Source organism: Vallitalea sediminicola, from assembly GCF_054408565.1.
On record NZ_BTPT01000069.1, the window covers coordinates 1 to 57,671 of the forward strand.

Consider the following 57,671-nt stretch of genomic DNA (forward strand, 5'->3'; position numbering starts at 1 on the left):
AATCAGCATAGAGTTATGTTATATACATTATTAAATATTATTATTCTTTTTCATAGCATAAAAATGAAAATCACATATATCATTACCGTAACCCAGAGCCCCTTTTCTTTCAAAACGTATTTTAGGAGTTACATCAGTAAAATTTATATGGTCATTGTTACAATATAATGCACACAGTTCAGAACAATCATATTGTCTGAAAGCATCATTGTAAATACATCTTTTCACATTAAATTCTAAGCTGATTTTGTTATTTGATATCCATTCAACATCCCATCCTTCGCCACTTAACCCTATAACAAACATCTTTTTAAAAAGGAAAAAGAAATTGGGTAACTTACTTATTCGTTCATACATTTTTCTTGAAGTTTCTTTAGTATTATTAGAAATCATTTTATTCATGTGCTCAAATGCCTTTTGCTTACTCATTTGGGTTTGAAGCGCGTGATAGAGAGAAATGGTCGGAAGAATTACTTTAAACAAAGTAGCTCTGTTCTTTTTACTTTCCTCCACACAGTTTTTCTTTAACTCCACTAATTCAGCTTCTGCCTCTGTATGTATTATTCCAGTAATTTGTTTGTCAAAATTATACTTGATATAAGTATCCATATACTTCACCATATTGTTACCTCCTCAAAATAAATAATAACAGTGTTATCATAACACTGTTATTATATCACTCAATGAATTTTATTTCAATGATAATAATTATTATTTTCATATACAATAATTGCAATAAAAAAACCATCCTATAGATGGCTCAGTTACTTATATAATAAAACAAGTAGCTATTAGTTATTGAAAATCCAATACTTTAATCCACCCAGCTGAAAAAAAGTCACTAATAGTATTAGTATAATGCTTAGCATCTTTATAAGTCATATCACGCTTAACGATTTCATAGATAGATAAATAGTGGGTATGTATAAGTATTTCAAGTTCTTGGTCAGAAATATCTTTAATCTTGATTCCTTTATTTCTTAAATTAGCAAAATAATTTTTTGTCTTCTTTACACTTATATTAATATTATCATAAATATATCGAGAATATTGAGTACCATCAGAACAAGTAAATAACAATTTAAAAGCATCATAGTTATTAAATATATCATCAATATGATTACTCATCCTGATTTTTGATTGTTCCCATAATATATCTTGCAATACTTTAGGTTCATCAATTGTTCCATCATATTGTGATAACGCATCTTTATACAAATACTCCAAATTATCAATTGCAGGTTGTACTAGAAATTTAAATAATTCCTCTTTGTCTTTGAAATGAGCATAAAAAGCCCCAGTTGTTACCCCTGCTAATTTTACAATTTTACGTAATGAAGTATCTTTGTATCCTTTTTCCAAAAACATTTGTTTTGCTATATTAAGTATTTCTTGTTTTGAATTGTTTCTTCTCATTGTTATCTCATCCTCTTTACAGATATTTTATTCAAAGTCATATCTACTAATCTAGTAAGATGACTAGTAACTGTATTTTATTATACAGTATAAGATAGATAAATGGACAAAAATATGGGAATAAGATGATTAATCTTATTCCCAGCTAATGTTTATGTTATACTATCTTATATTTTTTAGAGCATTCAATAAGAATTCCCAAGTTCTTTTAGTAGAAGAGATACTTAATTTCTCATCTGGTGTATGAACATCATACATATTAGGTCCAAGAGAAATCATATCAAGTCCTTCAATTTTTTCATCAAATACACCACATTCAAGACCAGCATGAATAGCTTTGATTAATGGTTTTTCTCCATACATGTCTTCATATGTTTTCGTGAAACTATCTCTTAATTTAGATTCTTTTCTATATTCCCATTCTGGATATTCACCAGTAATCTTAAACTCAGAATGACCATGTTTAGCAAATAAACCTAATTGATATTCCATTACTTTTTTCAATGATCCTACTGAGCTTCTAACTGCAATAGTCAATTTGATAGAATCATCATTAGTAACTACAACGCCTAGATTAAGAGAACTTTCAACTAGTCCTTCTATATCAGAACTCATTGTCTGAATTCCATTTGGTAAACATGTCAATAAGTAAATAAGATTACTCAAAGTTTCATTAGCCATAGTTTTCGTTTTGCTATTATTTTCTTTTGTTGTAACCACAATAAGTCCACTATCACTAGTTTTAAATTCATTTTTAATATCTTCGGAGATATTAGCAACTATTTCATTGAATCTATCATATTCATTATCAGCAATAATTATATTTGCATATGCTTCCCTAGGAATAGCATTATCTTTTGAGCCTCCAAAAATATCGATCAAATTAATGTTCATGGAATTATTCAAATCATATAATATTCTTCCAAGAACACGATTTGAATTAGCTCTGTTCATATTAATATCACTACCTGAATGACCGCCTTTTAAGCCTTTAACCATAATTTTAACTGTAGTTCCTTCGACTTGCTCATACTTAATAGGGATATCTATACAAGCCTTTAAACCTCCAGCACAGCTTACAAGGAATTCCCCTTCTTCTTCACTATCAAGGTTTACAAGAAGCTTAGCGGAGAAATTAGCTGGATCAACGCCTATAGCTCCATTCATACCAGCTTCTTCATTCGTTGTAACAAATACTTCAATAGCAGGATGTTCAATCTCATCAGAGTCAAGAATAGCAAGACAATAAGCTACAGCTATACCATTATCAGCACCTAAAGTTGTACCATTGGCGCTAATATAGTCCCCATCAACTATTAATTCAATAGGGTCTTTCAAAAAATCATGTTCTACATCAAAATTCTTTTCACATACCATATCCATATGTCCTTGAAGAATAACAGTAGGATATGCTTCATAACCTTTTGTTGCAGGTTTTTTAATGATGATATTCAAGTGTTCGTCCTGAACAACTTCTAAATTTCTATCTTTAGCAAAAGAAAAAAGATAATCACTTATTTCTTTTTCATTACCAGATCCTCTAGGGATATTATTTATCTTCTCAAAATACTCAAATACACTTTTAGGCTCTAGACCTTCTATAATTTTACTCATACTTTCACCTTCCCAAATCTCATTTTCTAATAGAGAAGTTTACCATCAATGTAAATTTAATTCTTAAAACTATGAATTGGAGCTGGTATTCTACCACCTCTATTAATAAGTCTGTCACAACCGAATTCATTTACTGGCATTAATGGTGCATAACCAAGTAAGCCACCAAATTCAGCTTGATCACCGACATCTTTTCCTATAACAGGTATAACTCTAACAGCCGTAGTTTTTTGATTAATCATTCCTATAGCCATTTCATCTGCTATCATTCCTGATATTGTAGATTCTTTAGTTTTACCTGGTATTGCTATCATATCTAGACCAACTGAACAAACACATGTCATAGCTTCAAGCTTCTCTATTGTTAAAGCTCCTTTATTAACAGCATCTATCATACCTTGATCTTCACTAACTGGTATAAAAGCACCACTTAACCCACCAACATATGATGATGCCATGACCCCGCCTTTTTTTACTTGATCATTCAATAATGCAAGGGCTGCTGTTGTTCCAGGTGCACCTACATAATCTACACCGATTTCTTGTAAAATGTCTGCAATACTATCACCTATAGCAGGTGTTGGTGCAAGTGATAAGTCTATTATACCAAAAGGAACACCTAAAGCTTTTGATGCTTCTTTTGCAACTAATTGTCCGACTCTAGTAATCTTAAAGGATGTTTTCTTAATTGTCTCACATAGTTCTTCAAAATTCTTACCTCTACATGATTCAAGCGCTTTCTTAACAACACCAGGTCCACTAACCCCAACATTTATAATAGCATCAGCTTCACTCACACCGTGAAAAGCACCAGCCATGAATGGATTATCATCAGGTGCGTTACAAAAGACAACAAATTTAGCACAACCAATTGAATCACTATCTTTAGTTAGAATTGCTGTTTCTTTTATAGTACTTCCAAGTAATTTAACTGCATCCATATTAATTCCAGTTTTTGTAGACCCTACATTAACTGAACTACAAACTCTTTCTGTTGTAGCAAGAGCTTCTGGTATAGATTTAATTAATTTTTTATCGCTTTCAGTCATACCTTTACTAACTATAGCTGAAAAACCACCTATAAAGTTAACGCCAACTTCTTTTGCAGCTCTATCTAAAGTTTTTGCAATAGAAACATAAGAATCAGTTTGAGTGCTTGATGCAGCGATTGCAATAGGTGTTATTGAGATTCTTTTGTTTACAATAGGTACACCATATTTCTTCTCAATATCTTCTCCAACTTTAACAAGGTTTTTTGCTTTAGTTGTAATTTTATTATAAATATTTTCATTAAATCTATCAATATTAGAATCAGCACAATCCATAAGATTAATACCCATTGTTATGGTTCTGACATCTAAATTTTCTTTCAATATCATTGTATTAGTTTCTAGTACTTCTAATGAATTAATCATGTAAAATTCTCAATCCTCTCAGGTAGTTTTATATAGTTATAATCTATGCATCTTCTTAAAGATTTCTTCATGCTGAAGTTTTATAGTTACACCTATTTTATTTCCTAGTTGGTCTAATTCGTCTACAACTTCTCCAAAAGGTTTTGTTATATTATTAACATCAACTATCATCATCATATTAAAATAACCTTGTACAATTGTCTGTGATATATCAAGAATATTGATATTATCTTTTGTAAGATAACCACAAACCTCCGATATAATTCCTACTCTATCTTTTCCTACTACCGTAATAATACCTTTTTTCATAACTATAATTACTCCTTTCTGTCTTATACTACAACTAGTTCTGAATTACTGTTTCTTGAAGCAACTGATAAGTTGAAATTGTTACAGTCAACATGCGAACAATTCGATAATACCAATTTTACTGATTCATAGGCTAATTCAGGAAAGTTATTTTCCAGACTAAGATGACCTAGAATCACGTGGGATAATGCTTCATCATATAATGTAGAAATCAACTCTCCCGATTTTTCGTTAGATAAATGACCTACATCACTTAAAATTCTTTTTTTAAGGAAATAAGGATATTTCCCTACCTCTAATAGTTTTACATCATGGTTTGCTTCTATAAATAATACATTAGAACCATGTAAATTATCTATTATGTACTCATCATAACATCCTAAATCTGTTGCAACACTTATTTTTTTATCATTACTTTTGAAAGTATAGCATACTGGATCAATAGCATCATGAAATGATTTAAAAGGATGGATAACCATATCTTTTATCATAAAGTCTTCATTAGGGAAAATCTCAACATGTAAATCATCTGGAATTTTTCCTATAGAACTATAATTCAATGTAGCTTTCCATGTTTCTTTAGTGGCATAAATAGGCATTTTATACTTTCTAGCATATACTCCAATACCTTTTATATGATCAGAATGTTCATGAGTGATCAATATACCATCTATAGTATTTGGATCTACGTCTATTGCATTCAAACCAATTTCTACTTTCTTTTTACTAATACCAGAGTCAACTAAAAGATTAACATTATCAGTTCCAACATATATACAATTACCACTGCTGCCACTGGCAATACTACATATTTTAAGTGCCATTGTAAATCTCCTATCTTTATATTATCTATTTCTTAATGACTTAACAAGAAAAGCGGCTATGTCGCTTTAAATGGCTGTAAACTATATAAAGTTCATAGCTTATATTATACATTATAAATCAATATTATCAATAGTTATTCTTCCTCTTCCATTTGCTTTTGAGATATACATTGCATTGTCAGCTCTTTTTAATAACTCTTTTGGGTTTTTACATACTTCTGGATAAGAAGAAATTCCTGTGCTAATGTTTATGTTAATCAACTTATCATCGTGTGATATTTTCTGTTTAATGATATTGTTATGAATATCTTCCATGATTTTATATGACTCTTCTAGATTCTTATTAGGGAAGATTATAACAAACTCTTCACCACCGTAACGGCCAACGATACTATCATTTCTATCCGCATGTTTCTCCGAAATGTTTGCAATGATTTTCAGTACTTGATCACCAAATATATGACCATAAGTGTCATTAACCTTTTTGAATTTATCAATATCAAAAAGAGCTAGTGACAAAACTTTTTTATTTATCCGAGCATCTTCATATAGGTCATGATATATTTTTTGTAAATAGTTTCTATTATATACACAAGTTAAACCATCGCGTTTAGCCATTTCTTCCATTTTAGTATATAGGTTAGCATTATTTATAGCTATGTTAATCTGATTTGCAATACCTTGAAAAAATTGAATACTATTTTCATTAATCATTTGAGTTGATGTATGTTCTGCAATTAATAATCCATATGTATTTTTATCATTTAGTATAGGTATTATAACAAGAGAACCAACATCTCTTTCTGATGTAAAATCATATTTCCCTTTGCTGACATCATTATCAATATACGGGTCACTAATACTAAAATACTTATCTAGTTTACCAACCTTCATATTGTCTATAAAAGATTTTAGATAATCTTTTCCATGAGTAGATTTTACTTTGTAATGGTATGTGTTAAGATTAACATCGTAAATAACCAACGAACATGTATCTACACCTATAGCACCAAGTATGGAATCAGTAACTAACTCCATCAATTCATCAATATCCAAAACAGAACTTATGTAGCTGAGTAATTCATTTTGGATGTACATTTCAGCAGTAAATCTATTTAATCTTTCATTAGCTTCTTCCAATTCCATCTTTTGCTTAACTAGCTGGTCGTGAACCAATTGAATTTGTTGTCCTGAAACAACTAATTCCTCATTTTTATTTTTTGCTTTTAACCAAAGCTTTTTTTGAATATTCACCTGATTCTTTAAGTCTTCAGTAGACCCATAGAATATTATATATACCCCAATTATTACTATTATGATTTGAAACATAAATAGTAATGGAAGAAAAGATAAATATCCAGTAATTCCTCTATATATACTCGCAATTGCTAAAGGCAGTACAACCAAAACATATGTGTGATATCTTATCAGCTTACTCTTAAAACCAAGTATGATAATCACTTCAACACATAACATAATATACATGATACATGCTGAATTAGAAAGGAATCTATTTCTTTCTAAAACCACAAAAGAAATAATAATCAATTGAACAAGCTTGGTAATATAAAACACCCGAATATTTTTCAAATACTCTAACCTGTGAAAAACAATATTAATAATATATATTACTATAACCATTACCAATCCATATATAATATACCTATCACATTTGTTTATTATCTTAGATATTATAGAATATATTATTATCATTGTTGTTATTATAGTATATATATAAATAAATTTTTTTTCATACTTTAATGTTTGTTTCAAGGCCTATCCCCTCACTTGTCCCAATATACTTCTATTTTATCTCCTATACTTATCTTTTCCATGTAAGATGCATTTTTCCCGTTAATCAAACAAACAATTTTACCCTGTGGATTTTTCAGATCGAACTCTATGTAATTAAAGATATCCACAAATATGTAAGATTTTTTCCCTTGTAATATTATTTCAGTATCATTTACATATACCTTTATTTGTATAGTATTGTTAAATATTTTTTCATCTTCTTGTGTAATGGCAATCTCGCTATCTGGAACATTTTTATCACTAATGTCGTTGATAGTTATTTCTTTTTCTTCTTTGATTTTCATATCAATTCTATCATTTTTATTTACTTTGTATTCTATAGATTTTATATCGCCATTAACATAAATAAGATTATCAGCTAGATTAATATCAGTAATCTCTAATATATCAGCAATAGAATATTCTGTATAAATTTTTATATTGTCTTTGTCTTGTATGCTATAATCCATATCTTTTTCCTTGCTGTTAACTAATACTTTATATGGCAAATGAATTTTAGTATTATTTAGATAAATATTATATGGTTCACATTTATCAATTATATCTTTAATCAATACAGTAGGAGATTCCCCATGTTTAGCCTCTTCGAGTGTAATATTATCATTTGCACTAATTGGACAATTTAGCCCCACCATTTTGTCATTAACAAGTATAACTGCTGGTTCACCAGTGCTACCTCTTAATTTTTTATCTTCTCCATTCAATTTGTAATGAAGATCTTTTCCACGTCTACATATAAGATTCTTATGGTTAAATCCTTTATATGCTACTATATCTACTAAAGTTAGATTATTATTATTAAATATCTTTAGTTTTTCATCATTAAGTGAAACACTAATAAAATCATTATTATTTTTATTGATACCACTAAGGCATATACCAACAGGTGTTACCATCTCAGGATTTTTCGAACTTTTATTCTTGAAATGTACGTCATTAAGTACTTCATACCCTCTAAGAGCAACACGTTCATTCTGAAGACCAAGTTTGCTTGCTAACACATTAGTGAATTTTTTCAGCCTTCCGCCGCCACCAACACAAAATACGGCATTAGTAGTTTTTCCACCGTTGAGCTCCAATATTTTACTACTTATGTTTTCAGCAAGAGAATCCATTGTTGGTTTTATTTTATTATATATTTCATCTGAACCTATTTTATGTGTAATACCCATAATATCTTTAAAAACTACAGTTTTAACTTTGTTGAGTTTTAATTTGATTTTTTCGGCAGTAGCAAAATCAACCAAATAATCATGTACAATTTGCTCTGTTATTTCATCACCTGCCATTGGAATCATACCATAAGCGATTATGCTACCTTCTTTTGTAATAGCAATATCTGATGTACCTGCACCTATGTCAACTAATGCAATATTCAATAACCTATATTGTTCTGGAATAGCAATGTTTATAGCTGCAATTGGTTCTAATGTAAGATTGGATATTTTAAGATTGCATTTATCAATAACTGAATATAGACTATCAACTACTTCTTGAGGTAAAAATGTTGCGAGTAAATCTACCCCTATCTTATTACCTTTATGACCTTCTAAATTAGAAAATGTATAATCATTCAAATAATATTTTATTACACTATAACCTACACAATGATATACACTATCTTCGAGTAACTCTTGATTTAACATTTCATGTGCTTTTTCCATAGCCATTAATTCTAAGAGATGTATATGGTCCTTACTAATAACCTGATTAATTTCCATTTGTTCCTCAACATGAACTTGATAGGTTTTCAAAACTCGTCCCGCAGCAGCGATACACACGTTTTTCAACTGAAATCCTATTTGTTTCTCAAGCTTTGATTTAACCAAATTAACTGTTTCAGCAACCTTTTCTATATCATGAATCTGTCCATCAATCATAGCTCTTGTGTTATGTAAAGCTGTATAATTACCAATTATGTTAAACTTATTGTTATCCATATAGCCTACAATTCCTACTATACTTCTAGTTCCTATGTCTAATCCAAAAACATATTCGTTAATATGTAATATTTCTTCTGATGTCATAGCTTAAAAATCACCTCAAATGCTTATTACAGAAATTTGAAACAACTATTTTTATTGTTTATTTCTAATTGAATCAATTGTTTGCATACATATACATAATATATAATAACACATAAATAGAAAAAATCTAGAGTTTTATATATTTTTTTAACAAAAGAGGATTAGATTCTTTTTGAAAATAACCCTCTAAGATAATATTAGTAATATTCTAATTTATTATTTAGAAATATATACATTCTCTATACCGTTATAATTATTATAAACAGAAGGATTTAACCTACCATTAACTCTATCTTTGGAAATAATTGCAGATGTTCTAAAAAACAAACTATAGTAAGGCAAGTCTTCTGCAAATATATTTTTAAATTCATTAGTAGCATTTAATATATCATCATCATTAATACTGCCAAAGATTGTTTCTAATACTTTGTCCAATTCTGGATTATTATAAGAAACGAAATTACTACCCTCTTGAATCTGAGAAGAATGGAAAGCAAATGTAAAATCAGGTACCTCCGATAATTTCCATTCACCTAATAATAGGTCAAAGTCTTTACTAATTATTTTTTGATTGTAGGTTGCATTATCAACTAAATCAAGATTTATAACAAAACCAATACTCTCTAAAGATTCTTTAATTTTATTAGCAATTCTAAGTCTAAGAGGATTTTCACTATTAACTAATAACTTTAAATTAAGTTTCTCTTCAGCCCCATCATCATCAACAAAACCAGTTGCTGTAATTAATTCTTTTGATTTGTTAATGTCTTTATTATAAGTTATTGAATCATTATCATTCAACCATGATTTTGGATGTATAGGAAATTCAGTTATATATGCATGATTTAAAAATTCATTCTTGATGATATCTGATCTATCAATTGCATATGCTATGGATTTTCTAATATTTTTATCACCTAATATTGTATTATTAAAATTAAAACCTAAAAAGGTATAATAATAAGTTGGATATTCTGTTAATGAAACCCCTTCAGTCTCTGCATACTCTTGCCAATCAAACTTAGTTGGGTTAATTATATCAACGATATTTTGGTTAAAAGCATCTGAATCATTGTTTTTATCTCTTGTAATGATTCCTTTTATCTTTTCAACATAGACTTCACCATTAAACCAATCTTTATTGGCTATAAGATTAAGTTCTTTCATGGTGGTAAAGTTAGAAAAAGCATAAGCTCCCGTACCAATTGGTTTCATACTATTATCATCATTAGACTTATAATGATGTTTAGGTATTATAGGAAAATTCATTGTATATAATGAAAATGCAAATGGTTGGTCAAAATATATTTTAAGGGTATATTGATCTACTGCAGAAGCTCTTTTATAATTTTTTACATTAACCTTATATATCGCATCATCAGGTGCAGCTTTTAACGTATCTATACTATATACAACATCATCCGAATGTAGCTCTTCCCCATCATGAAATAATATGTTTTTCTTTAGAGTAATGGTAACAGTAGTTCCAGAATCTGATAATTCATATGAATCTACTAAATTAGTAACTGGTTTTTCTTTATCATCCAATTCAAATAGAGAATCAAATACTAGCTTCAATATTTGATCTACAGTTCTATCAGTGTTTATTAATGGATTTAGAGTAGATGGATCTCTCATTAATAATTTTAGTTCCCCACCAAACTCTGGTGTAGATTCCGCTAAATTCTCTTCTTCGCTTTGTTGGTTAACTTGTGTGTTTTCTATCGTATCTTTATCTGTTGTTTTAGTACATCCGCTAGATAGCGAAAAGCACAATATTAATAGCATGATTAAAGATAATTTTTTCATTATTATTCCTCCTGTTGACTAGTCTAGATATTTTTTCATCTGATTATAAGTAATATCTAAGGTATCACTGTTATCAATTATCACAGTAGCATATTCTCTGAACTTTTCATCTGATAATTGTTTGCTGATTATATTCATGGCTAACTCAGTAGAAATATTCCTATATTTTAATAACCTCTCCAAGCGAACATCAATATTGCAATATACATACCAATATTCATCTATTAAAGAGTATATTTCACCTTTTCCCAATGCAGTTATTTCTAGAACAATATAACAATATTCATTTTCTTTCTTTAATTCATTAATGATACATGTTATATCTTCATTAATATATGGATGAGTAATATCTGTTAGTTGCTGTAGTTCATTTTCATTAGAAAAAACTAATTTTCCTAGTCTACTTCTATTAATATTTCCATTATCATCCAAAATATGCTTTCCAAAATGATTTACTATCTTTTTATAGGCTTTACTATCTTTGCTGATAACATTATGTGCTATTTTGTCAGCGTTAATAATATAAGCATTAAATCTATTCTTGAATAAATTGGAAACTTCTGACTTGCCACTACCACAACCACCGATTATTCCAATAATTTTCATTTAATCAACTCCAAATTTACTAAAATCTATTATTTGGTATCATACCAAGTCATACCCATATTCACATCTACTTCTAATTTCACACTTATATCAACTGCATTTTCCATTTCTTCTACTAAATATTTTTTAACTAACTCAACTTCATCTCTATGTGCTTCTATTAATAATTCATCGTGTATTTGAAGAATCAATCTTGAACGAAGATTCTCTGATTTCAATTTGTTACTCATATTAATCATGGCAATTTTAATAACATCTGCAGCACTACCCTGTATCGGTGTATTCATGGCAATTCTTTCACCAAAAGCACGTTGCATAAAATTGCTAGAATTCAATTCAGGAATTGGTCTTCTCCTATTAAGCATTGTTAGAGAATATCCTCTATTCTTAGCAAATCTAATACAATTATCAAGATATATCTTGACACTTGGATATTTTCTAAAGTAGTTATCTATATATTCCTGAGCTTCTTTTCTTGTAATATGAAGATCTTGACTTAAGCTAAATGCACCTATACCGTATACAATACCAAAATTAACAGCTTTTGCATTACTTCTTTGTGAACTAGTTACTTCTTCAAAAGGAATATGAAAAACTTGGGATGCTGTCAATCTATGGATATCTTGATGATTGTTATAAGCTTCAATTAGAGTCTCATCTTCTGATAAATGTGCTAACAACCGTAATTCTATCTGGGAATAATCAGCATCAATGAAAACATAATCCTCCCTAGGCACAAATACCTTTCTTATTTCTCTACCTATATCCATTCTTATTGGTATGTTTTGTAGATTAGGTTCTATAGAACTAATTCTACCTGTTGACGTAATAGTTTGTTTAAAAGTAGAATGAATCCTTGAATCATCTTTACCGATATAATCGAACAGTCCATCCGCATAAGTGGATTTCAGCTTAGTCAGTTGTCTGTACTCACTGATTTTATTAATGATTGGATGTTCATTTTTCAATTTGTCTAAAACTTCAGCAGCAGTAGAATAACCTGTTTTAGTTTTTTTGATTATAGGAAGTTGCAACTTCTCAAATAAAATAATTCCTAGCTGTTTAGGAGATTTAATATTAAATTCTTCCCCAGCCAGTTCATAGATTTCACTTTCAAGCAAATCTATAATTTTGCCCAACTTATCTGCGTATTCATGTAATAATACAGAATCAACTTTTATACCATAAAGCTCCATATCAAACAAAACATAAATCAAAGGCATCTCAATATCATAGAATAAATGATGCATATCTAATTCATTAATCATGTTATCCATCTTATCATAACTATGATAGATAATTGATACTAATAAAGAACAATGATTTGTTAGTTCTTCTTCTGGCAGTTCAAGGTATGAAATTTTATTTCTACCTTTTCCTAATAACTCTTCTTCTGATTTGATTATTATTTGTAAGTATTCCTTTGCAATATCATCTATATCATAAGTATCTTTTGTAGGATTGACAGTATATGCTCCTACAAAAGTGTCAAAGCAAACATTTTCACATTTAATATTATAGCGATCAAATATGTGTAGGTCATCTTTCAAACCATGAGTAATCTTTATTATGTCTTTATTTTCAAAAATGTTTTTCATTGTGCCAAAAATGCTTAACTCATCAAGTTCACCGAAACATTTTATGAAATATGCTTCTTTTTCATTAAAAGCAATACTAAGACCAATCACTTTATTATTTTCAGTTACGATATAATAAGCTATTTGCTTTTCACTAGAAATTTTAGTGACCAACGTTTCTAATTCATCTTGAGTAGATATAGAATGATAGATAATTGATAATGAGTTGTTTTCATCGCTATTACCTATAGAAGAATCAAATTTTTCCAACAAACGTTTAAATTCTAATTTCTTGAATAATTTATATGTTTCCTCGTTAAATATATCATCAATTTTCAAACTATCCTTTTCAAAAGTTACATCACAATCAATGCAAATAGTAGCTAGTTCCTTACTTAAAATTGCAAGATCATAATTTTCTTTTAAATTCTTAGAGGCTCTAGGTGGCTTTAATTCATCAATATGATTATAAGCGTCTTCAATTGAATGATAATTAGATATAATCTTAATCGCAGTCTTTTCGCCAATTCCAGGAACACCAGGAATATTATCTGATGAATCACCCATCAAACCTTTTAAATCAATAAATTCTGCGGGAGTAACTCCATAAAGGGCTATAACATCTTCATCAAAATAGTTTTCAGTTGTAGTTGTCCCCTTCTTTGTCTTTGGAATACTTATTTTCACTTTTTGGGTTGCTAATTGTAATAAATCTCTATCTCCAGATAAAACCGTTGTATCAAAACCTGATTTTTCGCTTTTATTAGCCAAAGTTCCAAGAATGTCATCAGCTTCATAACCTTCTAACTCAAAAATATTAATATGCATAGCTTTTAAGACATCTTTTATTATAGGCATCTGCATACCTAACTCATCTGGCATACCTTTTCTATTTCCCTTATATTCTTTATATTTTTCATGTCTAAAAGTAGGTGATTTCAAATCAAATGCAATACCTATATGCGTTGCATTTTCATCTTTAATTACTTTTAATAGTATATTTACAAAACCTAAAACAGCATTAGTATATATACCTTCTGAATTAGATAATAAAGGTAATCCATAATAAGCTCTATTCATAATACTATTCCCATCGACTAATAGTACTTTGTCATTATTCATATTTATTCATCCTAACTTTTATTTAATATATATTGTTATATATTAGTTAAATTTTGACTTATCTAGCTAAAAGTTCTAGCATAATATTATAATTATTATAACAAATGAGCAACTAATTAACAATGAAATATAAAATAAAAAAAGCAAAGAACAATTATCCTTTGCTTTTCTACTATTTCTTTAATTTATTTTTTTCAACTCTTATATATATTAATGGAATAAGTAGTATGATTATTACAGTTATCATAACTATCCATTCTTTATTCCTCTCATTATTGTTTTTATTATCTTCGGATTCAGTTTCGGCAGTAGTATCCTCCCCCCTATCGGATGTCAATGTTATTTTATTATTATCTTCTTGTTCATTTAATTTAACATCTTCAATTTGGTTGCCATTATCCAAGAGCTTATTGTTTTTAACAGCATCATTAGGTTCTTCATCTCCATAAGTATCCTCTGTTATACCGTTTTCATTTTCTGTAACTTGGAATTCGTAAGTATCTAGATCATATTCTTTTATAGTTTCATCATCATGATCTTTAGTAGTTATTTGTCTATCAGGAGCTACTTCTTTTATATCTTCTTCTTTTAATTCTTGTTTAATATCTTTTCCATTTGATTTTTCTTGTGAATTATCATTTTTAGTTAAACCCTGTATATCATTCTTCGGCTCAATATTTCCTTTATATGAGGTAGAGTCATTTGACTTTTCTTCAGTTTCATAAGTCCTTTCGGATATACTTTTCCCATCATCAATAGCTTGGAATTCACTAGTACCAAAACCATCATTATTAATATCATTATCATGGTCTATAGTAGCTATTTGTTTAGCAGGAGCAGCTTTTTTTGTTTCTTCATCTCTTTTATCTTGATCCATATTCTCTTCTATGCTTGACTCTTTATTAAGGTCATATTGTAAATCATCATCAGTCATTCTATTAATATTGGCTATGCCGATAAACCCAAATACTAATACAACAACAAAAACTGCAGCTACCGCAGTATAATATTTTCTAAATCTATTAAGTCTATTTATCCTGTTTTCAGTCTGTATTTCAGTTGAATTTACGCTATCTATTTTAGCCATTAGATTTTCATGAAAATCTGATGGTAATTCTTTCTCTTCATTTACATCGTTAACATTATTAATCATTGTTTGCAGAAAATCAAGTTCTTCTTTACATTGTTCGCAATTAACAATATGTTCTTCAAACAATTTTCTTTCTTCTTTTGATAATTCATTATCAAAGTATAACGACATCATTTCTTGAACTTTATTACAATCCATTTTTTAGCCCTCCTTTCACTTAATTAGACGTAAACGTTTTTATTTTGTTCCTTTTTTTCTGTAATTATTTTTTTTAGATTCAATCTTGCTCTAGATATACGTGATTTTACTGTTCCAATAGATATATCTAATATATCTGCAATATCATCATAGGAATACCCTTTTATATCTCTAAGTATAATAATCATTTTATGTTCTTCTTTTAACTCGTTTATAGATTCTCTAATAAATGAAATATTTTCTTTTTTTATGACTGTCTCTTCTGGAGTCAACCCCTTATCAACAAATTGTTTATGTATAACTCCATTTTGTTGTTCCAGTGATTCATCCATAGATTCAACCTGATTATTTTTTTTCTTTTTTCTAAATTCATCAATACAAGTATTAACTGTAATTCTATGTATCCAAGTAGAAAAAGAAGATTTGAAATTAAACTTATCTAAAGATTTATAAATTTTTATGAAAACTTCTTGTGCCATATCATTAGCATCATGTTCATTTCCAAACATCTGATAAGCAATGTTATAGACTCTCTTTTCATAATTAACGATTAATTTTTCAAATGCATCTTTATCACCTTTTTTTGCTTTTTTAATAATGGTTTTTTCCATATCATGTAGCATTTTTAGGTTGTACCTCCTCTCACTAAACCCTTTTTTCATTCGTATAATATATCTTAATGTATTCACTTATTGTAGCATGTTTTATTATAATTATCATTAATGCAAATTTTATTGTTAAACATATTGTAACAAAAATCCCAAATATGTAAAGATGTTTTTTGAACGTGTTCAATATTAACAGAATTTTTAAACTTGTAATTTTTTCTAGAAATGTGTTGCTTTTTTTAGATGTATGTGTTAATATTTATAAACGTCACAGGGACACGCGGATGTGGCGGAATGGCAGACGCAGTAGACTCAAAATCTACCGGTGGTGACATCGTGAGGGTTCGAGTCCCTCCATCCGCATTAATAAAAAAACGTCAATTTATGATTATTCATTAATAGGCGTTTTTTTGTCTATACTAATATTATAACAGAAAATTTACTAATCTAACAAAGACATAAAAGATTTTTATTGTGAGGAGATTAATTTTGAAACCAATAATTAAAAAAACAATAATATGTCTTATAATCATTTTATTTATAATTAGTCCTTTTTTTCAATACATCAAAAGTTTATCAGTAATGAAAATCTATAGCTTTATTTGTGAAAAAGATAGCTTTATTAAGGAAATAAAAATAGATATAAAAATGCCAGGTGGTCTGACTACGAATAAAAAAGACTGGTACCCTTTTGTTATGACATTCAATGATAATGAAGGTTTTACTTCTTTTATGGATAGAAAAATGAATTATACTGTATTATATAATTTTGGTGCTTTTGAATATCTAAATGGTGCTTCCATGATATATAATCCTGATTCTAATTATTATGGTGCTTTTTATGGAGCATATTTTGTACAAGAATTATATGATATCAATCATAGATTTGGATTTGATGATGATGGAAATGTTAATATTGAAGAAGCTATACTTCCTGGAACTTATGATATTAATGAACTAGTATTAGGGGGATTTGGACTATATAATCCTATTTCTGATTACAAGATAGATAGTATTAATAAAGTAGACACTTATATTAATTATAATAATTGGTCAGTTATTGATGCTACTGTAACAACTCATGGACATAACCATCAATACAAGGAGAATTATCAATCTTATATTCAATACGGAAAACCACCATCAAAATATAATGGTAAGCAGGATTTTCCAGTTACTAAGTTCAAAAGCAGGATTTATATGAAATATTTAAAAGATAAAAAATGTACAGTTTTTCTATATGCCATTGCTCCTAATATTAAGACTATAGAAAACTGCGATAAACACTTTTTACAAAAAAGTGTTCTTACAATTAAATAGAAGGTGCTAAAAGCTAATTTAATAGCCTAGCACCTTATTTTATTTTTCTTAAGCGCCCCTAGGTACTCCTGAAACGACATTTAAATTAGTTTTATCAATTGTTTCTACCGATTGTTTATTACCAGTAGAGATATTATATTGAACCCATATATAATCTTCACTAGAATATGATTCTTTCCATTTATAATAAATATTATCATCATCATAATAAAGATAGATTTTACCCTCATCCTCTACATAATTATTATAATCAACAAGTTTATGATACTTCAGAGTATCATTTTCAAATATATAATACACTAACCCGTACATAACTCCTATATCAGATATAGAATATTTTTCATTTATTTTATAATCTTTATTTCCATCTTTATAAAAATCAAAATCACCTTTAGTTATAACTCCAATTCCACCAGGTCCATCATAATATACTTCTCCTATTAATTTATCATTAAGCAATCCATCACAATCTAAATCAGTAGTAGCATATATTTCATTAATGTTTGAGTCGAGATCATAAACTAATGTAAGCACAAAATTATCATAATATATTCTATTCTTATCATCATCTATGACCATTATATTACCTTCCATAGAATCAATAAACCCAAAACTATCTTTATCCATAATGTAAAATTTATCTGGCTCCTGATAAATGATGTATTCGTCTGTATAATATATTTTTTTAACATCATTAGTTTTAGTTAACTGTTTGCTTGCTTTGTTATTAATATTGTATTTATATATATTATTATCATCTACATCTAGAAAATACACATTTTCTTTACATATACCAATATCTAGTACTGAACCAGAATTAATTATATATTGTTTATTATTTATAAGATTCTTTAAATATAAATTTTCATTTATCAAGTTTGAAGTATATGCAAGATAATCTTTTGAAATATCATAATTCCTAATATTTTCATTGGATATTTTCATCAAAGTATTATTTTTTATTTTATAAAGATTATTACTTTCATATTCAAGTATATATGTTATCCGTTCTTTAGTATTATAATCTATAAGTTTTATTCTCTTATTACCTATACTATAATTTATAAAAGGAGTTGAGTACAAGATAATTTCATTAGGCGAAGTATTTTCCATCTCAAAATTTAATGTAGGATAATAATATTTGTTATCAATAGCACCATTAAACTTCTTAGGTTCAATTAATCTATAAGATTTTAAATTACCATTTACAGTATCATAATAATAATCATCAACCCTTAAATAACCATTTTCTTCTCTAATGTATGGTGAACTATCATTGTCAGGAATATTTACCTTTGTTAATTTTTGTGTATGGGCACTATATTTATACATACTATCATTAGAATATATGATAATATCATTATCACTGAAATATATTTTAAACCAGCTAATAGGTTCGCTAAAATCAGATTTTATCAATTTGTTATTCATCTTATCATAGCTGAATATTGAATTTTCATCATAAATTAGGATGATAGAATTTTCCTTATATATTTCTTCATCATTTAATCCTAATTCATTAATATTATTACAAATAATTTTTTTGTTGTTATCATAACTCAAAGTGTATAAATGAATTTCATCTTTAATCAACGCTTCATTATTGGACTTATCAATATATATGCTTTTTGGTGGTAAGCTATTTATTAAAACTGAATCATAAAATATTTCAACATTTTTATTATCCTTTAAACTATTTGTAAAAAGATATTCACCATAATTATAGAAGCAATAACAGTCGTCTCCAATTTTGAATGCTTTTAAACCATTATTACTAAGATCTATATCTTTGATTTTAGTTATTAAATTATTGATATTACGATAAAGCCCATTTTCTAAAATGAAATATGGCGAATCAGATATTACATCAATACTTCTTTTAGTATTGAAATTAATAAATGCAAACCCATCATTTGAATTAATATCTGAAGTGTAATAAATATGATTATCTTTATCAATATTGATTCGTTGGCTTTTTGACGGAATAATCAATGTTTTGTAATCTTCTATCTTATTTAATTCTATTTTTATGAAATAATTTTTATTATTATATTCTACCACTCCTGTTATAAAAGCTTGGGGGACATCATAAGTTTTATGAAATTGAAGATTACTAATTGTACTGAGTTTATCAATACCAAAATCAATTTCATCTAGAACAGTATAATTTCTATCACATACAACTAAACTTTTATTTCCAGATTGATCATTGACTATGAATATATATGTATTATCTACATCTAAAATATGTTCGAATTTATAGGGAACAGCAAATTGTGTATTTACATCCATACTATTAATATAAATATTTATAATCTGACTTTCATTCTTATTCTTATAGTTAAGATACAGATGAAGACTATTATAAGCATTTTGTGTGATACCTTTATATTCTAATTTATCATCCAAATCAAATTCTGTATCTTTTATCAATTCACATTTTTCATTTATCAGGTTAAATATGAGTTTATTTTTATTCTGTGTTACTATAATGAAATTACCATCCACCAATTTCTTAATCTCCAAGATATCTCCTTGCAATAACATTTTATATTGATTAGCATCATAAGGTTTATAAGAGATCAAATGAGTAAAATTATTTTCTTCGTACTCCAAAAAATACAAATCATCAAAATCAATTAACTTCATTCCAATAGCATTAGTCAGATCAATACTTAATAATCGTTCGTACAGATTGATTTCATCATCTACATACATTGAATAGATTTTTATTCCTTCTTTTGAATTGATCCCTATACTATAATATCCGGCAAAAAATATGCTTTGGTCATTGCTTATTTGTTTAGTAAAGGATGTTATGTTTTCATCACCACAAGTTTCATTAATTAGTTCAATTTTATTTCGGTCTATATTAGTGGATTTTATTATAAATCTATCCTTATCTATAGAAATACTATCAATATTATTAACATTAGTTTTAGATAGTTCATAATACCTAGTAACCCTTTTGTTTTCTTTAACAATGTGTTTCACATCTTGTTTATCTAACGTTATTAAATCACTATTTTCATCATTTGATTTACTATTAGTTTCCATTGTAATTTCCTTGTCGATTACTTCGCTGCTCTCAACTTGTAAAGACTCTTTATCATTATTAGATTCTTCTAAATCATCCTTATTGCTATCGCTACATGCTACTATAGTTAATATTATAGTCAATATGATAATTATCAGTAACATACTATTATATATATTTCTAGTTTTGTACATGCTTCTATAACCTCCTCATATTACGTTATAATATTCCATTAGTAATTATAAATTTTATCTACAACGAAGTCAATAAATTATATTTTTAACATTACAAAATTGCAAGTATGTCTGTTTTGTTGTATAATAAAATATATAGACAATGTTCATTAAAATATAACACTTAATTGTCTAATGCACCAATAATTTGTCGCATTTTTAAAAAAGCATACCAAATTAAGGAGGTTTTAGTTTTATGTTTAAACATTTTTCTAAATTCGCAAAACTTCTTTGGGTACTAGTTTTATCACTTCTACTGACATCTTATTTTATTCCTAATCAAAACCTTAGTACATTAGCAGCAAGTGCTACCTCTACACCATACACATGGAATAATATTATCCCAGAAAAAACACCTTCGCCTACTAATGACAATGGAAAATTAATACTATTTGATACTTCTCATGGCGGTACTTCTGGTAGTGCAGACTGGGTTATTGACGGTGCATTTTCAAGTTTTGCCGACGCATTAGTTAATGAAGGTTATACTGTAAGAGAATACAGAGGCATTGATAAGAACAATGATGGAATTATCAGGTTTTATGACGATAGACAACCTGGTAATGTGGCTATTAATGAATGTGTCATCACCTACTCTGCTATACAAGATGCAGATGTTTTTGTAATGGCTGAACCTAATAGACCACTTATGTTATCGGAATATGATGCTTTAGAACAATTCGTAAATTCTGGAAAAGGAATATATCTTATAGGAGACCATTATAATGCTGATCGAAATCTTAATACATGGGATTCAACTGAAGTATATAATGGTTATAATAGGTCAACTGATATAGCATATAACATGAGTTCAGAATATGGAGATATGAGGAATCCGGGTTCAGCAAATACAGGATGGTTAGCTGAAACATTCGGTTTAAGATTTAGATTTAATGCCATAGATTGCTTGAGCGGCGTTTCTGGAATAAAATCCACTACATATTCAGAAGGATTAACAACAGGAGTATCCCCTATACTTATGGCTGCTGGTGCTACCCTTTCTATTGTTGACGGTAGCAAAGCAAAAGGTATAGTATATTTTTCATCTACTGATAATCCTACAGCATGGTCTCATTCAGCAGATACTGGTTTATATTTTGGCGGAGAGAATGAAGGAGCCTATGTTGCTATATCTAAACCAAGCTTAGGAAAAGCCGCTTTTATTGGTGATTCTTCCCCTATAGAAGACTCTACTCCAAAATATCTAAGAGAAAGTGATGGTTCAACCAAATCTACATGGCCAGGTTGGAACGATACTGGACATGCAGCAACATTAAGTATTAACATAGTTAATTGGCTTGCGACTCCAGAAAGTTATGTAGGATTCGATGGAATTAATCATGATGCCGGTATTCCTACACCAACTCCAATGGCAACCATTGAGAATGCTGAACAGCAAGCAGAACCTTGGACTAATCCATCAGGCGGATATGATCCATGGAATACAGATACTTTCGCAGATGGTTCTTATGGTGCACCACATCCATCAACTGGCGGACCTACTGACTCTGCTTCATTTGCATTATATCCTGCCTATGTTTATGAAAATGAAGCTTTTGCAATATCTATTACAGGAGATGCTACTAATCCATTATTCGGTGCTTACCAAGATGGAGGAACTCAACAAGGACAGCTTTATCTAAATGGTACTTGGACTTCTTCAGGATATAACACTGTTCCTGTTCCATTACCATCTGCTGTTACTGCTAGAATAGTTTCTGTGGCAAATCCACCAATAAAAATACGAATTAAAGCCGATGGTTCTAATAAAGATACTAAAACAGTTACTGGTTTATCAACTGGTTATGGTTATTTACAAGGATCAATAACTGGAAATACAGGCGAAATAATAGCAGCATCTAAAAATGGTGTTATTCTAGGTACTGCGATGATTGATTCTTCTAGTCAAGTCAATATTGCAGTTAAAGAAGATACTGGTATAACATTATCTTTATATGGTACTGATGGTGTATTAAAAAATGATTATACTGGAACATATAATATAGTTAATGGTCAAACAACTACTATAAATAGTAATCCCCAACCTTCAGCACTAACTGTTGCAGAAGCACTTAATGAAACTAATGGTACACAAGTTACTCTTACCGGTTACATTGTATCTGACCTTAACGGTATCTACGCTGTGAATGTTGCTGATACCAATGACCCACAAGCTGAAACTATAGCTGTCAAACTGGAATCTAACATGAGAGATGAATTTAGTCCTCTTAATAATCCTGACGCCTTAGGACGTAAGATTTTGGTAACAGGTACTCGTAACGATTATATGTTACTTCCTGGATTAAAAAGTGTTACCTCTATTGACTTTGTTGATTCAGGTAATCCATCAGCTCTAACTGTATCAGAAGCTCTTAGTGAATCTAATGGTACACAGGTTACTCTTACTGGATATATTGTTTCTGAGCTTAACGGTATCTACGCTGTGAAAGTTGCTGATACTAACGATCCTCAAGCTACGACTATAGCTGTTATACTTGAATCCAATATGAGAGATGAATTTAGTCCTCTTAATAATCCTGATGCCTTAGGACGTAAAATTTTGGTAACAGGTACTCGCAACGATTATATGTTACTTCCTGGATTGAAAAGTGTTACCTCAATTGAATTTGTTGATTCAGGTGGACCAACAGCCTTAACTGTAGCAGAAGCTCTTAGTGAAACTAATGGTACTGAAGTTACCCTTAGAGGCTATATTGTTAGTGATCTTAATGGTATCTATGCAATAAAAGTTGCTGATACTAATGATCCTCAAGCCCAAACTATAGCTGTTAAATTAGAATCTAGTATGAGGAATGAATTCAGCCCTAATAAAAACTCTAATGCCTTAGGACGTAAGATCTTAGTGACAGGTACTCGTAATGATTATATGTTATTACCTGGTCTTAGAAATGTTACATCTATTGAATTCGTGAATTAATATAGTACTGATTCTGTTTCATATGCAAAAGAAGAATTTAATTATGAAATAAAAAAAGACGGTAGCTAAAATATAGTTACCGTCAAATCTTTACCCTAATTAAATGATTTCTCCTTCTAAATACCTTTCAACAATGCTACTGCTATCTCCACAATATAAGAATCTCTGTAATCGCTCTAATGGGCTTAAACAACTTATAAGAGGGTCAGGATCTTTAATGATCAAAGCATCAAAATAATAATCTTCCTCGAAACTACCAATTTTCCCGAAGAAACTACCGTTCATTTTAGTCGCTAGATAAAATGCTTCAGGAAGGCTCAGTATACGTTCTCCCTCATTATATACATGTCTTATCTTAGAATATTGTATAGCGCTTGTAATCATATCTTTCATACTTATCTTATTTCCGGCTCCAATATCTGTACCTAAACCAATATTGATGCCTTTGTCTAGAAAATATGTTACAGGCATTATCCCACTAGATAAATTGCTATTAGAATTAGGACAATGAACTAGATAGATATTCTTATCTTCTCTAGCCATATCAATTTCCTCATCCGTCAAGTAAATGGAATGCGCCAGTATGGTTTTTTGATTACCATATAAATGATGTTTCTTATAAATATCAGAATAATTTTTGCTATCTGGAAATAAAGATTTAACCCACTCCACTTCTCTTCTGTTTTCTGAAAGATGGGTTTGTACTGGAACTTGTTTTTGGGTAGATAATTCACCTAGTTCTTCAAGTAATTCACTAGTGCAACATGGTGCAAATCTAGGAGTAATTATAGGTTTGATTAAATTTTCATCATTATCATTATCATCAATAAATGCTTTAGTCTCTTCTATGGAACATTCTGTAGATTGCAAAAGATTCTCAGGTGCATTTTGATTCATGTTCACTTTTCCAACATATGCTGATAGTTTCTTCTTTTTCAATTCATCTATCAACACCTTTGTACTTTCATTATGTATAGTTGCAAAAATACAAGAACGTAAAGTACCTTCTCTATAAAGAGCATTAACAAATCTAGGATATAGCTTCTTAGCATAATTCACATCAGAAAATAGTGCCTCATACTTAAAAGTGTATTGTTCTAACCATTCAATCAATTCAAGATCCAAGCCTATTCCCATTTGTAGATATTGCGGTGCATGAATATGTAAGTCAATGAATGCTGGAATTATTATTGAATTATAACCATAATCAATAACTGCTATATCTTTATAAATATCAGGTAATTCCTTATAAATACCTACAATTTTTTTATCATCAATAACTATGTAACTATTTTCATGTATTTCAAACTTATCTTTTACTTCAGTATAAATGATATGACCTTTTAGCGCTTTAATATTAGTCATATCACACCTCCCATATTTGCATTTTAACTATGATATATGTTGAATCAAGGAAAATATATTGAACTTATTGAAATGGTGTATATATGTTTAAGTCCAATATATATAGTACAAATAAAATTATTTCAAGTATTTCTTCAACTGTTCGATATCAGGTTTACATTTAACAACATTTCCAGCAGCCTTAAGAGCATTTTTCACATCTTTCAAGCCATTACCTGTTATAATAATGGAAACTGTTTCATCACTAGTTATAATACCATCTTTAACAGCTTTAATGACACCCGCCAAACCTGTAACACCAGCTGGTTCACCAAATATGCCTTCAGAAGACCCAAGCGTCTTCATAGCTTCAAGTATAGCTTCATCAGATACAGTTATCCATGTACCTTTTGAATTCTTAACAGCATTCAAAGCCTTAACAGGATTTCTAGGTATACCAACAGATATGCTATCAGCAATAGTATTTTCTTCCGTAGGTTTAAGAGGTTCATTTTGGGTATAAGCTGTATAAAACGGGCAACACCCTTCGGCTTGAACACCTAATATCTTAGGGATACGAGTTATTAAACCTATATTTAACAAATCGTAAAATCCTTTATATACCCCTCCAATAGTACAGCCATCGCCAACAGATACTGCAACCCAATCAGGAACTTGCCATTTCATCTGCTCTGCAATTTCCATTGCTACGGTTTTTTTGCCTTCTACCAAATGAGGATTTATTGCAGCATTACGATTATACCACCCCCAATGGTCAATAGCTTCTTTCGATAATTCAAAAGTTTCTCTATAGTCACCTTCAACAGAAATAACTTTTGCTCCATAAATCAATAACTGTGCTAACTTACCTTGTGGCGCTCTCTTAGGAACAAAAATAACAGTAGAAAGACCTACTCTAGCCGCATTACCAGCCAAAGAAGAAGCCGCATTACCAGTAGAACTACACGCAATAGTCTTAGCCTGATTCTCTAATGCTTTAACAACAGCAACAGCTGACGCTCTATCTTTTAATGAAGCAGTTGGATTTAATCCTTCATCTTTGATATATAACTCCTTGATACCAATCTTATCTTCTAAGTTATTTGACCTGTATAAAGGTGTCCATCCTACCTTAAGAGTCTTATTGATATCTTCTTCCCTGATAGACATAATATCTTTATATCTCCACATTGTATAATCTTTATTATTTTCAAAATATGACTTGGATAGAACTTTTTTCAACCTATCATAATCATATTCCACATCCAATATACCTTTATCTCCACATTCAGGACAAGTATATATTTTCTCATCTTTACTATATTCTCTACCACATAGTGTACATCTATAATTCTTCACATACTTCATGAATCATTTCACCTCCGTACCAATATCCCATGAAAATGTATTATTTATTCCTCAATATCTACAAAAGTGAATTTGTCTACATCAAACAACCCACAATCAGTTAACTTTAACTCTGGTATAACTGGTAATGCTAAAAATGCTAATGTCAGGAACGGATCAATGTGAGGATTAACACCTTTTTCCAAAGCTATTCTATCCATTTCTTTTATCTTATTTCCAACAACACCTACTGAAGCATTTGTCATGAGTCCTCCGACTTCTAAAGGTAAAGTCTGTAATACCAAACCACCAGCACATATAGTGATACCGCCTTTTACTCTTTTTAATTCTCTAATAGCAACTCTCATATCTTCGTCATTGTCTCCAACTGCAATAATATTATGAGAATCATGCGCAATGGTAAGAGCAACAGCTCCTCCTTTTAGTCCATAACCTTCAACTAATCCCAGCCCCACATTACCAGTTTTTTTATGTCTCTCTACAACAGCCAATTTTAATATATCAAGCTTACTATTATATTTGAAACTATTATTTTCAACGTCTACTTTGCGAACTACACTTTTAGTGATAATATTATGCTCTATGAGCTGTATCACTTTAACAATTGATGATTTTAGAGGTATATCGAAAGATATATTATCAATATCCTCTAGTTTAACTGTATCTAGAACACGAGGATCTTCAATGATTTCTATATCAAATAAAGCTTCACCATCTTTGGCTACTAATTTCCCTTGTTTGTATACATCTGAAATATTAATTTTATTTAATTCATCATCGAGAATTATTATATCGGCATCATATCCAGGTGCTATAGCACCTTTGTTTTTTAATCCATAACATTCTGCAGTATTGATTGTAGCCATCTGAATAGCCATAATTGGGTTAATACCATGTTCTATTGCTAATCTTACATTATAATTGATATGACCTTCTTTTTCTATATCATAAGGCTGTTTATCATCTGTACAAAAAAGTATTCTACGACTATTTTGTGGTGTGACACCTGCTATAAGATCTTTTAGATTCCTAGTAGCTGATCCTTCTCTAATATGAACATACATACCTTTTGATACTTTTTCTTCTAGTTCTTCAACTTTAGTACATTCATGATCTGTCATTACACCAGCAGTTATGTATGCATTCAATCTTTTTCCCATCACACCAGGTGCATGACCATCAATTATCATATCTTTCATTAAATCCAGTTTATCATATACGTGTTTATTGCAAGAAATGACTCCAGGATAATTCATGACTTCGCCTAGTCCTAATATATTTTTTCTATCTTTCATAAGTTGCAAATCTTTAGCTAATAATACAGCACCAGAATTTTCGAACTCAGTTGAAGGAACACAAGATGGTAACATGACATATACATCAAGTGGTACTTCTTCACTAGCTTTTAGCATGAAATCAATTCCAGGCAATCCACAGACATTTGCTATTTCGTGAGGATCTTCTATAACTGTTGTAGTTCCTTTTGGCATAACAAGTTTGGCAAACCTTGGAGGTGTCAACATAGATGATTCAATATGAACATGACCATCAATGAATCCTGGACAAACATATCTGTCTTTAACATCAATTTCTTTTACTCCTTCATATTCACCAATTCCAACAATGACGCCTTCTTCTATAGCAATATCACCTTTTTCTATCTTACTGTTGAATACATTAACAATTTTACAATTCTTAAGAACAAATTCAGCTTTTTTATCACCTCTAGCAACTTTTACCTTTTCAACAATTGACATAACTACCTCCTTCAGAAACAGTAGATTAATTCTTCTTATAATATCTGTCTAGTCAAGTATTTACCCTTACCGCCAATAAATTCATTATTTTTGATAATGAACTTACCTCTACTAATTGTGGATTCAATTCTACCATTAATTTCTTTACCATCATAGATGCTATAATCGCAAGTAGAATGGTCCTCACCTATTATATATGTTGCTGAGGGGTCATAAATAACTATATCTGCATCTGAACCTACTGCTAATACACCCTTTTTAGGATATAGTCCATGTATTTTGGCAGGACCTATCGTCATTTTATCAATGACTTCATCTCTATAAATGTTATACATAATATTGAATGAATGCTCCACCGAACCTACACCCATTGGTACATCCGATAATTTTTCTTTACCTTTTTCTTCACTAATGAAAGGACAATGATCTGTACCAATAGTGTTAATATAATTAAAATTAGCTCTTAATAATTCACGTTCTTCTTCAGTTCTCAGTGGTGGTGCCATCACATATAAAAATCCTTTTTCTTGTGAATATTTATCAGAATTAAAATTAAAATAATGAGGACAGCTTTCAATCATAAAATCTTTATTAAGTATATCAGGGTAATATTCATTTAGCGCCTTTAAAGTATTACCACTACTTAGATGAACCATATATAATCTTCCATTAAAATCTTTAGTGAATCCAGCTAATTTCAATGCTTCTTTTAGTTCAGATTCTGAACTTCTGCTTTTAGGTAGATCAACAACTTCATATGTAGGCTTTATAGTAATTAGATTGTCATTTTCTATATGTGCCAAAACTAATATATTATTTTCTTTCGTTAATCTAAGTAGTTGAGTTATTTCTTTATCGTAAGTTCTTCTATCTGATTCAGAATATGTAGTGAATAGTTTTACAGTTGGTATTTGTAGTCTTTTCATTTCATCAACAATGTTATCAATTTCATTTACTGGATTTCTTATGGTTACATGAAAAGAATAATCAATAATACTTTTTTTAGCTAATTCTTTTCTCTCATTAAGAGCTGATTCTATTTCAGCTCCAGTAGCTATAGGATCCAGGAAATCAATAATAGTGGTTATACCTCCATAAGCTGCACTTACAGAACCTGTGTAGAAATCATCACATGATGTGTATTTACCTACATTTAGTTCAAAATGAACATGTGGATCAATGAAACCTGGAAATATTTTTTTGTTTTTAACATCACAATATTCTTTGCACTCTAGATTCTCATGAGATATCTTAGCTATTTTTTCATTATTTATGTATAAATTCTTATTTTCATATTTTCCATTGATATACAAATTACCATTAATTATACCTAAATCATACATACACATACCTTCTTTATTCACATTGTCTTACTCTTTCATTAAACTCTTCTATCAAAACATCTAGTTTGTCAACTTGTTTAGTTATATTAGCCCAATAATCATCATTATACCATTGTTCCAATATTTCATCATATGTTTTGCCTTGTTGCTCAATCCAAGTATAATACTTAAGATTATGAACAGTTCTTCTATCTCTATAATTTAATTCTTTGAAGTAATCAGTGTTAATACCTTTAAAATATCTTTCCATTACACCATAAGCATCATATGAAGTAAAAGAACCTCTTTCTTCATTAAGTTCGACTAATCTACTATTATACATATCAATTGAATCAGTTAACACGGTAACTATGATATCGTCCTCTGTCAATTCGAAGTATTTAGCAAATTTTATAGCCGATATAATATTAGCAGCACCTGAAATACCTACTAGATTTAATTGCTCAATCATCTCATCGCTTACACCATTAGCTTTTAAAACTTTCTGACCTTCTGGTTCATTGAACATTCTTATCCAATTCATTGGAGCTTCATCATCTATTGCAGTAACAGCATCTGTATTTTTGGTATTATGAATCCAAGGTATATGTTTGTCTCCAATACCTTCTATTCGATGCTCACCATAACCATTACTAAATATAGTAGGGCATTGTAGTGCTTCACTAGCTGCAATCTTTAGGTTCGGATATTTTTTCTTGAGATAATCACCTGCAGCAATTGTTCCTCCAGAACCAGTTGCACTAACATATCCTTTGAATCTACTATTTTCATTCATTTCTATATCAAGTACTTCTTCAATGGCCTTACCAGTTACTTCATGATGCCATAGATAGTTTCCAAATTCATCGAATTGGTTGAAAATCATTAGGTCTTCACCTGAATTCCTTAATTCCCAACATTTATCAAATATTTCTTTTACATTACTTTCACTTCCAGGAGTAGCAATTGTATCTCCTGCTACATTCTTCAACCATTCAAATCGTTCATTACTCATACCCTCTGGTAAAATAGCGATTGATTCACAAGCAAGGAGAGCGGAATCATAAGCACCACCTCTACAGTAGTTACCAGTAGAAGGCCAAACAGCTTTTTGTTTTGTCGGGTCAAATTGTCCTGTTACAAGTCTAGGTACGAGACATCCAAATGCAGCTCCAACCTTGTGTGAACCTGTTGGAAACCATTTACCACACAATGCTATTATCTTAGCCTTTACACCAGAGATTTCACTAGGAATACATAGATAATTGACATCTTTATATAACCCACCCATTTCTTTCGTATCATTATGCCATCCAATCCTAAATAGATTTAATGGATTAATATCCCATAAACCAACATTCTTTAACTTTTCTTTTATTTCATCAGGTATAAGACTTGGGTCTTTTAATTGAGCTAAAGTAGGTATGATGATACCTCTATCTTTTGCCCTCTTTACTACATTCTTTAACCTTTCTTCATTAACAGTTAGATCAATTGCATTATATTTACTATCCATAATACTACCTCCTATAACATATATTTAATTGCTCTTGCGACTCTTTTTAACATTTTCTATTGCATTTATAATATTTTCATATCCAGTACAACGACAAAGATTTCCTGATAGGTGTTTTTTAATCTCTTCTCTTGTAAATTCCTTATCACTTTCTAGAATAGGCATCGCTGACATAATGAAGCCCGGCGTACAAAAACCACATTGAACAGCTGCCTCATCTATAAAAGCTTGTTGTATATCAGATATATTTCCATCTTCATCCATTAGACCTTCAAGTGTGCGTATTTCCTTACCTTCAGCCCATACAGCTAAATAGATACATGAATCAAAAGTCTCTCCATTAATAAGAACAGTACAAGCACCACATTCTCCAACTTCACAACCTTTTTTTACGCTTGTTAGATGCAACTTATTTCTAAGTACATCTGCAAGAGAATCCCTATCATCTATTAAGATATTTCTAGATTCATCATTTACAGTGCAATTTAATACTACATTAGCCATTGTACAATCCTCCTGATTTAATTATCGCTTGTTTTAGAGCACGTTTACTTAATTCTTTGGCAAGTTGAAGTCTAAGTGTTTTTGAAGCTCTCCACGAATTACGTGGTTTTACTTCATCTATTGCCATAGCCCCAAACTTATCAAACATTTTATCAGTTATTTTCATCCCTATAATAGATTTTTCTGTTTCAGGACAGCGCATTGGAACAGGACCTGCAACACCATAAGCTAAATGTACATCCTCAATATTCGTTTTTTCTTCATTAAGCTTGCATAGAACAGAACAGCCTAATGTTGCAATATCCATTGCATTACGCATTGCATATTTTATATAACAACCTGTATAACCCATATAATTTTCTTTAGTGATATATATTGCGGTAAGTATCTCACCTTGTTCTAATATGATTTTACCAGGTCCTAGATAATACTCTGATATAGGAATTATTCTTTTACCTTCTTTACCTGTTATTTCAAGTTCAGCATTAAGTGCAAAAAGAGTTGATGCACTATCTGCACTTGTAACTCCATTAGAAATATTTCCTCCTATAGTTCCAATATTTCTTATTTGCGGACCTCCAACCTGATCAACAGCTTCTCCTAAAACAGGAATATATTTCTTTATTATGTCATCATTGGTTATATGTGAAAAACTTGTGAGAGGACCTATCTTTATCCTACCATCCTCATTAATAGATACTCCTCTAAGTTCATCTAATCCATAAATACTTACCAATGAACAACCAGATAACTTGCCACTATGTATTTTTATAAGTATGTCACTTCCACCTGCGATAATCAAAGCATCTGGTTTCGCCAATAAATGCTCTATGGCATCCTTTACGGAAGTAGCCTGATATATATTCTCAATATCATACATCTTAATTCTCCCTCCAAAATTATTATCCAACTCACTAAAGAGCGAAGGTTAAAGTGTTCTGATTACGCAGACCGACCGCTTCTTAGGGTAAGGCAAGTAATTAGAATACTTTGACCTTTTATATGAGCTTTTCGTCAATAAATCTTTCGACAAGTCTTTGTGGTGTTAATGGTAAAGTATTGAAATTAACACCTGTAGCATGATATACTGCATTTCTAACAGCTGGAGCAACAGGAATTGCAGGTGGTTCTCCTAAAGCTTTATTTCCAAATGGACCAGATACATCATATGTATCTACGAACCTAGCCTCTAAATGAGGTGTATCCATTACTGTAGGTAATTTATAGTCTAGTAAGTTATTATTTAGTGGTTTACCACTTTTTTCATTGAATAATAACTGCTCACTCAAACCATATCCCAGACTCATACTCATGCCTCCATGTACTTGTGCTGCAGCTAATTCAGGATTAAGTACTTTACCACAATCATGGACATTAATTACTCTATTGACTTTAATTTTGCCAACTGCCATATCTACTTCAACATCTGCAAAACATACCCCAAAAGAAAAAGTATTAGATCTACATTGATTAGTTACATCAGCCGTAATATGAACAGATTTTTCTGTGTTATAAAATGCATGTGTTGCAACTTCTTCTAAGGAAGCTAATATATCACCTGTTTCTTTATTAATAATCATGCTATCCTTTAAATCAAGATTACCTAAAGGCAGTTTCAACATAAAATTAGCATGTTTTATTATTTTTTCTTTTAACAATAGTGCAGCTTTTTTGGCAGCCATTCCTGATACATAAGATTGTCTTGAAGCATAAGCACCCGAATCATAAGGTGTCACATCTGTATCTTGCGTAGTTATTATATGTATATCACGAGTAGGGATATCAAGTACTTCTGATACCATTTGAGTAAATACCGTATCAGCACCTTGACCTATTTCAGTTGCTCCCATCTGTAACTGAACAGATCCATCTTGATTTAGAACGATTCTACAAGATGCGGTTTCTAATAATATAGGATAAACTCCTGTAGCATAACTGAATATAGCCATCCCTACACCTTTACGTATCAACCCTGTTTGGTTTTTATATTCTTCAATCTTATTATCCCAATCTATATATTCTTTTCCTGCATCAATACATTTTTCAAGTCCATAGCTATGACATTTAATACCATTATCTTCAAAATCTGGCTTCATCATATTGAGTTTTCTAATTTCAATTAAATCAAGATTAAGCTCTTTAGCTATTTCATCAATATGTGATTCAAGAGCAAAGGTTATTTGAGGTATTCCGTAAGCTCTCATAGCTCCCGCTACTGGCATATTTGTGAATACGCTATACATATCTCCTTTAATTGCTTTTTCATCGTTATATATCTGCTTACAAGCATGCCCTGCCTTAGAAGTAATACTATGACCATGAGAAGCATAAGCACCTTTATTGCCATATACCTCTATTTTTCTAGCAACAAATCTACCATTAGGTCTTACATAACTTTTGATCTTTATCTTCATAGCATGTCGAACACGTGTATTGACAAATGATTCCTCTCTTGTTATATCAAGTTTTACACATCTGCCACCTACCGATTTTGAAAGATAGGCATTAAGTGGTTCATATAATGCGTCTTGTTTATCCCCAAAACCTCCTCCAATATAAGGTTTTACAATTCTAACTTCCCCCCAGCCAATTCCTAGCGCTTGACCTACTATTCTTCTAATAATATGTGGAATTTGAGTTGACGTTACAACCACCATTCTGCCTGATTCAGCATATGCATATGAAATTGGAGCTTCCATATGACAATGTTTAACAATAGGAGTTATATATTCACCTTCAAAAGGTATTAGTCCTTCTTCTTTTATTGCTTCATCATAATCACCTATTTGGTAATTGGAATGAGTAAGAATATTATCTGGAAAATTATCATGTATAGGTCTTGCACCTTCTTTTAAAGATGCATCTATTGACATTAACGGCTCATATTCTTCATATTCAACTTTGATTAAATTCAGAGCTCTAGAAGCTGTTACGTTATCTTTGGCTATTACTGCGGCTATATCATCACCATAGTATCTAACTCTTTTATTAAGCAACTTCCTATCTGCAATATCTGCATGATTTATGTCAAGTGATAAAGGGTGCCCAGATGTTGGAAATGTTATGTCAGGAACATCGAAACAAGTTATTATCTTTACTACTCCTAAAAGTTTTGACGCTTCAGATATATCAATTTTCTTAACCAATCCATTAGCGATAGTACTATGGAGCACTTTTGCAACAAGAACATTATTTAATGGAATATCATCGGTATAACGTGCACGTCCTGTAACTTTTTCAAAAGCATCTACTCTTTTAACACTTTTTCCAATACTCATTTATTCCCTCCTTGATATGCAACTTCATCATAGAATTAATCTAGTTTACGTTTATTAGGATTATTATATAAATTAGTAAACAATTCAGCAGGATTTTTTATTTTACTGAGCAGTATCATTGCAGCAATTACATAAGGCTTATAACTTGCTTGTTTATATAGTGGAATACGATATCTATTAAATACAGAAGCCGCTACTTCTCCAGCTTCACAGCTTATATCTGTTATATCTGCTGGTAAACAGTGCATATAAAGAGCTTTTTTGTTCTTAGTCATATTCATTAATTCTTCTGTGCACTGCCAATCTTTATGCTCTTTATTTCTAGCTAATAGCTCTTTCTCAAGATTATCAATACCATTCATATCACCCATACCATATAACTCGGTACGTTTTTCCATAGCAGCAAAAGGTGCCCAACTTTTTGGATACACGATATCAGCATCTTTGAATGCTTCCTCCATAGAATTGGTTTTAGTGAATTTACCTCCTGATTCTTCAGCATTTCGTTTAGCTACTTCTTCTACATCAGACATTATTTCATATCCTTCTGGATGAGCTAATACTACATCCATACCCATACGTGTCATCAAGCCTATTATTCCTTGTGGTACTGAAAGTGGTTTCCCATAAGAAGGTGAATATGCCCAAGTCATTGCTATTTTTTTACCCTTAAGATTTTCCAAACCATCATACTGATGAATTAGATGAAGCATATCAGCCATTGTTTGAGTTGGATGGTCAATATCACATTGTAGATTAACTAAAGTAGGTTTTTGTTCTAATACACCATCTTCATTACCTTGTTTCACATACTTAGAAAAATCACGTATGTATTTATTACCTTTACCGATATACATATCATCACGAATACCAACAACGTCAGCCATAAAAGAAATCATATTAGCTGTTTCTCTAACTGTTTCACCATGAGCAATCTGTGATTTACCCTCTTCAAGATCTTGTACTTCCAACCCTAATAGATTGCAAGCGGAAGAAAAACTAAACCTTGTTCTAGTGGAATTATCTCTAAATAAGGATATACCAAGTCCACTATCAAATATTCTAGTGGATATATTCTCTCCCCTGAGATAACGAAGGCTATCGGCTACAGTAAATACAGCCTCTAATTCATCTCTTGTCTTTTCCCACGTTAAAATAAAATCATTATTATACATATTACTAAAATTCAATTCTTTCAGCCTTTGAATATAATCATTAATATCTTTCATCTTATTCTCCCTTTCATAATCTATTTAATTACTTAGATTCTTCTTCAAGGTACATTGTTGGTAAAGCCGCATATACAGCAGCACATCTAACTAAATCTGCCTTCCAAGTTTTTTCATTAGGTGCATGAGCTTCCTCTTCTTTACCAGGTCCAAATCCTATACATGGAATATTATATCTACCCATTATAGATACACCATTAGTTGAAAATGTCCATTTATCAACTTTTGGAGTACCAAACATACCTTCATAAGCTTTTACCATTGCTTTTGTTGGAGAACTGTCTTCTGGTATTACCCATGTTGGAAAATAACAATCTGTTGGATATGTTAGATCAGTCCAGCTTGGTCTAGTATATTTGTACATGCTTACATTAGCACTGTATTTTTCAACTTTTGGCAATTGACGAATTTCATCTAGCGCTGATTCATATGTTTCTCCATCTGTTAAACGTCTATCAACAGATATAGCGCACATATCTGCAACTGCACATCTTGATGGAGAATTGAAAAAGACTTCAGATACAGCAAGAGTACCTTTTCCTAAAAATTCATCATAATGTAATCTATCATTTAATTCTTTTACTTCTTCTATGATCTCAGCCATTTTGTATATTGCATTATCCCCTCGTTCTGGAGCTGAACCATGACAAGATACACCTTTAACTTCTACACGAATCTCCATACGTCCTCTGTGACCTCTGTAGATATTACCATTTGTTGGCTCAGTAATAACAACAAACTCAGGTTTAATCTTATCTTCATTGATTATGTATTGCCAACATAGTCCATCACAATCCTCTTCCTGTACAGTTCCTGTAACTAACACTTTATACTTATCATTCAGTAATCCTAGATCTTTCATGATCTTAGCACCATAGATACTAGATACAATACCACCCAATTGATCTGAAGAACCTCTACCACCTATTTCTTCATCATTTTCATATCCTTCATAAGGATCAAAAGTCCAATTGCTCATTTCTCCAAGACCTACCGTATCAATATGTCCATCATAAGCTATTAGAGTTTCTCCACTTCCCATATAACCTAGAATATTACCCATATTATCAATTTCAACTTCGTTAAAACCTACACTTTTCATTTCTTCTTCTATACGTTTAATTACCATTTTTTCCCGACAACTTTCTCCTGGAATAGCAATCAAATCACGTAAGAATCGAGTCATTTCTTTCTCATAATCATTAGCTTTCTTTTTTACAGCGTTAAAATCCATTAATAAAAACCTCCTCAAATTTCATATTTATTCAGATTAATTCTCAAAATTTTAAAAATGAGATTAATTAGCGTTTAACATCTATATAATTATAGATACTATATTTTGATATTCCAAAATATTTAGATATTTTATCGCCTGATTTAGTTATAAGAAAAGCACCAGCATTATTTAAATATTGTATTGATTTTATTTTATCTTCCTTACTCATTAATGCTACTGGTTTCCCTATCAGCTTAACTGATTGGTCAATTAAGTTATCTAATAAATCATTTACATTCTGTGGTATTTCCTCTACCTCTTTCTTTTCTTCCTTATGATTAAGTAAACTTTTTATTGAATTTTCTGCGATAGTAAGCTCAGTAATATCATAGTTAATACAAAAAATACCTATAGGTTCATCATCTTCATCTCTAATATATATGCTACTTGATTTTAATACTCTTCCATCATGAGTTTTTGTTAGATAACCTATAGAATCGTCTAGTTTGTCTTCTTCTTTATTTATTGTATTTAAAACGATATGTGATGCACCATCTCCAATCTTCCTATTAGTCACATGGCCATTTTCAATTTCTATTATAGTCTTATGTAAACTATCAGCTTTCAAATCATGTATAACTATTTCACAATTCTTGCCAAAATGATGCACTATACCCCTAGCTAACCTTTTTAAAAAATCCAAATTCATATTATTATCCATTATATAAATCCTTTCAAAAGTTACTTTATTTCATTATCCATCGATTTATTGTATTATGATTACAGTATATCACCCGAAAAATAATAATTCAATGTTTTTTGCAAAAATATTTTTATTTTACAAAAATATTTTTAATTTCTTTGACTTTTGCAATTATTGGTGGTAGTCTGTAATTAGAATGATATCAATATGTAAATTATGCATTTTATCGTCATAAAGCTTATCTGTAAGTTTTATGTTACATATTATATGGTTATTATAATTAGTTATTTCATATAATTTAATTAATATAATATATTAAATTTAATATTAGGAATTATATTATTAAGTTATATTCTAAATAATCTTAATGTAATTAATGATATTATAAGGAGGGTTTATATGATTTTATTGGGTAATGGTAGACTTATAACCAGAGATAAGAATAACCCATTTATTGAAGATGGTTGTCTATGCGTAAAAGATAACTTGATCTATGATTTAGGAAAAACTGGAGATATGAAAGAAAAGTATCCTAATGAAGAATTTATTGATGCAGATCATGGACTGATTATGCCGGGTCTCATTAATACGCATCATCACATCTATAGTTCCTTTGCTAGAGGTTTATCTATTGAAGGTTATAATCCCCAAAATTTCTCAGAAATTCTAGAAGGTATGTGGTGGAAAATAGATAAACACCTAACACTAGAAGATGTTAAGTATAGTGCTTATGTTACTTATATAGATTGTATTAAAAATGGTGTTACAACAGTTTTTGACCACCATGCCAGCTATGGATGTACCACTGGAAGTTTATATGAGATCTCTAATGTAGCACATGAGTTAGGATTACGTACCTGCCTTTGCTATGAAGTATCAGACCGTAATGGTAAAAATGAAATGATACAAGCTGTTAAAGAAAATATAGATTTCATTAACTCTGCAAAAAAAGATACTTGTGATATGCAAAAAGCTATGATGGGATTACATGCTTCATTTACTCTTTCTGATGATACCTTGTATCATATTGCAGAAAATATCCCTGCTGATACTGGATATCATATACATGTATCTGAAGGTATTACAGATTTATATGATTCTTTGAAAAAACACAATAAAAATGTTGTAAACCGTTTATTTGATATGAACATATTGGGATCTAAAACACTAGCTATTCATTGTATTCATATAAACCCATTAGAAATGGATATTTTGAAAGAAACCAATACAATGGTTGTTCATAATCCAGAATCAAATATGGGAAATGCTGTTGGATGTACTCCAATCCTAAAAATATTGGATAACGAAATTCTTCTTGGACTTGGAACAGATGGTTATACTAGTGATATGTTAGAATCAATGAAAGTAGCTAACATACTACATAAACACCATAATGGCAACCCTTCCGTAGCATGGACTGAAGTTCCTAAGATGTTATTTGATAATAATGCAAGTATAGCCAATCGTTTTTATGAAAAGCCTTTAGGTATACTTTCGAAAGGTTCATATGCTGATGTTGTCATCTTAGACTATGAACCATATACCCCAATTAACGAGACTAACTATAATAGTCATATTTTATTTGGAGTAAATGGTCGTAATGTAAAAACTACTATGATAAATGGTAAATTGTTAATGAAAGATAGAGAACTCATAAATATAGATGAATCTAGTATCTTTGCTAAAGCAAACGAACATTCAACTGCTTTATGGAAAAAATTTTAATAAGGGTGTGAATAAAATGAGTGATAGAATGTACCCTATCCCTTTTGAGAATCTTATAGAGTGGATAATAGATGAATATAGTAGAGTTAATACTATATTTGGCATTAGAAAATTTGTACATATTGAAAATAAAAATAAAATTGATTTGTTTAATGAACAGATGGAACTTCCTTTTGGTCCTGCTGCTGGTCCACATACTCAACTTACTCAAAATATTGTTGCTTCTTATGCTGCTGGATGCAGATTTTTCGAACTTAAGACTGTACAAACCTTGGATGGCGAGGATTTATGTGTAGCAAAACCTTGTATTAATGCAAAAGACGAAGGTTATAATGTTGAATGGTCAACTGAACTAACTGTACAACGAGCTTTTGAAGAATATGTGAAAGCTTGGTTTATACTTAAGTTAATATCAAAAGAATATGGCTTTGGTGATGAAAACGGCTTTATATTCAACATGAGTGTTGGATATGATTTTGAAGGTATATCCTCCCCTAAAATAGATGCTTTTATAGAAGGATTGAAAGATGCTTCTAATTCTACTATATGGTTAGAATGCAAAAAATACATATTAAAAAACATTCACAGGTTTAAAAACATTGATGAAAATTTTGTTGAAAATATATCACCTATTATTTGTACTTCTATTACCTTATCAACTCTTCATGGATGTCCTCCAGAAGAAATAGAACGTATAGCTTCTTATCTTATATTAGAAAAACATCTTAATACTTTTGTAAAATGTAATCCTACTCTACTTGGTTATGATTATGCTCGTAATACTCTAGATAAAATGGGTTATGATTATTTAGTATTTGATGATTATCATTTTAAAGATGATCTACAATATGATGATGCTGTACCAATGTTTCATCGCCTAATAGAAATGGCTACTAAGAACAAGCTAACTTTTGGAGTAAAACTGACTAATACTTTTCCAGTAAAAATTGCACAAAATGAATTACCTGGTGAAGAGATGTATATGTCAGGTCGCTCCTTATATCCCCTTTCAATAGCGCTTGCTTACAAATTAGCTACCACTTTTAAAGGTAAGTTAAAAATTTCATACTCAGGTGGGGCTGATGCCTATAATATTGATAAAATTGTAAAAACAGGAATATGTCCAATAACTATCGCTACTACCCTACTTAAAAATGGTGGTTATGAACGTTGTGTACAAATATCTCATAAGCTTAGTAATCTTAACTATAATAATTATTCATCTATTGACATAACATCTTTAAAAGAATTAAAAGATGATGCAATAGCTGATTCATATTATAGAAAGCCAATAAAACCTATACATAATAATAAAATAAATAAAAAGGTTCCTTTAATTGATTGTTTTATATCTCCTTGTAAATTAGCCTGTCCAATTAATCAAGAAATACCTACTTATATTGATTTAGTGGGTAAAGGTAAATATGCAGACGCACTAAAAGTAATTATTGACAGGAATCCTCTTCCTTTTATAACAGGTACTATATGTAGCCATCCATGTACAACAAAATGTACACGTAATTTTTATGAAGAGCATATTAAGATACGTGATGCAAAATTAGCGGCTGCTAAGATAGCATATAATGATTTAATGAAAGAATTGACACCACCTGTAAAAAGGTCCAATACTAAAGTGGCTATTGTAGGAGGCGGTCCAGCAGGATTGGCAGCAGGATATTTCCTAGGCAGATGCGGAATGGATGTAACCATATTCGAAAAAAGAAAATCTCTTGGAGGTATTGTCAAACATGTTATCCCAGATTTTAGAATATCATCAGCTTCTATTGAAAAAGACATTGATCTAATTAAAAAAATGGGTATTGAAATAAAATTGAATAATGAGCAAAACAATGTACAAAAATTGAAAGAAAAAGGATATAAATATATATTACTAGCTGTTGGTGCTTGGAATCCTGTAAATCTAAAATTAGAAAATGGGAATCCTATTGATGCATTAGAATTTCTTGAAAATCTAAAAACTGATGGTAAAGCATATAATTTAGGTAAAGATGTTGTTGTTATAGGCGGAGGCAATACAGCAATGGATACAGCAAGAGCAGCGAAAAGGATTAAAGATGTTAAGAATGTATATCTTATTTATAGAAGAACCAAAAAATATATGCCAGCTGACGAAGAAGAAATGATATTAGCTATTCAAGATGGAGTAATAATCAAAGAACTCCTCTCCCCTATTGATATTGAGAATAGTCAATTAAAGTGTTGTGAAATGAAACTTGGTGATATTGATAGTTCTGGCAGACGTAGTCCTGTAAAAACTGATAATATCATTAACATACCTGCTGATTCTATCATCTCAGCTATAGGTCAAAAAACTGATACCTGTTTATTTGAAAATAATAATATAACAGTTAAAAATAATTATGTTGAAGTTGACGAAAAAACATGTGAATCCAATATTGAAAATGTCTATGTTGCAGGTGATGCTCTTCGTGGTCCATCTACAGTTGTAGAATCCATTGCTGATTCAATGAAATTTGCATTATCTGTTATGAATAAAGAGAATGTAGAAGAAAAAGGATTTGCTAATCACGATTATAAACAAGATATTACCGCGGCTTATAGTAAAAAAGGTACTATAAAAATGTTTGAAAACATACAAGAAGAAAGTAAGCGATGTCTAGAATGTAACCTCCTATGTGAAACTTGTGTTGATGTATGTCCTAATAGAGCAAATATATCAATATCTGTTACTGGTAAGTCAATGGCACAAATTCTACACATAGATAATATGTGTAATGAATGTGGTAATTGCCAGGTATTTTGCCCTTATGAAAGTGCTCCATATAAAGATAAATTTACTCTTTTCCATACAGAAGAAGATTTTTTAAGTAGTAAAAATCAAGGATTCTATATGTGTGATAATAACTCTAGTGAATGTAGAGTAAGACTAGATAATGACATCTTAGATATTAACCTTAATGACAATAATAATATATTACCTGAAGATATTAAAAACTTGATTACCACAGTTAACGAAAAATATAGTTATTTAATGAGGTGAGTTTATGTCAGATTTTATTGTGAACGGTCAGCATGTTTCTGTAACAAAAAACGGGAAGTTAATTAATTATTTAAGAGATACGTTAAATCTTACTTCAGTTAAAAATGGATGTATGGAAGGTTCATGTGGAGCATGTATGGTATTAGTCAATGGTAAAGCAACTAAATCTTGTGTTTTATGGACTGATAAGTTAAATGGAAAAGAAATTATAACCGTCGAAGGTTTTTCATTAAGAGAAAAAAATGTATATAGCTATGCATTTAAAGAAGCAGGTGCCGTCCAATGTGGTTTTTGTACTCCTGGTATGGTTATTAGTGCAAAAGGATTGATTGATAAAATTCCTGACCCTGATGAAGAACAAATTAGAGAGGCCATCAAGAATAACATATGTAGATGTACCGGTTATGTAAAAATAATAAATGCAATAAAATTAGCATCAAAATTATTAAGAGAGAATACCACTATACCAGAATGTTCCTTCACAGGACTTGTTGGAGAAAATATGCACAGGGTTGATGCTATTTCTAAAGCTCTAGGTGAAGCAGAATACGTAGATGATATGCGTATAGACGGCATGATATATGGAAGCTGTGTCAGAAGTCAATATCCCCGTGCAATTGTAAAAAAAATTAATATTGGTAAGGCAAAAAAATTAGAAGGTGTAATAACAGTAATTACTGCAAATGATTTACCAGGGGCATCTAAAATTGGTCACTTAAAAAAGGATTGGGATATACTTATACCAGAAGGAAGCCAAACAAGGTGTTTAGGTGATGCTCTAGTGCTAATCGCTGCAGAAACAAAAGAAATTCTAGAACAAGCAAAATTACTAGTTGATATTGAATATGAAGAACTAAAACCAATAACATGTCCAGAAGAAGCTCTAGCGGACAATGCTCCTCTAATTCATGAAGAAGGTAATATCTTATCAGTAGAACATCTTATTAGAGGAAATGCAGATGAACGAATCAAGAACTCTAAGTATGTTGTAACTAATCATTACAGCACTCCATTTACAGAACATGCTTTTTTAGAACCTGAGAGTGCCGTTGCTGTACCTTCAAAAGATGGTAAAATATCTATTTATTGTGCTGACCAAGGTATTTATCAGACACATAGAGAATGTACGGAAGCTGTTGGCTTGGATAAAGATAAAATTAGAGTTATAAGTAAAATAGTAGGTGGTGCTTTCGGTGGGAAAGAAGATATGACCGTTCAACATCTTGCTGCTATACTTGCCTATAAAACAAACAAACCTGTAAAAGTCTCATTTACAAGAAAAGAAAGCATGCTCATACATCCAAAACGTCACGCTATGGAAATGGATTTTACAACTGCTTGTGATGAAAATGGTTATTTGACCGCCATGAAAGCTACTATCATATCTGATACAGGAGCTTATGCATCATTAGGAGGACCTGTACTCCAAAGAGCATGTACTCATGCTGCTGGACCATATAATTATCAAGATGTTGATATATTAGGAAAGGCAGTATATACTAATAACCCACCTGGTGGTGCATTCAGAGGTTTTGGTGTTACTCAGAGCTGTTTTGCAACTGAAAATAATATTAATCAGCTTGCTAATCTAGTTGGAATATCTCCTTGGAAAATAAGATACCAAAATGCAATAAGACCAGGACAGATACTCCCTAATGGTCAGATTGCAGATGAATATACTGCTTGTGCTGAGACATTAGAAGCTGTAAAAAAAGATTTTGATAGTGAAAAATATGTAGGTGTTGCATGTGCTATGAAAAATGCAGGACTTGGTGTTGGTGTCCCTGATACAGGCAGATGTAAATTAATAATCAAAGATAACAAGATATATACTCATACAAGTGCAGCTTGTGTTGGCCAAGGTCTTGCTACAGTTATTACACAAATGATTTGTCAAGTAATTAATATATCACCTAATATCATTGTACATAGTACTCCAGATACACATTTGACTCCAGATTCAGGTAATTCAACTGCTTCAAGGCAAACGGTCTTCACAGGAGAAGCAGCCAGAATAGCCGCAACAAAATTAAAGGATGATTTAAAGAATAAATCACTATTGGACTTAAATGGCAAAGAATATTATGGTGAATACACATGTGTAACTGATCCATTAGGCACTGACAAAGAACATCCATATAGTCATGTCACCTATGGTTATGCTACTCATGTTGTTATATTAAATGATGATGGAACAGTAAAAAAAATTGTAGCATGTCACGATGTTGGAACTCCAATCAATCCGAAATCCATAGAAGGACAGATTGAAGGTGGAACTGTTATGAGTCTAGGTTATGCATTAACAGAAGATTACCCATTAGATAATTGCAGACCTACTGCCAAATTTGGTACACTTGGATTGTTTAAAGCCAATAAAGTTCCAGAAATCAAGCCAATAATTATAGGCAAAAAACATGAGGGGCTAGCACATGGTGCGAAAGGTATTGGAGAGATTTGTTCTATCGTTACAGCACCTGCTGTTTCAGGAGCTTATTATAACTATGACAATGAATTCAGAACTAGCTTACCACTTGACAGTACGCCATACTCCAAAAAAAAGAAAAAATAATTTAATATGATAAATAAAAATCGGTCCTTAATAATACTACTAATAATTATTAGGGATCGATTTTATGTTTTTAAAACATATGATTTTATTGATTATTCCTCAAAGTCAGAATAGCTTCTAGAACTCCTCCCCCAACAGCTCTAGCCTTATCAGATATTGTAAAACAATTACTGACTTTACCTCTAGGGTCTACATCGCCTATTTTGAAATTTTCTGTAACATGGATACCGCTCTTAATTAATCCCCTTATAACTCCACTTATAGGTGCTAACACGGGTGAATCATTTACATATCCTACACATTCCCCTTTTTTAACTATATCACCAATATCTGCTGTAGTATTTACGATACCTATTTTAGGCGAACGAATAATCCTTTCGCGGCTAAATCCATCTATATTACCTGGGATACCTGTATTTTTTTGTGCCATTCCATTATAAATCACTTTACCTAGATCATGCCCTCTATTGGTCTCTATGACAGCATGTACATCTTCATCTGCTGTAAATCCAGGTCCTAGACCTATAACAATTGGAGCCATATCCATCTTGGTTCCCAGATTCTTCTTAGCTAATATACCATCTATAACAATTTCAGGTTTCAAATGGTCAATACTCTTGGCTGACTCATCAACTAGCACTGGAATAATATTGTCATTCAGATTATTTTTAACTTCGTTAATATCATTGACCCTTACTGCCTTAATATTTTCTATTGTAATTTCGTTATCATATATTGCATCTGCGAATGAAACCGTTCTTCGAATAACCGTTGGTTCATTAATTTCTAGTACTACGACTTTAAACCCACATTTTGTAAGTCTATGTATAGTTCCACTTGCAATATCTCCTCCGCCTCTAACAACAACTAAATCTTTAATCATTATTCATCATCTCCTTGATTGTTAAATAATCCTTTTGAGTATCAACATCTAGGTTGTATTTATTTTCAGTCATATCCAAATAATAGACTTCATTTGGATTATTCTTTATTATATTTCTTCCGCCAACATCACCTGTCACATTCATAAATTCTTTCTTCCATTTAGAACTAAAAACAACAGGATTGCCTCTCTTACCACTATATCTTGGAACAACAATACTTTCTTCTGTTTTATAAAATGTTTTTATCAGAGTTTCTATTATTTCGTTATTTATAAATGGTTGGTCCCCATTTATAAACATATATGCATCCGTTTCAGAAGCTTTGCTAATACCACATTTCAATGAACTGCTCATACCATTAATAGATAATCCGTTGTAAATATGTTTTATCTTATATTTTTCAGCTATTTTTTTTATCTCTTCATTTTGATATACAAGAATAATTTCTTTGAATTCACTTTTAATTACAGTATCTATGACATGAGTAATTAAAGATTTATCATTCAATTTCAATAATAATTTTTCACTACCAAATCTTCTAGAAAAACCTGCTGCTAAAATAATAGCTGTTATCAATATTATCACTCCATAACCTTTATTATTGGATTTTCCATATTTACATTTCCAACAATAACCCTTGAGATATTTTTACCTTCTTTTATTATATCTTCTCCTAGTTTTTGTACATCTAATAACTGCTTTTCATCAGATATTTTATTAAGTAAAATTATCTTCTTGCATTGATTTCTACAATCTTTGAATATCCCTTCTTTAGAAATAATCAATTTCAATATGGTATCATAATCAATAATATCTCCCATTTTTCCATCAACAACTCTAGAAAAAATATTTGCTCTATGTACCCATTTTTCATTTATACTCTTACCTATGATATCTAAGCCAACACAACCTACAACTATTGTAGAGCAATTAGGTATTACAGGTTCATACCATGCTGGCGCTTTTAGTGATTTTCTTTTTGCTCCATCAGATTCAATAATAACTGAATCATAATTGCCCTCATTATACAAAGGTTTTATCCACTCTTTATCAATACCCTGAAGCTTTTCATTTTGATGGATTATCGATTTCCCTATTATTGTTATGGTTCCTTTTAATAACCGTTTAGATTCTAGTATTAGATCTTCTAGGTTATCTGATATGATTAAGTTATCATAATCCTTTGACATTGGATAATAAATAGCTGTTGTAGTTGTCATTAAAACTTTTTTATCAGCTGTCTTCATTTCTTTACCTAGCCTATACATAGCTGTAGTTTTTCCACCAGCTCCAACTATAGATATTATATTTGTACTTTGTTCGTCCAATTCTAAAGCTTTTAGAAGGTTCACTTATTCTACCCTTTCTTATTGATTTAGTATGTTGATTTTATTAATCAGATTATATTTTTTGATTAGGTCATCTAATGAATCTTCTCTAACTGTTATATAGATCTCGCATTCATTATTAAGTAACTCCACCAGTATTTTATGAAAGCATTTATTTTGTAATTCAAGGCGTCCAATTTCATCTAAAAAGATAGGTGATATTTTGGCTTCTATAAGTTCTCGTATCGTTTCTTCAATATAATTCAAGGTAGGTTTTGAGAAACTATATGGTCCTATCTTACAAGATTCATACCACTCATCTGTTAGAAATTCTTCTCTTAGAATAAATTGATGTTTTTTTCTATTGGACAATCGCATTATTTCATAACTATGAACTTTGTCTTTATCCATATTTTTAATTGAAACAAATCCATCCCCTTGTTTCATCCTGTCATATAAATTAACTATTTTACTTGTTTTACCAGAATTTATTGCCCCAGTTATTACATTAACCATTAGCATTTCCTTCCTTAGATGATATTATAACTTTAATTATCCAGCAAATCACTATTTCTAAGATGCTTATGTCCTTTTTTATCATAACTGATTGCCAGTATTTCTGCTGCTATAGATACAGCTATTTCTTCAGGCGAACATCCTCCTATATCTAGACCAATAGGCGAATACAAATTTGATAAATTTACTTTTTCGTACTTTCCATTTATTTTTTTTAGAAAAGCTTTTAATTTTATTTGTGAGCATAGCATTCCTATATACTTAGGATTTATGTCTAATTCAAGAACTTTGTTAAGAACATTATAATCATTATTATGGGATGGAGTACATACCACAATAAAACTATTCCTATCTAATTTTTCTTTTTCTATAAAGTCTACATAAGATGATTGAACTTTTCTATCAGCTTGTTGTATATCATCATATATTTCTTTACGATCATCTATAACAGTAATAAAAAAATCCATTTTACATAACGCACTAGTTAGTGCTTGTCCAACATGTCCTGCACCAAAAATATATATTTTGGCTTTAACACCAATGTATTCATAAAATAAAGTTACTTCCCCACCACATGCCATTGGTAATACTGTTGCTCCTTTTTCTAGAATCTTACCTTCGTTAAGTATATATTTTTCAAGTTTGCTTTTTCTTTTACTGAGTAATTCTTCACATTTTTGCTTTGCAGAGTATTCTAATGCCCCACCTCCAACAGTTCCAATAGCAATACCACTTTCTCCTATCAACATTTTCTTACCAACCGTTACAGGTGCACTTCCTGTCATCTCAACAACTGTAACCATAATACAAGATTCACCTTTTTCTTTAAGTTTAATAAGCTCTTCATATATACTTTTCACTTTTTCACTTCTTTCTGTTAGATATTTTTCTTGCTTTTATAAGTGAATAGCTAAATAATTGCTCTTATATAGAAATTATCTAATTCAACTTATATGGTATAGTTAATAAAATCATCTAGTCAAATCATTTGTATGTAGTTATATTATAACTTGTTTGAAAATATTTTGTCAAATTATGCTATATATTTTTTAGTAATTTAAATATCAATTACCTTGTAAAATAAAATCAGCTTATTTCAACAATAGTAGAAATAAGCTAATTAATTTAATTCTTCTTATTTTTCAATTTGGATCTGATACGTTTAAATCTAGGTAATGCAAATCTAAATAATCTATATATAAAACTATTAATTACTAAATCGAACTCTCCTATGAATTCAACAAAATCCCCATTAAAACCCTTTTTAAATTTGTATAGCCCATAAAGAGGATTATTGGAATCTAGATCCCCTGATACACCTCTAAAATCATACATATAACAATCTAAGTCTATGGTATCTTCAATCATTTTCCACTGCATTAGATAATTTGGCATTGTATCACGAAGTTCATTATCTGATGCACCATAGGAATACCATCCTTTGCCTCCATAATATAAATATATTGCTCCAGCTATATAAACATTATTTTCGCTCTTATATTTTGCAATACTTTCCAATCTTTGCCTGAAGCCTTTTAATTGTCTATGGCAATCTGCAATTCTTTTCTCTATATCAATTAACTTCTTATTATTCTTTTCCCTTTCCTCTTCATCAATTTCAGTTCCTAAAATAGCCACAAAATCATTTTTCTTATTCTCTAACTTCTTTTTATTTTTCTCCTGTTGGTCAATATTTGATTCAATTCTGCTAGAATCCAGATTATAATTATATTTAACCATATACAATCTACAAAATGGATAGATTCTTTCAATCATATTTTTAAAATAATCTCTTTGCCTTGTTATAAAGTTATCCCTTTGCCCTGTAATTAGCATTTTTTTATGGAATATGTCAATTATCTCATCAGTGATATTATCTTTATCGTACACCTCTACAGTAAGACCTCGTTTTTCAGCAATCTTAATATTGTACTTTGTTTTCTTAGAAAAATTATCAAAAACAACTTTTTTTCTTTCCTTCAGTTCATTTGTCATATCAAAATATAATCTAAACACAAAATTAGGTTGTATATTTTCAAAATTCTTGGTGTTTTTATGTTTATATCCCATATCAATCAACATATTCTTTACTTCATTACCATTATGGTTTAATTCTTCATTTTCATTAATATGAATATCTGGATCGATGGATATAAATGCAATTCTATTTTTCTTAGCATAACTCCTCATGAATTCTGTAAATTCACTCACTAAGATATTATTACTGTAATCGCAATTAAATCCTCTAGGTATATATCCCATATATTGATTTATATATGGAATCTTTCTAATAAGAATTACACATGTTAGCATAATATCTCCATTATCATTATATCCTCCAAAGAATTTTGCTTTCCATTCATTCTTCACATCAGCCCAATAGGATGTTTGGAAAATATGTCCTTTTTTATTCGTAGTATAACTATTCAATTGTTCTTTTTCTATTTCCTTAAAACTATACATCCTGAACTCTCCTTACGATTTTTAAGATACTAATTTTAAAATTATTATATCCTAAAATCAAATATATATTTTTTTTACTCTATAACTTAACCTACTTAATATTTCATTAGCAATGCTTTTAGATTTATTGGCTACCTCTGTAGCATATATTTTTTCTATACCATCAACTCCAATCAAAGTTACAATATCCCCTTGTTTTACATCTGGTACATTAGTTATATCAATTATAAGTTGATCCATACATATTTTGCCAATAATAGGCACTCGATAACCATGTAATAACACACTACAGCATTCACAAGAAAGATTACGTGGAAAACCATCTGCATAACCAATTGGAATGACAGCAATTCTACAATTTTTATCAGCAATAAATGTACGTCCGTAACTTACGCTTTCACCTGCAACTATCTCTCTAATTAATGCAACTTTTGTTTTTAAAGATAGAACAGGATACAAGTCAGGTTGAATCTTGGTTTTATCTCTTACCGAATCTATTGCACCATATATAGCAATTCCTAATCTTACATAATCACAGTGTAACTCAGGATAATTAAGAAGTCCGTAACTGCTTTGAATATGGACTTTAGGTAATACAATATTATTTTTCTCAAGGTTTCCCAATAAAGAGTAAAAAGATTCTATTTGACTTTTAGTAAAGATGATATCTTCTCTATCCTTACTATCTGCAACACATAGATGGGTGTAGATACCGAAAATCTCTAAGTTCTCGAATTGAAATATTTTAATGATTTTATCTACTTTACTTGCGTTTTCCCCCATTCGGTGCATTCCTGTATCTATTTTGATATGCACTTTTATAGGATGCTTATACTCATTTAATCTTTTAGCATACTCATAATCTATTATTGTTTGTGTTAGACGATAACGTCTAAGATGTCTAACTCTTGAAGGATCAGTATATCCTAATATTAGAATATCACCTTTTATTCCCTTCCTTCGTAGAAGGATACCCTCATCAATTGTAGCAACTGCAAAGGATTTTATACCAATTTCATTCAAGTAACTTGCCACTTTTACTGCTCCATGACCGTAGGCATCTGCTTTTACAACAGCCATTATTTCGCTTTTATCTGGAATTATTCCCTGTAAAGTCATAATATTATGTTTCAAGTTATCTAAACTTACTTCAATCCATGCTCTATCTTTATTCTTTATTATTTTTTGGTATCTAATTAAATTTATTGTTTTTTTTAATGTTCTTGCTAATACTACAGCTACTATACTTGAGCATACTAGTACTACAATATAATGAATCAGATTATTATCAGCCAATATTTTTTGTAGATTCATAGACTTTCCAATTAAACGGATTATCACAATGGTCATTGGATGAATTATATAAATAATCATTGCAGTATTTCTTAATATAGGTAATGAATGCCCTTTCCATAAAATAAGAAGTTGATATAAGAAAAACATACAAGGTATTAGCATAATATACATGCTATCGTGTCTCTGCAATCCTAAACTATTAAGAAGTAGTCCTTCCACTATCATAAGTATGGTCGAACCTAATGTCCCTACTAAACACAGTTTCAAAGAATATTGTCTACGTTGTCTAGCAATAATTCCACCTAGTATAAAAAATACTGGAGCAAAAAACAACCCATTACGTGTATAACTAGATAATAGGAATAGCTTTTTATAAAATATATTCAATATCCTAGATGATTCTATAATCCCAAAATAACTATCACCCATTAGTCCTATCCCATATAATAATAAAGTTAATTTTAAAGCTTTATAACACCCTATTTTTTTGATTAGATAAAAAGAAATAACTGCTCCTAACATTGATGCAGGTAAATACCACAAATGATAAATAGTACCGTCAAAAAAAATATCTTTTAAAATAGTTAAGAACAAAAAGTCTTGCTTGAAATATCCATTATATATGTTAATAGGAAGATATATAACAATTGAAACCAAGTATAATAATGCAGTCTTTTTAAGAAAACGATTTAATCTTTCTTTATTCAGATTACTATTAGAAAATAAAAAGAAACCAGATGTCATAAAAAAAAATGGGACTGCTACACGAGCAATACTACGAGTTAAGATAAAGTTAGCAGTTTCATTAATCATTAATAAAGGTGATGTATGAATAGCCACTATTAAAACAGCAGCTATAATCCTAAAATAATCTATTCCTGCATATTCTCTTCTATTCATTAATTATTCCCCCACAAAGTAATAATAAAACCATCTACATTGTTACCTGATATCAAATAACATCCTTTATCTGGTAAATTTATTGTTTTTATTTGCGAAGACATATTTACATAAAATATTTCTATAGTTTTTTTGCCATATTTTACCTTAAAATGTTTTTTATTGATTGCATATTGCTTAATAGCATCTATGTACTCTTCGAGAGATACCCCCCAATCAGTCATTATTTGAGAATGAGGATAACCTACAAAACGAAAATGCCAAGGTTCATGAGCAATCCCAGTAATAGCTTCCTTACCCTTTTCATAACGTTCTACAAATCCATAATGAGGTGCCTTTTCTCGAAAGACGTTACATATACCATCATATGGGAAATTAGGGCAAATAAAATCAATGTCATCTTGTTTTAGTGCTAAATCTATGGCTAACCCTGTTTGATGTTCACTATGATTGGGAATAGCAACAAATTTCTCGGTAAAATCCTTACCATTATTCTCTAATGAATCCACATATATATTTTTTTGTTCTTCATATGAACGATAACCACTTACAGGAATTATGTCCTCATCACATTTCAAATCACTTACAAGATGCTCCAACATATTTGCTGTTTTCATCTCTAGAAGTGTATCCTTATATTGAGGACTCAATGGTACAATACAACTTTTATTTTTACTGTTGTTATTTTTTAACGGATAAAATTTGTTCACAAGAATTAAATTACCCGTGTAAATATCATTTTTATTAAGAGTAATCATTTCCATTATTCCACACCTAATTCAATCAGTTTGTCTAAAATACTACTAAATGACAATCCGATGCCTTTCATCATATTTGGATAACGACTATGGGAAGTAAATCCTGGTATTGTATTAACTTCGTTAAAAATTATCTTGTCATCATCCAAAAACATATCTATTCTTGCAAACCCTGTACAACCAAATATTTTATAAATCACTTTTGCTGTTTCTTTTATACGATTTGTTGTTTCCTCATCTATTCGTGCTGGCATATGAATTTTTGAACTTTCTAAAGAGTACTTCTCATTATTATCAAAAAATCCATGACTCAATTCAATTTCATCTACTTCTCCTACTATCAAATCGTTATTTCCCAATATAGCACATCCAACTTCAAAGCCATTAATGTTCTCTTCTATTATTACTTGATTATCGTGCTCAAATGCAATTTTAACCGCTTCTAACAAATGTTCTTTTTTATATATTTTCGAAATACCAAACGAAGATCCTGCTTTAAGAGGTTTTATAAATAATGGATAATTAAGATGTTTAGTTTTTATGTACAAAGATTGATTATCTTCTTTATTTGAAATTACAATTCCATTAGGTATTAAGATACCTACTTCTTTAACAAGCTTGTGAGCTTTAGCTTTATCCATACATAATGCGGAACTAAGTGTATCACATCCTATTAGTGGAATACCTGCTAATTCAATCAATCCTTGTATAGTACCGTCTTCACCATTTTTGCCATGCAAAATGGGAAATGCAGCATCAATTTTTGTAAACCTTTTTGTACTTTTTGATAATTCAATAATCCCACCAAAATTGCGATTAGGAGATATAACAACAGGAATACACTCATCCTCATTGAGATACCATGTATCGTTAAGAATGTTACCAACATTACCATAATATCTAAACCATGATCCTTCTCTAGTAATTCCAATAAGTACTTTTTCATATAATTCTTCATTCATATTTCTAATAATTGAATTAGCAGATTGTAAGGATACGTTATATTCTGTTGAATATCCTCCAAATAAAATTGCTATTTTTTTCTTTCTCATATTTTTGTCTCCTTTTTAAGCTATTTCTTCTTTGCCTTAAAAAGTAAAGTTATCAAAGACAAAGAGCATTCTACTTTAGTAATAATTATACTAAAATATAGAATGCTCTTTTTTAATTTTATAAAACGATATTATGATTTATTTATTATGAAATTCTTACGATTTTCCTACAAAGAATTTGGTATCATAACTTCAAATCTAGTTATTTCATTTTCACTGAATGCACTTATGGTTCCTTTATGGAGTTCTATTATTTCTTTTGCTATAGCAAGTCCTAACCCAGCACCACCTGTTTTAGTAGTACGAGATGTATCTAAACGATAGAATTGCTCAAAAATCCTACTTAACTTTTCTTTTGGAATTGTATTTCCATGATTAATGAAAGTTAATTGTACACAATCTTCCAATTGAATAACGGATATTTCAATTATACTATGTTCAAAGCTGTAATTTATTGCATTACGAATCAGATTATCAAATACACGCTGCATTTTATTGACATCAAACCTAATATTGATATCTGAGGTCACTTTCAAAGAATATTTCAAAGCCTTTTCTGCAAACATTGGTTTAAACTCATAAGTAATCTGCTCCATCATACGATTAAGATTAACTCTACTAATATCCAAAGTCAGGTTCGTAAGATTAAAACGGGTAATCTCAAAAAATTCGTTGATCAGATCTTCCAGACGTTCTGCTTTATCCAATGAAATGGAAAGATATTTCATACGAAGATTCTCTGATATCTGCTGTTCATCTCTTAGAAGCGTAAGGTACCCAATAACTGATGTAAGTGGTGTCTTCAAATCATGAGCTAAATAGATAACAAGGTCATTTTTCCTTTGCTCTGCTTCTCTTGCAGCTCGGTCATTTTTTCTTAAGTTAAATCTTATTTCATTCATTTGTTTTTCAACTTCATTTAATTCAGCTGGAAGTTCTATTAATTCATCTTTTGAAGTATAGATAGTTTCTGTTGCTTGAATAATCTTCTCTAGATAACCAATTACTTTTACCCAATAAATTATAAATAAAATAATAAAGCCTATACTCCAAATAAAAATTAGGAAAACAACACTATCCGTAAGCTTAAGTAATCTATAAAGTACTGAATCACTTTGCCAAATAATTATGGAACATATTTCTCTACCTGCAAAATATACAGCTAATAAAGCAATTGAATATATACCTATTGCAGTAATAAAATTTATTAGAAATCTAATAGAAAATTTACGTTTAAAATTTTTTAATCTATTATTCAATTTGATAGCCAACCCCCCATACAGTTTTTATGAATTTAGGTTTTCTTGAAGGTTCATTCATTTTTTCTCTAAGGCGTCCTATATGAGCCATAACCGTATTGTTGTTATCTAGATATTTCTGCCCCCATACTGCTTCAAATAATTCCTCAGAGGAAACAACTTTACCTTTATTTTCACATAGATACCAAAGAATAGAGAATTCAATAGGAGTCAGTGACAAAGATTTCCCCAGATATGTACATTTATGAGTATCTTTATTAATTACCATACCTCTTATATCATATCTATTAGTATATGTATCAATATCATCTGTATGATTATACAGCATATATCTTCTTAATTGGGTTTTGACTCTTGCAATAACCTCTAAAGGATTAAAAGGTTTTGTTATGTAATCATCAGCTCCTATTGTTAACCCCATAATCTTATCAATATCTTCTACTTTAGCAGTCAATAATATTATTGGGTAGAAATGTTTTTCTCTAATCCTTTTGCAAATTGTAAAACCATCTGTATCAGGAAGCATTACATCCAATATTGCCAAATCTAATTTTGTTGTTTCTATACACTTAAGTGCTTCATTTCCATTATAAAATTTGTAAATGCAATATCCCTCATTCTTCAAATACAATTCTAATAAATCAGCAATTTCTTTTTCATCATCTACTAATAAAATATTTTTTTTCATTTTTTATATCTCCTTACCTCACATAAAATGTTACTTTACCCTTATTGATATATGTAAATCATATTATAACACATATAATAAAGCCTACTTTAATAAATAAAGTAGACCAATTATAATATTTAAAATACCTTAGATGTACTTTTTATTTCCCCACATGTTGCATTTCTTTAAGTCCAAGTAATCATTATAAGCTTGTTCTAATATTTGCTTCTCATTGCTGAATTTTAGTAAATGATATGCTTCATGATATTTGTAGTACCCAGAATCAGTAAAAAATTCTTCTCTTTGTGGTCTGCTATAATAGCTATAGGCCTTCATTAGATACCAGTGTACATCCTTAACAACTGTATCATTGGCAATCATAAAGGAATATTGACTTTTCCCAACATATTTAATAATATTTGCTTTAACGGAAGCTTCTTCACGTACTTCTCTAATAGCTGTATCATTATATTCTTCTTGGTCTTCGACAGTACCTTTGGGTAATACCCAGCCTTCGTATTTATGTTGATAAAGTAATAACATCTTACCTTTATGAATTACCACCCCGCCACAACTAACTGCTTCAATCATATTAATGCCTCCTAGCCTTTGGGTAATCCATCTAAACATTTTTCTAATAAATGTCTCGTCTTAAAAAGTATACAATTTTTTCTAACTTTTTTCAACTGTATATTTTTAACTGCTATATTTATATATTATTTCAGTCATATTCAAGTAAAGTTTATCAATTCAAACAACTATATCGAACTTATCAATTAATTAATATAAAGTTCAAAAAGTTGTTTTGCTATTGGTGCTGCATACTTTGTACTTGTTCCAGAGTTTTCAACTATTATGGAAACAGCTATCTGAGGATTATCAGCTGGTGCAAATCCTACATACCATGCATGAGGCTTATCCCCTGTGTTTTCAGCTGAACCTGTTTTTCCAGCAACATCAATACCTTGGACAGCAGATGTCTTTCCAGTACCTTCACTTACAACCTTTTTCATGAATTCTTTTATTATATGTGC

43 protein-coding genes and 1 tRNA gene (1 of these 44 running past the window's edge) are annotated in these 57,671 nt (G+C 30.2%); 6 read left to right on the forward strand and 38 right to left on the reverse strand.

What is annotated here, in order from left to right; genetic code table 11:
• Positions 1–30: 30 nt before the first annotated feature.
• The 13 genes from ACX6CF_RS21975 to ACX6CF_RS22035 form a co-directional block, all read right to left on the reverse strand.
• Complete coding sequence (locus ACX6CF_RS21975; protein ID WP_458787521.1) at positions 31–621, reverse strand: L-2-amino-thiazoline-4-carboxylic acid hydrolase; 591 nt, start codon at positions 619–621, stop codon at positions 31–33.
• A 174-nt stretch (positions 622–795) separates the two neighbouring features.
• Positions 796–1,416, reverse strand: a complete 621-nt coding sequence (locus ACX6CF_RS21980; RefSeq protein ID WP_458787522.1) for a TetR/AcrR family transcriptional regulator — start codon at positions 1,414–1,416, stop codon at positions 796–798.
• 162 nt (positions 1,417–1,578) lie between these two features.
• On the reverse strand, positions 1,579–3,030 hold the full coding sequence (locus ACX6CF_RS21985) for an aminoacyl-histidine dipeptidase (protein ID WP_458787523.1): 1,452 nt from the start codon (positions 3,028–3,030) through the stop codon (positions 1,579–1,581).
• A 56-nt stretch (positions 3,031–3,086) separates the two neighbouring features.
• Positions 3,087–4,445: a DUF711 family protein gene (locus ACX6CF_RS21990; RefSeq protein ID WP_458787524.1), complete on the reverse strand. Its 1,359-nt coding sequence runs from the start codon at positions 4,443–4,445 to the stop codon at positions 3,087–3,089.
• A 36-nt stretch (positions 4,446–4,481) separates the two neighbouring features.
• On the reverse strand, positions 4,482–4,754 hold the full coding sequence (locus tag ACX6CF_RS21995) for an ACT domain-containing protein (protein ID WP_458787525.1): 273 nt from the start codon (positions 4,752–4,754) through the stop codon (positions 4,482–4,484).
• Between the two features lie 23 nt (positions 4,755–4,777).
• Positions 4,778–5,578, reverse strand: a complete 801-nt coding sequence (locus tag ACX6CF_RS22000) for an MBL fold metallo-hydrolase (RefSeq protein WP_458787526.1) — start codon at positions 5,576–5,578, stop codon at positions 4,778–4,780.
• Positions 5,579–5,689: 111 nt separating this feature from the next.
• Entirely contained in the window at positions 5,690–7,351 is a 1,662-nt protein-coding gene (locus ACX6CF_RS22005) for a sensor domain-containing diguanylate cyclase (protein WP_458787527.1), read from the reverse strand.
• 11 nt (positions 7,352–7,362) lie between these two features.
• The gene (locus ACX6CF_RS22010; protein ID WP_458787528.1) at positions 7,363–9,420 is read right to left on the reverse strand and encodes a cell division protein FtsA; all 2,058 of its coding nucleotides are present in this window, start codon (positions 9,418–9,420) and stop codon (positions 7,363–7,365) included.
• A 216-nt stretch (positions 9,421–9,636) separates the two neighbouring features.
• Positions 9,637–11,229: a peptide ABC transporter substrate-binding protein gene (locus ACX6CF_RS22015; RefSeq protein ID WP_458787529.1), complete on the reverse strand. Its 1,593-nt coding sequence runs from the start codon at positions 11,227–11,229 to the stop codon at positions 9,637–9,639.
• Between the two features lie 18 nt (positions 11,230–11,247).
• Positions 11,248–11,835, reverse strand: coding sequence for a dephospho-CoA kinase (gene coaE / locus ACX6CF_RS22020; RefSeq protein WP_458787530.1), 588 nt, complete (start codon positions 11,833–11,835; stop codon positions 11,248–11,250).
• 29 nt (positions 11,836–11,864) lie between these two features.
• Positions 11,865–14,534: a DNA polymerase I gene (gene polA, locus ACX6CF_RS22025; protein WP_458787531.1), complete on the reverse strand. Its 2,670-nt coding sequence runs from the start codon at positions 14,532–14,534 to the stop codon at positions 11,865–11,867.
• A 172-nt stretch (positions 14,535–14,706) separates the two neighbouring features.
• The gene (locus tag ACX6CF_RS22030) at positions 14,707–15,822 is read right to left on the reverse strand and encodes an anti-sigma factor family protein (protein ID WP_458787532.1); all 1,116 of its coding nucleotides are present in this window, start codon (positions 15,820–15,822) and stop codon (positions 14,707–14,709) included.
• Between the two features lie 23 nt (positions 15,823–15,845).
• On the reverse strand, positions 15,846–16,445 hold the full coding sequence (locus tag ACX6CF_RS22035; protein ID WP_458787533.1) for an RNA polymerase sigma factor: 600 nt from the start codon (positions 16,443–16,445) through the stop codon (positions 15,846–15,848).
• 265 nt (positions 16,446–16,710) lie between these two features.
• On the opposite strand from ACX6CF_RS22035, the gene ACX6CF_RS22040 reads away from it, so the two are divergent.
• Positions 16,711–16,793: transfer RNA gene (locus ACX6CF_RS22040), tRNA-Leu, on the forward strand.
• A 126-nt stretch (positions 16,794–16,919) separates the two neighbouring features.
• Positions 16,920–17,750 (forward strand): hypothetical protein, encoded by an 831-nt coding sequence (locus ACX6CF_RS22045; protein ID WP_458787534.1) that lies wholly within the window; start codon positions 16,920–16,922, stop codon positions 17,748–17,750.
• Between the two features lie 48 nt (positions 17,751–17,798).
• Here ACX6CF_RS22045 and ACX6CF_RS22050 read toward each other — a convergent pair whose 3' ends face one another.
• Positions 17,799–20,981 carry a hypothetical protein gene (locus tag ACX6CF_RS22050; protein ID WP_458787535.1) on the reverse strand — a complete coding sequence of 1,061 codons (3,183 nt, stop codon included), beginning with the start codon at positions 20,979–20,981 and terminating at the stop codon, positions 17,799–17,801.
• Between the two features lie 235 nt (positions 20,982–21,216).
• Here ACX6CF_RS22050 and ACX6CF_RS22055 point away from each other — a divergent pair, with 235 nt between their 5' ends.
• Complete coding sequence (locus ACX6CF_RS22055; protein ID WP_458787536.1) at positions 21,217–23,958, forward strand: DUF6359 domain-containing protein; 2,742 nt, start codon at positions 21,217–21,219, stop codon at positions 23,956–23,958.
• Positions 23,959–24,057: 99 nt separating this feature from the next.
• On the opposite strand, the gene ACX6CF_RS22060 is transcribed toward ACX6CF_RS22055, so the two are convergent.
• The 11 genes from ACX6CF_RS22060 to ACX6CF_RS22110 form a co-directional block, all read right to left on the reverse strand.
• Positions 24,058–25,323 (reverse strand): amidohydrolase family protein, encoded by a 1,266-nt coding sequence (locus tag ACX6CF_RS22060; protein ID WP_458787537.1) that lies wholly within the window; start codon positions 25,321–25,323, stop codon positions 24,058–24,060.
• A gap of 117 nt (positions 25,324–25,440) precedes the next feature.
• A complete protein-coding gene (thrC, locus tag ACX6CF_RS22065; RefSeq protein ID WP_458787538.1) occupies positions 25,441–26,670 on the reverse strand; it encodes a threonine synthase in 1,230 nt (409 codons plus the stop codon).
• A gap of 44 nt (positions 26,671–26,714) precedes the next feature.
• A complete protein-coding gene (gene ade / locus ACX6CF_RS22070) occupies positions 26,715–28,427 on the reverse strand; it encodes an adenine deaminase (protein WP_458787539.1) in 1,713 nt (570 codons plus the stop codon).
• A gap of 35 nt (positions 28,428–28,462) precedes the next feature.
• The gene (locus ACX6CF_RS22075; RefSeq protein ID WP_458787540.1) at positions 28,463–29,791 is read right to left on the reverse strand and encodes an amidohydrolase family protein; all 1,329 of its coding nucleotides are present in this window, start codon (positions 29,789–29,791) and stop codon (positions 28,463–28,465) included.
• Positions 29,784–31,265, reverse strand: coding sequence for a pyridoxal-phosphate dependent enzyme (locus ACX6CF_RS22080; RefSeq protein ID WP_458787541.1), 1,482 nt, complete (start codon positions 31,263–31,265; stop codon positions 29,784–29,786). The genes ACX6CF_RS22075 and ACX6CF_RS22080 overlap by 8 nt, the downstream gene beginning before the upstream one ends.
• Positions 31,266–31,289: 24 nt before the next feature.
• Positions 31,290–31,769 (reverse strand): xanthine dehydrogenase subunit XdhC, encoded by a 480-nt coding sequence (xdhC, locus tag ACX6CF_RS22085; RefSeq protein ID WP_458787542.1) that lies wholly within the window; start codon positions 31,767–31,769, stop codon positions 31,290–31,292.
• Positions 31,762–32,649 carry a xanthine dehydrogenase subunit XdhB gene (gene xdhB, locus ACX6CF_RS22090; protein WP_458787543.1) on the reverse strand — a complete coding sequence of 296 codons (888 nt, stop codon included), beginning with the start codon at positions 32,647–32,649 and terminating at the stop codon, positions 31,762–31,764. The genes xdhC and xdhB overlap by 8 nt, the downstream gene beginning before the upstream one ends.
• A 118-nt stretch (positions 32,650–32,767) precedes the next feature.
• A complete protein-coding gene (xdhA, locus tag ACX6CF_RS22095) occupies positions 32,768–35,047 on the reverse strand; it encodes a xanthine dehydrogenase subunit XdhA (protein WP_458787544.1) in 2,280 nt (759 codons plus the stop codon).
• 35 nt (positions 35,048–35,082) lie between these two features.
• Entirely contained in the window at positions 35,083–36,276 is a 1,194-nt protein-coding gene (gene ygeW, locus ACX6CF_RS22100) for a knotted carbamoyltransferase YgeW (protein ID WP_458787545.1), read from the reverse strand.
• Between the two features lie 28 nt (positions 36,277–36,304).
• On the reverse strand, positions 36,305–37,510 hold the full coding sequence (locus ACX6CF_RS22105; RefSeq protein ID WP_458787546.1) for a YgeY family selenium metabolism-linked hydrolase: 1,206 nt from the start codon (positions 37,508–37,510) through the stop codon (positions 36,305–36,307).
• A 67-nt stretch (positions 37,511–37,577) separates the two neighbouring features.
• Positions 37,578–38,213: a helix-turn-helix transcriptional regulator gene (locus tag ACX6CF_RS22110; protein ID WP_458787547.1), complete on the reverse strand. Its 636-nt coding sequence runs from the start codon at positions 38,211–38,213 to the stop codon at positions 37,578–37,580.
• Positions 38,214–38,594: 381 nt separating this feature from the next.
• Between ACX6CF_RS22110 and ssnA the strand changes: the two genes are divergently transcribed.
• The 3 genes from ssnA to xdh are packed head-to-tail and all read left to right on the forward strand — an operon-like array spanning position 38,595 to position 45,511.
• Positions 38,595–39,920, forward strand: a complete 1,326-nt coding sequence (ssnA, locus tag ACX6CF_RS22115; RefSeq protein WP_458787548.1) for a putative aminohydrolase SsnA — start codon at positions 38,595–38,597, stop codon at positions 39,918–39,920.
• A gap of 16 nt (positions 39,921–39,936) precedes the next feature.
• Positions 39,937–42,942: a putative selenate reductase subunit YgfK gene (gene ygfK, locus ACX6CF_RS22120; protein WP_458787549.1), complete on the forward strand. Its 3,006-nt coding sequence runs from the start codon at positions 39,937–39,939 to the stop codon at positions 42,940–42,942.
• A 4-nt stretch (positions 42,943–42,946) separates the two neighbouring features.
• Positions 42,947–45,511: a selenium-dependent xanthine dehydrogenase gene (xdh, locus tag ACX6CF_RS22125; RefSeq protein WP_458787550.1), complete on the forward strand. Its 2,565-nt coding sequence runs from the start codon at positions 42,947–42,949 to the stop codon at positions 45,509–45,511.
• 85 nt (positions 45,512–45,596) lie between these two features.
• Here xdh and yqeB read toward each other — a convergent pair whose 3' ends face one another.
• The 13 genes from yqeB to ACX6CF_RS22190 all read right to left on the reverse strand — a co-directional run.
• Entirely contained in the window at positions 45,597–46,394 is a 798-nt protein-coding gene (yqeB, locus tag ACX6CF_RS22130) for a selenium-dependent molybdenum cofactor biosynthesis protein YqeB (protein ID WP_458787551.1), read from the reverse strand.
• On the reverse strand, positions 46,387–46,971 hold the full coding sequence (gene mocA, locus ACX6CF_RS22135; protein ID WP_458787552.1) for a molybdenum cofactor cytidylyltransferase: 585 nt from the start codon (positions 46,969–46,971) through the stop codon (positions 46,387–46,389). Before mocA ends, yqeB begins: the two co-directional genes overlap by 8 nt.
• Before the next feature lie 5 nt (positions 46,972–46,976).
• Positions 46,977–47,747 carry a selenium cofactor biosynthesis protein YqeC gene (gene yqeC, locus ACX6CF_RS22140; RefSeq protein ID WP_458787553.1) on the reverse strand — a complete coding sequence of 257 codons (771 nt, stop codon included), beginning with the start codon at positions 47,745–47,747 and terminating at the stop codon, positions 46,977–46,979.
• A gap of 15 nt (positions 47,748–47,762) precedes the next feature.
• Entirely contained in the window at positions 47,763–48,239 is a 477-nt protein-coding gene (locus tag ACX6CF_RS22145; protein ID WP_458787554.1) for a nucleoside-triphosphatase, read from the reverse strand.
• A 32-nt stretch (positions 48,240–48,271) separates the two neighbouring features.
• Positions 48,272–49,099 (reverse strand): XdhC family protein, encoded by an 828-nt coding sequence (locus ACX6CF_RS22150; RefSeq protein ID WP_458787555.1) that lies wholly within the window; start codon positions 49,097–49,099, stop codon positions 48,272–48,274.
• 265 nt (positions 49,100–49,364) lie between these two features.
• Positions 49,365–50,702 carry a lipid II:glycine glycyltransferase FemX gene (locus tag ACX6CF_RS22155; RefSeq protein WP_458787556.1) on the reverse strand — a complete coding sequence of 446 codons (1,338 nt, stop codon included), beginning with the start codon at positions 50,700–50,702 and terminating at the stop codon, positions 49,365–49,367.
• A gap of 57 nt (positions 50,703–50,759) precedes the next feature.
• Entirely contained in the window at positions 50,760–52,898 is a 2,139-nt protein-coding gene (gene vanT, locus ACX6CF_RS22160) for a serine racemase VanT catalytic subunit (protein ID WP_458787557.1), read from the reverse strand.
• Positions 52,898–53,662 (reverse strand): M15 family metallopeptidase, encoded by a 765-nt coding sequence (locus ACX6CF_RS22165; RefSeq protein ID WP_458787558.1) that lies wholly within the window; start codon positions 53,660–53,662, stop codon positions 52,898–52,900. The genes vanT and ACX6CF_RS22165 overlap by 1 nt, the downstream gene beginning before the upstream one ends.
• The gene (gene vanG, locus ACX6CF_RS22170; protein ID WP_458787559.1) at positions 53,662–54,708 is read right to left on the reverse strand and encodes a D-alanine--D-serine ligase VanG; all 1,047 of its coding nucleotides are present in this window, start codon (positions 54,706–54,708) and stop codon (positions 53,662–53,664) included. Before vanG ends, ACX6CF_RS22165 begins: the two co-directional genes overlap by 1 nt.
• Positions 54,709–54,875: 167 nt before the next feature.
• Positions 54,876–55,967 carry a vancomycin resistance histidine kinase VanS gene (gene vanS / locus ACX6CF_RS22175; protein ID WP_458787560.1) on the reverse strand — a complete coding sequence of 364 codons (1,092 nt, stop codon included), beginning with the start codon at positions 55,965–55,967 and terminating at the stop codon, positions 54,876–54,878.
• The gene (gene vanR, locus ACX6CF_RS22180; RefSeq protein ID WP_458787561.1) at positions 55,960–56,655 is read right to left on the reverse strand and encodes a VanR-ABDEGLN family response regulator transcription factor; all 696 of its coding nucleotides are present in this window, start codon (positions 56,653–56,655) and stop codon (positions 55,960–55,962) included. Before vanR ends, vanS begins: the two co-directional genes overlap by 8 nt.
• Positions 56,656–56,784: 129 nt before the next feature.
• Positions 56,785–57,228, reverse strand: a complete 444-nt coding sequence (locus ACX6CF_RS22185; protein ID WP_458787562.1) for an NUDIX hydrolase — start codon at positions 57,226–57,228, stop codon at positions 56,785–56,787.
• Between the two features lie 185 nt (positions 57,229–57,413).
• Positions 57,414–57,671: the final stretch of a peptidoglycan D,D-transpeptidase FtsI family protein gene (locus tag ACX6CF_RS22190; RefSeq protein ID WP_458787563.1), read on the reverse strand. It continues 1,161 nt past the right edge of the window; the window shows 258 of its 1,419 coding nt (coding positions 1,162–1,419); its start codon lies beyond the right edge, outside the window; its stop codon occupies positions 57,414–57,416.

Excerpts from the sequence above, each read along its gene's own strand:
- ygfK (WP_458787549.1), top strand. The coding sequence starts at position 39,937 with ATGAGTGATAGAATGTACCCTATCCCTTTTGAGAATCTTATAGAGTGG.
- ACX6CF_RS22110 (WP_458787547.1), bottom strand. The coding sequence starts at position 38,213 with ATGGATAATAATATGAATTTGGATTTTTTAAAAAGGTTAGCTAGGGGT.
- ACX6CF_RS21990 (WP_458787524.1), bottom strand. The coding sequence starts at position 4,445 with ATGATTAATTCATTAGAAGTACTAGAAACTAATACAATGATATTGAAA.
- yqeB (WP_458787551.1), bottom strand. The coding sequence starts at position 46,394 with ATGATTAAAGATTTAGTTGTTGTTAGAGGCGGAGGAGATATTGCAAGT.
- vanG (WP_458787559.1), bottom strand. The coding sequence starts at position 54,708 with ATGAGAAAGAAAAAAATAGCAATTTTATTTGGAGGATATTCAACAGAA.
- ACX6CF_RS22105 (WP_458787546.1), bottom strand. The coding sequence starts at position 37,510 with ATGGATTTTAACGCTGTAAAAAAGAAAGCTAATGATTATGAGAAAGAA.
- ACX6CF_RS22185 (WP_458787562.1), bottom strand. The coding sequence starts at position 57,228 with ATGATTGAAGCAGTTAGTTGTGGCGGGGTGGTAATTCATAAAGGTAAG.
- xdhB (WP_458787543.1), bottom strand. The coding sequence starts at position 32,649 with ATGTATGATATTGAGAATATATATCAGGCTACTTCCGTAAAGGATGCC.
- ACX6CF_RS21995 (WP_458787525.1), bottom strand. The coding sequence starts at position 4,754 with ATGAAAAAAGGTATTATTACGGTAGTAGGAAAAGATAGAGTAGGAATT.
- ACX6CF_RS21980 (WP_458787522.1), bottom strand. The coding sequence starts at position 1,416 with ATGAGAAGAAACAATTCAAAACAAGAAATACTTAATATAGCAAAACAA.
- coaE (WP_458787530.1), bottom strand. The coding sequence starts at position 11,835 with ATGAAAATTATTGGAATAATCGGTGGTTGTGGTAGTGGCAAGTCAGAA.
- xdhA (WP_458787544.1), bottom strand. The coding sequence starts at position 35,047 with ATGAGTATTGGAAAAAGTGTTAAAAGAGTAGATGCTTTTGAAAAAGTT.
- ygeW (WP_458787545.1), bottom strand. The coding sequence starts at position 36,276 with ATGAAAGATATTAATGATTATATTCAAAGGCTGAAAGAATTGAATTTT.
- ACX6CF_RS21985 (WP_458787523.1), bottom strand. The coding sequence starts at position 3,030 with ATGAGTAAAATTATAGAAGGTCTAGAGCCTAAAAGTGTATTTGAGTAT.
- ACX6CF_RS22015 (WP_458787529.1), bottom strand. The coding sequence starts at position 11,229 with ATGAAAAAATTATCTTTAATCATGCTATTAATATTGTGCTTTTCGCTA.
- vanT (WP_458787557.1), bottom strand. The coding sequence starts at position 52,898 with ATGAATAGAAGAGAATATGCAGGAATAGATTATTTTAGGATTATAGCT.
- ACX6CF_RS22060 (WP_458787537.1), bottom strand. The coding sequence starts at position 25,323 with ATGACTAATATTAAAGCGCTAAAAGGTCATATCATTTATACTGAAGTA.
- vanR (WP_458787561.1), bottom strand. The coding sequence starts at position 56,655 with ATGAAAAAAAATATTTTATTAGTAGATGATGAAAAAGAAATTGCTGAT.
- ACX6CF_RS21975 (WP_458787521.1), bottom strand. The coding sequence starts at position 621 with ATGGTGAAGTATATGGATACTTATATCAAGTATAATTTTGACAAACAA.
- ACX6CF_RS22145 (WP_458787554.1), bottom strand. The coding sequence starts at position 48,239 with ATGGTTAATGTAATAACTGGGGCAATAAATTCTGGTAAAACAAGTAAA.
- ACX6CF_RS22000 (WP_458787526.1), bottom strand. The coding sequence starts at position 5,578 with ATGGCACTTAAAATATGTAGTATTGCCAGTGGCAGCAGTGGTAATTGT.
- xdh (WP_458787550.1), top strand. The coding sequence starts at position 42,947 with ATGTCAGATTTTATTGTGAACGGTCAGCATGTTTCTGTAACAAAAAAC.
- ACX6CF_RS22030 (WP_458787532.1), bottom strand. The coding sequence starts at position 15,822 with ATGGATTGTAATAAAGTTCAAGAAATGATGTCGTTATACTTTGATAAT.
- ACX6CF_RS22165 (WP_458787558.1), bottom strand. The coding sequence starts at position 53,662 with ATGGAAATGATTACTCTTAATAAAAATGATATTTACACGGGTAATTTA.
- ssnA (WP_458787548.1), top strand. The coding sequence starts at position 38,595 with ATGATTTTATTGGGTAATGGTAGACTTATAACCAGAGATAAGAATAAC.
- ACX6CF_RS22055 (WP_458787536.1), top strand. The coding sequence starts at position 21,217 with ATGTTTAAACATTTTTCTAAATTCGCAAAACTTCTTTGGGTACTAGTT.
- ACX6CF_RS22035 (WP_458787533.1), bottom strand. The coding sequence starts at position 16,445 with ATGCTACATGATATGGAAAAAACCATTATTAAAAAAGCAAAAAAAGGT.
- ACX6CF_RS22155 (WP_458787556.1), bottom strand. The coding sequence starts at position 50,702 with ATGTATAGTTTTAAGGAAATAGAAAAAGAACAATTGAATAGTTATACT.
- thrC (WP_458787538.1), bottom strand. The coding sequence starts at position 26,670 with ATGAAGTATGTGAAGAATTATAGATGTACACTATGTGGTAGAGAATAT.
- ACX6CF_RS22010 (WP_458787528.1), bottom strand. The coding sequence starts at position 9,420 with ATGACATCAGAAGAAATATTACATATTAACGAATATGTTTTTGGATTA.
- polA (WP_458787531.1), bottom strand. The coding sequence starts at position 14,534 with ATGAATAATGACAAAGTACTATTAGTCGATGGGAATAGTATTATGAAT.
- ade (WP_458787539.1), bottom strand. The coding sequence starts at position 28,427 with ATGTCAATTGTTGAAAAGGTAAAAGTTGCTAGAGGTGATAAAAAAGCT.
- ACX6CF_RS22080 (WP_458787541.1), bottom strand. The coding sequence starts at position 31,265 with ATGGATAGTAAATATAATGCAATTGATCTAACTGTTAATGAAGAAAGG.
- xdhC (WP_458787542.1), bottom strand. The coding sequence starts at position 31,769 with ATGGCTAATGTAGTATTAAATTGCACTGTAAATGATGAATCTAGAAAT.
- ACX6CF_RS22050 (WP_458787535.1), bottom strand. The coding sequence starts at position 20,981 with ATGTACAAAACTAGAAATATATATAATAGTATGTTACTGATAATTATC.